This is a genomic window from Rugamonas fusca (genome assembly GCF_014042365.1).
Classification (GTDB): Bacteria; Pseudomonadota; Gammaproteobacteria; order Burkholderiales; family Burkholderiaceae_D; genus Rugamonas; species Rugamonas fusca.
The window spans coordinates 1-57671 of the sequence record NZ_JACEZS010000021.1; the positions used below are offsets into that span (position 1 = coordinate 1).

The 57671-nt window shown below is 63.3% G+C and carries 49 protein-coding genes and 2 pseudogenes (1 of these 51 running past the window's edge); 22 read left to right on the forward strand and 29 right to left on the reverse strand.

All coding sequences use genetic code 11. The features are described 5' to 3' along the window. Positions 1–263: 263 nt before the first annotated feature. The 6 genes from H3H36_RS20455 to H3H36_RS20480 form a co-directional block, all read right to left on the reverse strand. Entirely contained in the window at positions 264–1052 is a 789-nt protein-coding gene (locus H3H36_RS20455; protein ID WP_182219940.1) for a transporter substrate-binding domain-containing protein, read from the reverse strand. Positions 1053–1177: 125 nt separating this feature from the next. After that, positions 1178–3364: an ATP-binding protein gene (locus H3H36_RS20460; protein ID WP_182219941.1), complete on the reverse strand. Its 2187-nt coding sequence runs from the start codon at positions 3362–3364 to the stop codon at positions 1178–1180. Between the two features lie 3 nt (positions 3365–3367). After that, the gene (locus H3H36_RS20465; RefSeq protein WP_182219942.1) at positions 3368–4528 is read right to left on the reverse strand and encodes an HD domain-containing phosphohydrolase; all 1161 of its coding nucleotides are present in this window, start codon (positions 4526–4528) and stop codon (positions 3368–3370) included. Between the two features lie 17 nt (positions 4529–4545). Continuing rightward, complete coding sequence (locus H3H36_RS20470; RefSeq protein ID WP_182219943.1) at positions 4546–5589, reverse strand: porin; 1044 nt, start codon at positions 5587–5589, stop codon at positions 4546–4548. 28 nt (positions 5590–5617) lie between these two features. Beyond that, positions 5618–6112: a chemotaxis protein CheW gene (locus H3H36_RS20475; protein WP_182219944.1), complete on the reverse strand. Its 495-nt coding sequence runs from the start codon at positions 6110–6112 to the stop codon at positions 5618–5620. A 1-nt stretch (position 6113) separates the two neighbouring features. Further along, positions 6114–7934 carry a methyl-accepting chemotaxis protein gene (locus H3H36_RS20480; RefSeq protein WP_182219945.1) on the reverse strand — a complete coding sequence of 607 codons (1821 nt, stop codon included), beginning with the start codon at positions 7932–7934 and terminating at the stop codon, positions 6114–6116. Positions 7935–8137: 203 nt separating this feature from the next. On the opposite strand from H3H36_RS20480, the gene H3H36_RS20485 reads away from it, so the two are divergent. Beyond that, positions 8138–8515, forward strand: a complete 378-nt coding sequence (locus H3H36_RS20485) for an Hpt domain-containing protein (RefSeq protein WP_182219946.1) — start codon at positions 8138–8140, stop codon at positions 8513–8515. Next, the gene (locus H3H36_RS20490) at positions 8508–9116 is read left to right on the forward strand and encodes a response regulator (protein ID WP_182219947.1); all 609 of its coding nucleotides are present in this window, start codon (positions 8508–8510) and stop codon (positions 9114–9116) included. Before H3H36_RS20485 ends, H3H36_RS20490 begins: the two co-directional genes overlap by 8 nt. Positions 9117–9482: 366 nt before the next feature. Here H3H36_RS20490 and H3H36_RS20495 read toward each other — a convergent pair whose 3' ends face one another. The 8 genes and pseudogenes from H3H36_RS20495 to H3H36_RS20530 all read right to left on the reverse strand — a co-directional run bounded on the left by H3H36_RS20495 (position 9483) and on the right by H3H36_RS20530 (position 18088). Beyond that, positions 9483–10979 carry a DUF1254 domain-containing protein gene (locus H3H36_RS20495; protein WP_182219948.1) on the reverse strand — a complete coding sequence of 499 codons (1497 nt, stop codon included), beginning with the start codon at positions 10977–10979 and terminating at the stop codon, positions 9483–9485. Positions 10980–11182: 203 nt separating this feature from the next. After that, on the reverse strand, positions 11183–11353 hold the full coding sequence (locus tag H3H36_RS20500; RefSeq protein WP_182219949.1) for a hypothetical protein: 171 nt from the start codon (positions 11351–11353) through the stop codon (positions 11183–11185). Between the two features lie 187 nt (positions 11354–11540). Further along, positions 11541–11712: pseudogene (locus tag H3H36_RS20505) on the reverse strand (IS5/IS1182 family transposase); the annotation flags it as partial. Positions 11713–11860: 148 nt separating this feature from the next. After that, positions 11861–13099 carry a thiolase family protein gene (locus H3H36_RS20510; protein WP_182219950.1) on the reverse strand — a complete coding sequence of 413 codons (1239 nt, stop codon included), beginning with the start codon at positions 13097–13099 and terminating at the stop codon, positions 11861–11863. Positions 13100–13132: 33 nt separating this feature from the next. After that, positions 13133–13936, reverse strand: a complete 804-nt coding sequence (locus H3H36_RS20515) for an SDR family NAD(P)-dependent oxidoreductase (protein WP_182219951.1) — start codon at positions 13934–13936, stop codon at positions 13133–13135. Positions 13937–13997: 61 nt separating this feature from the next. Next, a complete protein-coding gene (locus H3H36_RS20520) occupies positions 13998–15587 on the reverse strand; it encodes an AMP-binding protein (RefSeq protein ID WP_182219952.1) in 1590 nt (529 codons plus the stop codon). A gap of 13 nt (positions 15588–15600) precedes the next feature. Further along, the gene (locus tag H3H36_RS20525; protein ID WP_182219953.1) at positions 15601–16734 is read right to left on the reverse strand and encodes a saccharopine dehydrogenase family protein; all 1134 of its coding nucleotides are present in this window, start codon (positions 16732–16734) and stop codon (positions 15601–15603) included. A 73-nt stretch (positions 16735–16807) separates the two neighbouring features. Next, positions 16808–18088 (reverse strand): acyl-CoA dehydrogenase family protein, encoded by a 1281-nt coding sequence (locus H3H36_RS20530; RefSeq protein ID WP_182219954.1) that lies wholly within the window; start codon positions 18086–18088, stop codon positions 16808–16810. A gap of 615 nt (positions 18089–18703) precedes the next feature. On the opposite strand from H3H36_RS20530, the gene H3H36_RS27370 reads away from it, so the two are divergent. Next, complete coding sequence (locus tag H3H36_RS27370; RefSeq protein ID WP_255461896.1) at positions 18704–19189, forward strand: helix-turn-helix domain-containing protein; 486 nt, start codon at positions 18704–18706, stop codon at positions 19187–19189. A gap of 247 nt (positions 19190–19436) precedes the next feature. Here H3H36_RS27370 and pdxR read toward each other — a convergent pair whose 3' ends face one another. Beyond that, on the reverse strand, positions 19437–20882 hold the full coding sequence (gene pdxR / locus H3H36_RS20540) for a MocR-like pyridoxine biosynthesis transcription factor PdxR (RefSeq protein WP_182219956.1): 1446 nt from the start codon (positions 20880–20882) through the stop codon (positions 19437–19439). Positions 20883–21017: 135 nt separating this feature from the next. On the opposite strand from pdxR, the gene H3H36_RS20545 reads away from it, so the two are divergent. Next, positions 21018–22049 carry a porin gene (locus tag H3H36_RS20545; RefSeq protein WP_182219957.1) on the forward strand — a complete coding sequence of 344 codons (1032 nt, stop codon included), beginning with the start codon at positions 21018–21020 and terminating at the stop codon, positions 22047–22049. Between the two features lie 32 nt (positions 22050–22081). Further along, positions 22082–22534, forward strand: a complete 453-nt coding sequence (locus H3H36_RS20550) for a cupin domain-containing protein (RefSeq protein ID WP_182219958.1) — start codon at positions 22082–22084, stop codon at positions 22532–22534. A gap of 163 nt (positions 22535–22697) precedes the next feature. Here H3H36_RS20550 and H3H36_RS20555 read toward each other — a convergent pair whose 3' ends face one another. Then, positions 22698–24011, reverse strand: a complete 1314-nt coding sequence (locus H3H36_RS20555) for an NHL repeat-containing protein (RefSeq protein ID WP_182219959.1) — start codon at positions 24009–24011, stop codon at positions 22698–22700. Between the two features lie 397 nt (positions 24012–24408). On the opposite strand from H3H36_RS20555, the gene H3H36_RS20560 reads away from it, so the two are divergent. From H3H36_RS20560 to H3H36_RS20575, 4 genes and pseudogenes are all read left to right on the forward strand, one after another. Then, entirely contained in the window at positions 24409–24936 is a 528-nt protein-coding gene (locus H3H36_RS20560; RefSeq protein ID WP_182219960.1) for a glycine zipper 2TM domain-containing protein, read from the forward strand. A 154-nt stretch (positions 24937–25090) separates the two neighbouring features. Continuing rightward, on the forward strand, positions 25091–25444 hold the full coding sequence (locus H3H36_RS27750) for a YXWGXW repeat-containing protein (RefSeq protein ID WP_375539612.1): 354 nt from the start codon (positions 25091–25093) through the stop codon (positions 25442–25444). Between the two features lie 71 nt (positions 25445–25515). Beyond that, positions 25516–25653, forward strand: a pseudogene (locus H3H36_RS20570) (IS5/IS1182 family transposase); the annotation flags it as partial. Between the two features lie 42 nt (positions 25654–25695). Then, entirely contained in the window at positions 25696–26082 is a 387-nt protein-coding gene (locus tag H3H36_RS20575; protein WP_182220018.1) for a DUF488 domain-containing protein, read from the forward strand. A 31-nt stretch (positions 26083–26113) separates the two neighbouring features. Here H3H36_RS20575 and H3H36_RS20580 read toward each other — a convergent pair whose 3' ends face one another. Genes H3H36_RS20580 through H3H36_RS20590 form a run of 3 tightly spaced genes read right to left on the reverse strand, consistent with a single transcriptional unit; the run spans position 26114 to position 28025 of the window. Further along, on the reverse strand, positions 26114–26734 hold the full coding sequence (locus H3H36_RS20580) for a uracil-DNA glycosylase family protein (protein ID WP_182219962.1): 621 nt from the start codon (positions 26732–26734) through the stop codon (positions 26114–26116). A 4-nt stretch (positions 26735–26738) separates the two neighbouring features. Then, complete coding sequence (locus tag H3H36_RS20585; RefSeq protein WP_182219963.1) at positions 26739–27365, reverse strand: FmdE family protein; 627 nt, start codon at positions 27363–27365, stop codon at positions 26739–26741. Between the two features lie 54 nt (positions 27366–27419). Next, positions 27420–28025, reverse strand: a complete 606-nt coding sequence (locus H3H36_RS20590) for a cupin domain-containing protein (RefSeq protein WP_182219964.1) — start codon at positions 28023–28025, stop codon at positions 27420–27422. Between the two features lie 65 nt (positions 28026–28090). On the opposite strand from H3H36_RS20590, the gene H3H36_RS20595 reads away from it, so the two are divergent. Next, positions 28091–30007: a propionate--CoA ligase gene (locus H3H36_RS20595; RefSeq protein ID WP_255461893.1), complete on the forward strand. Its 1917-nt coding sequence runs from the start codon at positions 28091–28093 to the stop codon at positions 30005–30007. Positions 30008–30044: 37 nt separating this feature from the next. On the opposite strand, the gene ftsZ is transcribed toward H3H36_RS20595, so the two are convergent. Beyond that, on the reverse strand, positions 30045–31139 hold the full coding sequence (ftsZ, locus tag H3H36_RS20600) for a cell division protein FtsZ (RefSeq protein ID WP_182219966.1): 1095 nt from the start codon (positions 31137–31139) through the stop codon (positions 30045–30047). A 262-nt stretch (positions 31140–31401) separates the two neighbouring features. After that, complete coding sequence (locus tag H3H36_RS20605; RefSeq protein WP_182219967.1) at positions 31402–32547, reverse strand: SLC13 family permease; 1146 nt, start codon at positions 32545–32547, stop codon at positions 31402–31404. 312 nt (positions 32548–32859) lie between these two features. Between H3H36_RS20605 and H3H36_RS20610 the strand changes: the two genes are divergently transcribed. The 4 genes from H3H36_RS20610 to lpdA are packed head-to-tail and all read left to right on the forward strand — an operon-like array spanning position 32860 to position 37854. Then, positions 32860–34092, forward strand: coding sequence for a 3-methyl-2-oxobutanoate dehydrogenase (2-methylpropanoyl-transferring) subunit alpha (locus tag H3H36_RS20610; protein ID WP_182219968.1), 1233 nt, complete (start codon positions 32860–32862; stop codon positions 34090–34092). A gap of 28 nt (positions 34093–34120) precedes the next feature. Continuing rightward, entirely contained in the window at positions 34121–35125 is a 1005-nt protein-coding gene (locus H3H36_RS20615) for an alpha-ketoacid dehydrogenase subunit beta (RefSeq protein ID WP_220459816.1), read from the forward strand. 2 nt (positions 35126–35127) lie between these two features. Beyond that, a complete protein-coding gene (locus H3H36_RS20620) occupies positions 35128–36453 on the forward strand; it encodes a dihydrolipoamide acetyltransferase family protein (protein WP_182219970.1) in 1326 nt (441 codons plus the stop codon). A gap of 3 nt (positions 36454–36456) precedes the next feature. Continuing rightward, positions 36457–37854 (forward strand): dihydrolipoyl dehydrogenase, encoded by a 1398-nt coding sequence (gene lpdA / locus H3H36_RS20625; protein WP_182219971.1) that lies wholly within the window; start codon positions 36457–36459, stop codon positions 37852–37854. A gap of 58 nt (positions 37855–37912) precedes the next feature. On the opposite strand, the gene H3H36_RS20630 is transcribed toward lpdA, so the two are convergent. The 4 genes from H3H36_RS20630 to H3H36_RS20645 all read right to left on the reverse strand — a co-directional run bounded on the left by H3H36_RS20630 (position 37913) and on the right by H3H36_RS20645 (position 41708). Beyond that, the gene (locus tag H3H36_RS20630; RefSeq protein ID WP_182219972.1) at positions 37913–38467 is read right to left on the reverse strand and encodes an HPF/RaiA family ribosome-associated protein; all 555 of its coding nucleotides are present in this window, start codon (positions 38465–38467) and stop codon (positions 37913–37915) included. An 11-nt stretch (positions 38468–38478) separates the two neighbouring features. Next, the gene (locus tag H3H36_RS20635) at positions 38479–39339 is read right to left on the reverse strand and encodes a hypothetical protein (protein ID WP_182219973.1); all 861 of its coding nucleotides are present in this window, start codon (positions 39337–39339) and stop codon (positions 38479–38481) included. A gap of 186 nt (positions 39340–39525) precedes the next feature. Beyond that, positions 39526–40659 (reverse strand): CapA family protein, encoded by a 1134-nt coding sequence (locus H3H36_RS20640; protein WP_182219974.1) that lies wholly within the window; start codon positions 40657–40659, stop codon positions 39526–39528. Positions 40660–40808: 149 nt separating this feature from the next. Continuing rightward, positions 40809–41708, reverse strand: a complete 900-nt coding sequence (locus H3H36_RS20645; protein WP_182219975.1) for an NmrA family NAD(P)-binding protein — start codon at positions 41706–41708, stop codon at positions 40809–40811. A 28-nt stretch (positions 41709–41736) separates the two neighbouring features. Here H3H36_RS20645 and H3H36_RS20650 point away from each other — a divergent pair, with 28 nt between their 5' ends. Next, complete coding sequence (locus tag H3H36_RS20650) at positions 41737–42708, forward strand: LysR family transcriptional regulator (protein WP_182219976.1); 972 nt, start codon at positions 41737–41739, stop codon at positions 42706–42708. Positions 42709–42764: 56 nt separating this feature from the next. Here the strand turns inward: H3H36_RS20650 and H3H36_RS20655 are convergent, their stop codons facing one another. Together H3H36_RS20655 and H3H36_RS20660 are read right to left on the reverse strand one after the other, a co-directional pair. After that, positions 42765–43127, reverse strand: a complete 363-nt coding sequence (locus tag H3H36_RS20655) for a cupin domain-containing protein (protein WP_182219977.1) — start codon at positions 43125–43127, stop codon at positions 42765–42767. 183 nt (positions 43128–43310) lie between these two features. After that, positions 43311–44054, reverse strand: a complete 744-nt coding sequence (locus H3H36_RS20660) for an SDR family oxidoreductase (protein ID WP_182219978.1) — start codon at positions 44052–44054, stop codon at positions 43311–43313. A 113-nt stretch (positions 44055–44167) separates the two neighbouring features. Between H3H36_RS20660 and H3H36_RS20665 the strand changes: the two genes are divergently transcribed. The 3 genes from H3H36_RS20665 (at position 44168) to H3H36_RS20675 (ending at position 48676) form a co-directional block, all read left to right on the forward strand. Beyond that, complete coding sequence (locus tag H3H36_RS20665; protein ID WP_182219979.1) at positions 44168–45097, forward strand: LysR family transcriptional regulator; 930 nt, start codon at positions 44168–44170, stop codon at positions 45095–45097. Between the two features lie 253 nt (positions 45098–45350). Then, on the forward strand, positions 45351–47942 hold the full coding sequence (gene acnB, locus H3H36_RS20670) for a bifunctional aconitate hydratase 2/2-methylisocitrate dehydratase (RefSeq protein WP_182219980.1): 2592 nt from the start codon (positions 45351–45353) through the stop codon (positions 47940–47942). Positions 47943–47998: 56 nt separating this feature from the next. Beyond that, on the forward strand, positions 47999–48676 hold the full coding sequence (locus tag H3H36_RS20675; RefSeq protein ID WP_182219981.1) for a PEP-CTERM sorting domain-containing protein: 678 nt from the start codon (positions 47999–48001) through the stop codon (positions 48674–48676). A gap of 81 nt (positions 48677–48757) precedes the next feature. Here the strand turns inward: H3H36_RS20675 and H3H36_RS20680 are convergent, their stop codons facing one another. Continuing rightward, entirely contained in the window at positions 48758–50287 is a 1530-nt protein-coding gene (locus tag H3H36_RS20680) for a methyl-accepting chemotaxis protein (RefSeq protein ID WP_182219982.1), read from the reverse strand. Positions 50288–50546: 259 nt separating this feature from the next. Between H3H36_RS20680 and H3H36_RS27580 the strand changes: the two genes are divergently transcribed. Beyond that, positions 50547–52166 carry a methyl-accepting chemotaxis protein gene (locus H3H36_RS27580; RefSeq protein ID WP_182219983.1) on the forward strand — a complete coding sequence of 540 codons (1620 nt, stop codon included), beginning with the start codon at positions 50547–50549 and terminating at the stop codon, positions 52164–52166. 11 nt (positions 52167–52177) lie between these two features. Here H3H36_RS27580 and H3H36_RS20690 read toward each other — a convergent pair whose 3' ends face one another. Further along, on the reverse strand, positions 52178–53113 hold the full coding sequence (locus H3H36_RS20690; RefSeq protein WP_182219984.1) for a LysR family transcriptional regulator: 936 nt from the start codon (positions 53111–53113) through the stop codon (positions 52178–52180). 164 nt (positions 53114–53277) lie between these two features. Between H3H36_RS20690 and H3H36_RS20695 the strand changes: the two genes are divergently transcribed. The 3 genes from H3H36_RS20695 to H3H36_RS20705 form a co-directional block, all read left to right on the forward strand. Continuing rightward, on the forward strand, positions 53278–54051 hold the full coding sequence (locus H3H36_RS20695) for a putative hydro-lyase (RefSeq protein ID WP_182219985.1): 774 nt from the start codon (positions 53278–53280) through the stop codon (positions 54049–54051). Between the two features lie 40 nt (positions 54052–54091). Beyond that, positions 54092–55366, forward strand: coding sequence for an MFS transporter (locus tag H3H36_RS20700; RefSeq protein ID WP_182219986.1), 1275 nt, complete (start codon positions 54092–54094; stop codon positions 55364–55366). 69 nt (positions 55367–55435) lie between these two features. Beyond that, a protein-coding gene (locus H3H36_RS20705) for a hydantoinase B/oxoprolinase family protein (RefSeq protein ID WP_182219987.1) crosses the window boundary here: on the forward strand, positions 55436–57671 show its 5' portion. Its footprint extends 1400 nt past the window's final position; only the first 2236 of its 3636 coding nucleotides appear in the window; its start codon is at positions 55436–55438; its stop codon lies off the right edge, out of view.

The window sequence follows — 57671 nt, forward strand, 5'->3', positions numbered from 1 at the left end:
CGTCGAAACCGAAGCGCAGTTGGCCTTCTTGCGATCGGCCGGTTGCGATGAAGCACAGGGGTACTTAATCAGCAAACCCATCCCCGCTTCGGCGTTCCAGGATTTGTTGGCGGATGCGCGGTCTTGGCAGGTCAGTGGCGATGGCCTGGCCGCGGCGTCGTGATGCTGTCGCTGCTGAGGTGCCGCTCGTTCGTAGGCCAATTGTTTGTCGTGGTGGCGTGTCGCGCACAGCAATGGCGTGAGCGACTGGGCTAGCCGCGTGGTTAGCGTTTGGACTTTTTCTTCAGGTCGTCGACCACGCTCCGGTATTTTTGTTTGTAGGCTTGGCTTTGAGCGATATGCCCAATAGCATCCCACAGGCGCTCCACCTGATCCGTATGAGCTTCGTAGAACCGTCGCGATATCCCAAAATAGTACAGTTCGTCGGTAAACGGCGTCGGTAGCATTTCGACCTTGTCGGCGTAAGGCAACTTGGCCAACAGCATGGCACAGGCAAGCTCCCAGCACAGCGCCGCATCGGCACGCTTCGCAAGCAGCTTGTCGAACACAGATTGCGGCGAGTGGCCGCTCATATCGACCGGCACCTGCAAAACAGCCAAGTGGTCGAGCAGCAGCGCTGCAGCGGCCGGCACCAGCACCGGCGTTTGCAGGCCACTGAAACGGCGCCCATTCCAATCAACTGAAGTGCCGACCCGCCGGAAAACAAAGACGCGCTCACGAACTACGGCCCGCGCCGGATCAGCGCCTTGGCCGCGCATTGGGTAGGCAAAAATCGCTGTCAGTAAGCGGGTATATGGCACAACGGGAAAGGCGTCGGCCAAGTCGTGATTGACCTCCTCCCGGCAACGAGCTGTGGGCGCAACCCTGAACTCGACCTCCATGCCGACTTCACGCGCAGCGTCGCGGATCAACTGATCAACTATGCCTTGCCCGTCCGACGTCATGATCGTCGGCAAGCGTATGCCTCCATCTGTGCAGATGCGCAAAGGCACCGCCGCATTCGATGACCATGTGGCGAAGAAGAGGATAACGGCAGCAAGTGAGCGACGCATGTTTTTATGATAGCTTAGCTGTCGGCTTCCGCGTACATCTTTCCTGCCAATCATGGCGTATAGGCTAGAAAACAATGCCAGAATTCTTGCGCGAGGCCGGGAAAACGGTGGTTAGCTGACTTGTGTTATAACTTTTTGGGCCACAGCTTACGCGCATGGGCAAAATCAAACTGTTCGACAGCGCCCCGCAAAGGTCCGTACGTCTCTCCCAAGCACTTGCGCAGCTGTGACTCGTTTTGAACAATCAGTTCGCGCACGCTGAATTCGTTACGGCTCAGTCCATTCGCAATCTTCAACAACAGCGCTTTCGCATCAACGCCACCGACCTGAACACTTTCCGTCATCTTGGGGTCATGCAAATCCGGCAACCTGGCCGGTGCCAGCGTCGGTATCGTTTCCGCTGCCATCGCTGACTTGACCGGCACCCTGACCAACGCCGTGAACCAAAAAATCGAACCGACGCCGGGCGTGCTGCTAACCCCGACCTTACCGCCCATTAGTTCAGCCAGCCCCTTGCAGATCGCCAGCCCGAGGCCACTGCCGCCATAGCGTCGCGTGGTTGCGCCTTCCGCCTGCACGAAGCTCTGGAACAGCTTACAGCATTGCTCGGAGGTCAGACCTATGCCACTATCATGCACCTCGACCCGAAGCATCAACATGCCGTCCGTCTGCGCCAAGCCCTCCACTTTGATCTCGACCTGGCCGGCATCCGTGAATTTGAGCGCGTTGTTGGTGTAGTTGATGAGAATTTGCGACAGCCGCGTCGGATCGCCGAGCAGGACGCGCGGCAAGCCCGGTGCTACCTGTAACAACAGGTCTATCGCCTTCGCTTCGGCCACCACCCGCAACATGGCACAGACATCTTCGCACAATCGCTCCAGGTCGAATTCAATTTCCTCGACCTGAATCTGGCCGGCTTCCAGCTTTGAAAAATCCAGTACCGCATTCAGCATTTCCAGCAAGTGCTTGCTAGCGATGTCGATTCGGCGCAGGTAATCAAGCTGGCGGGCATCCAGTCCAGTGTTGCCTAGCAAATGCAACATACCCAGGATGGCGCTCATGGGTGTACGGATTTCATGGCTCATATTGGCCAGGAAATTGGACTTCAACTGCATCACCTCATCAGCCATACGTCGCGCTTCAGCCATCCGTTCGTTAGCTAAACGTTCGGCACTGATATCGTCTACCACCCACACAGAGCCTTGGCTGATGTCATCGACGTCAAACATCTTGCCACTCAACCTGGCCCAGAACGGTTCGCCTGAGCGACGCACCATTTGCCGTTCATAGCGATCAATTCCGATACCACGCAGGGTAGTCAAGCTGCGCGCCTGGTCCGCTGGCGTCACCGGGTCCAAGAAAAGCTCCGAGGTGGGCATGCCGATCAAATGTTCGCGTGGGTAACCGAGCTTCTGCGCCAACAATTCATTGCAGTCAACGATGCGGTGCTCGCGTGTGAAGGCAATGCCGGAACTGGCTGCATTAAAAATAGCAAGCTGCTGACGGTGTGCTTGAGATAAGTCCTGGCGGTGCTGGTACATAGATTGAACCACCTGTGCATGTCGCTCCAACATGGCATTAAATTCACGCAATTCTTCCGCGGCGCTGGGGTCCTCGAAATGAATATCGGATTCACCATCACCGAGCCGCACCAACCGCGTGCCGATACGCGACAGTGGCATTATCACGCGTCGTGCGTAATAGCCTAGCAGCACCGCCAACACGGAGGCAACGTTGAGCAGGGTGATCACAACAGCAGCCAGACGTACATGTTGGGCGGCCTCGATCGCTTGTTGCGACTCGGCGGAGCGGCGCTGCGAAATCGTAATCATGGCCTCGGTGATCGGAGCCAGCACCGCGGCTTTCTTTTTCCAGTATTCGGCACCGTAGGCAAGTTCCAGCGCTTCATCGCGACGATGCTCAGCGGAAGCCTGGAAGATGCGTCGCTCGAGTTCCACCAGCTCGTCCGACGCACGCTTGGCGGCCATAATCAGCGTAGTTTCCCGCGCATTGTCATTTTGCAGCACCAGCTGACGGATGGCGTTCTCACGTTGCCTGACTTGGGTCAGCTCGATCTCGAATTCATCCCGATAGCGTTGTTCGCCCGTCGCGGCATAGGCACGCACGGCCGCCGTCAGCGTATCGCTGCCCTGACGAAACTGGATTGCCGACATGGTATCGTTCAACTGGTGTGACAGGCTTTCCTGGCAGCGTTCCATATATGCGGTTGACCACAGGAACATGCCCAAACTTAGCAAGGACATCAGGCTCAATAGCCCAGTCAACAGACGGCTGGCAGTCTGAATTTTCATCGTTCAGTCAGGATCGGCAAAGCGCAGCGCGACCGCCTCAAACTCCGGCAGACACGCCTGAAAGGCATCGACCACGGCTGGATCGAAATGGCTGCCACGGCCCGCCGCGATAATGGAGCAAGTCTCATTGAAGGAAAGCGCCGGCTTATAGACGCGCTTGCACATCAGGGCATCGAAGACGTCGGCCAGCGCCATCAGACGCGCCGAGACTGGAATTGCGTCGCCACGCAAGCCGGCCGGATAGCCGCTGCCATCCCATTTTTCATGATGGCACAGCGCGATTTCACAGCCCACTTGCAGGAAACCGCAGACTTCTTCCAACAGCGCGGCATCGAAATCCTGACTGGACTGACGTGTCTGGGCAATGGCACGATCCAACGCATCGGCACCGATGCGGGCATGCGATTTCATGCATTCAAATTCGTCCGCCGTCAGGCGGCCGGGCTTGCACAGGATGGCATCGGGAATGCCGACCTTGCCCACATCGTGCAGCGGGGCCGCTTTGACCACCTGCTCCAAGCGGCCATCGCGCAGGGCTGGCGCAAAGCGTTCGTGATCGCACAAGGCGGTGGCCAGCAATCGCACATAGGTCTGGGTCCGGACGATATGCTTGCCTGACTCCTGATCGCGGGCCTCCGCCAGGTAGGCCATCGCCTGCAGACTCAGGTCTTGCACCAGGGCGCTGTGCCGGGTACGCCGCTCGACTTCGGCCTGTAACCAGCGCCGGTCGGTGGCCAGGCGGTCGCGCGCTGCCTTCAGCTCCACGTGGGTGCGAACCCGGGCCAACACCACGGAAGGATTGAAAGGTTTGTTGACGTAATCGACCGCGCCCATGCTCAGGCCGCGCTCCTCGTCTTCGACGCGTCCCATGGCCGACACGAAAATCACCGGGATTTGACGGGTGGCCTCGTCGGCCTGCAAGCGTTGCAGGACCTGATAGCCGTCCAGGTCGGGCATCATCACATCGAGTAAGATCAGGGACGGCGCCGGTGTGATCAGGGCCGCTTGCAGTGCCTGCTCGCCGCAGTTGGCGACGCGGACGTGGAATTCGTCGCTAAGCAATTCGCCCAGTACCATCAGGTTTTCCGCAATGTCATCGACCACCAGTACGGTAGATCGCAGGGCGACTTCCGGAGCTGGCGAGAGAGCTTTTAGTTCTGACATTGCGGATCCCCCCTTGTTTAAAATGCGTGACGCACGATGAGCGCCAGGCCGGTCTGCGTCAGGTTGGCGGCTGGCGCGCCCTCCAGGACTTCCATCGCGCCGCCCCTGTTACTCAGGTGTGCCACGCTGGCCAGCAGATCGGTGCGACGCGACAGGCTGCGCGTCAATGTCAGGCGCAAGATTGTGCTGGACTGAACGTGCTGGCGATCGCGACGATACAGCACGTCCGCCGCCAGACGCAGCTGGGCTTGCAGCTCCTGGTCGATGCCAACCCCCCACACGCTGGCATGGAATGGCGCGCCGTTATTACCAGACAAATACTGGCCGTTGCCTTCCACCTTGCTGTCGGAGTAGCCTCCACGCAAGCGGGTGGCGCTGCCCAGGTGGAGATTGCCGCCCGCGGTCCACAAGATGTTGCTGCGACCTGAGCCGTTGCCGTCAGCCTCAGAATAAAAGGTGCCGGCGAGATAATAGCCCTCCTGCGCATAGTTGACACCGGCGTTAAATTCGCGCCCTGGCATGGCAGCCATCTTGCTTTCATCCAGACTATACATCATCCCTGCCTGCAGGCCGCCGCTACGCGGGGTAACGACCTTGACGCTGTTGTTGAACAGATCGCTTGTGGCGTCAAATCCGCTCAGGTGCAGCAAGGAACCGGCAGTCCAGCCCGGCTGAAAAATATTACCCGTCATCCAGTCGTCGCTTAGCACCCACTGGCGGCCAATCGTCACGGTACCGGCGCTGGTCTCCAAGCCAACGTAGGCATTGCGACCAAACAACACGCCGCCGTAGCGACCAGTTCCAGCGTCAAAACCAGTTTGTAAGTTGAAGAGGGCGGTCATGCCGCCACCCAAGTCTTCGCGGCCCCTGAAGCCCAACTGCGAAGGACTCAGGTAACCGTTCGACAGGCGTACACCGGAGCCGCTAGCGACGTTGAAATTGCTGATGCTAGTTAGGCCCGTGTCGATATTGCCATACATGGTGACAGCGCTCTGAGCAGAAGCCACGGCGCACAAGCTGCACAGGGTGGTGATGCCGGTAGTCCTTACAAAATGGTGCATAGTTCCTTCTTTATCGGGCAGCGAGCGATTAAGCGGCAAGCGCCGCCGCTTCGCCGCTGAACAGACCGTGCAACAGGGCGCCCACATCAAGTAAGGCCAGCAGACGTTCGCCCAGCGTGGCAATCGCAAGCGTGTAATCAGTGTCGATGGACTGGCCCATAGCCGGTGCGGGCTTGCACTCAGCCTGAATCACGCTGATCACATCTGACACGGCATCGACTACCATGCCGACCGCGCGGCCACCATGGTTAACAACCACTACGACGGTTAGCGCGTCATAAGTCGGTTCAGGCTGGCCGAACTTGATGCGCAGATCCACGATCGGCACGATCACCCCGCGCAGATTGGTTACGCCTTTGACGTGTTCGGGGGCATTAGCGATACGAGTGACGGCATCGTAGCCGCGCAACTCTTGTACCGACTGGATGTCGATGCCGTATTCTTCCTGACCGATCTTAAAGGCTAGAAATTCCAGTGGCTGCTCGCCGTCAAACGCAAGCGGGGTATGCGAAGCAGTCGTCATCTCAGAATTCCTCCCAATCGGTGGTAGCTTCTTTGATTGATGCCGGATTGGCCTTGGTTAGCGCGACGCGCTTTGTTGGGCGGGCCGTCAGGGGCAGCGGACGGACAGCAGGCGCGGTCGGCGCGCGCGCTGCGCTTGCCGTGCTGCGCGCGTCATCCCGCGCCGACAGTTTAAAGATCGAAACAGTGCGCACCAGGTCTGCCGCCTGGGTCTTCAGCCCGGTCGCTGCGGCGGCCATTTCCTCCACCAGCGCAGCATTTTGCTGGGTAGTGTGGTCCATTTCGGTCACGGCCTCGCCGACCTGGGTGACGCCCTGGTCCTGCTCTACGCTGGCGGAACTAATCTCACCCATGATGTCTGCCACTCGCTGAATCTCGGTGACGATCTTCTCCATGGTTGAACCGGCGTTATCGGCCAGAGTGCAGCCTTGCTCGACGCGTTCAACACTGTCGGCAATCAGGCGTTTGATTTCTTTAGCCGCTTCGGCGCTGCGACCGGCAAGGCTGCGTACCTCGGTTGCAACCACAGCAAAGCCACGCCCCTGTTCACCCGCGCGCGCTGCTTCAACAGCGGCATTCAGAGCCAAGATATTGGTCTGGAACGCAATGCCGTCAATCACACTGATGATGTCGGCAATCTTGGTGCTGGCATCGCTGATCTGCTTCATGGTATCGACCACCTGGCTGACCACTTCGCCGCCGCTGGTTGCAACGGCCGATGCGTTTTGCGCCAGTTGATTGGCTTGACGGGCGTTGTCGGCGTTCTGCTTGACGGTCGAACTCAGTTCCTCCATCGACGCCGCGGTCTGTTCCAGCGCGCTTGCCTGGGATTCGGTGCGGCCGCTTAAGTCCATATTTCCCTGGGCAATTTCGCTGGAGGCCGTTGCCACGTTTTCGGAACCAGTGCGCACCTCGGCCACCACCTTCACCAAGTTGTCCTGCATCGAATTGAGGGACGTCATTAACTGAGCCACCTCCGTTGGGCCAGTCGTGTCTATGCTGAGAGACAGGTCGCCCTGAGCCATGGCATCGGACAAGTTCACTGCACGACGAAGGGAAGCGGCGATCTGGCGGTACACGTAGGTCAGTACCACGGTCATGCTGACCAGCATCAGCACGGCCATTAAACCCAAACCGACGAACCATTTTTGTTTGATGGCTTCGGCGGCGGCAATATCGCCCTTGGTACGCGTATCGAGCATGGTCAGGAATTCGTCGACCGGCTTCATGATCTTGGCTTTATTGGCATGGTAGGTACGGTCGTGCATCATTTCGCGCGCCTTGGCCAAGTCCGGCTCGCCCTTCTTAGTGAAGCCGCCGTTCTCGTCGGCATACAGACCTTTGGCCAAGTTCATCGCGATGGTTTCTGTTTTGACCAAGTCGTTCGAATTTTGGCCCGCTTCCTTCAACTTGCCAAACTCTGCTTCTGTAAAGCCGGCACGTTTCATTAGTTCGTTCAGCGAAATGGCGGTGCCAGTGCCCTTTCCGGGGTCAATATCAGCCGCACGGAAGTCCCAGTAGATCTTTTCATACTCGTTTGGACGCGGCTTGCTGCCTTCGCGGATGGCGAGGATTTCCAGGTACTGCTGCTCCCATTTTGGCTCGCCACTGACCACATAGGTCCTGGCCAATCGGGTCAAGTCATCCGAGCTCTGGCGCATTTCGTCGGCCAGCAGGTAGGACGCGTAGCGCGATTCATTTGCCTTGGCGACTGCGTCCGACGCGTTACCCAGTTGTTGGATACCGAAGCCCAGTAAGGCGAGCAAGCTCACCATGACGACTATCGAGGCGACAAACATCCGCTTGATGCTGGCTGCTTTCATGTTGTTCTCCATGTTTGAGTGATTCTAGGCAGCAATTTATCATATGAATCAGTCAAAACAAACAAACCAAACATACAAATCACGAAAATCACACAAAAGAAACATTTTTACGAAAAACTTTCAAATCATATACAATGGGTACCGCAAGATTGCTTTATTTGCAGCGAAACCTGCATGGGAATTACATTTCTACTGGGTGCACTATGCCAACCTCACCTATATGCATCGACACAGGATTACGACGCTCCCTTGGTAAGCCCGAACTATATTTTCGGTTTTTGCGTATTTTTTTGGATGATCAAAAGGATGTTTGTCGCCAGATTACTGCGGCGCTCAACAACGACCTTCCAACAGCTATTGTCTTGGCGCATGGTTTGGTGTCACGGGCGGGGCTGGTTGGGGCGATTGCCTTGTCAGAGCTGGCCAGCACCCTTGAAGAGGCCTTACGCGATGCTGCTCTTGAGCGAGCCATGACACTGGCCCTGGCGTTAACAGAAGAACATGCGCGGGTGATTGATACCATCGGAGCGCATCTTGCGCAGCAAGCCATAACAAGCCGCCCGGGCGATTTATATGAATGACGCAACCGCATCACTAACTCCTGCCGAGCAGCCATCCTATTCGACCACCGAAGTAGCGCGACTTCTAGGCGTCTCTCAGCCGACAGTGCAACGCTGGGTAGATCAAGGCTTGTTAATGGCCTGGAAAACGCCGGGAGGCCACCGTCGTATTGATGCACAAAGTGCTCACGAGTTCCGGGCACAGCGCAACCAGGACAAGCCAGTCGCCCCGTCGACCAGTCCGCCGACTATATTATTGGTGGAGGACGACGCGATTGACCGCGAAGTAGCCAGCGCAGTGATCGCCGCTACCTGGCCTCATGCCCGGCTGTATCAGGCCGCCAATGGTATTGAAGCACTACTGATGATCGGTCAGTTCAAACCTGACATCGTACTGAGCGACATCGTCATGCCGCATATGAACGGCCTGGAAGTGCTGCGGCAGCTAAGCCAAATGGAGAACAGCAAGCCACGCCTGCTGGTCGCCATCACGTCGCTCAAGCCTGCACGGATCGCCGAGATGGGGGGCTTGCCGCCCAAGGTGTTATTGATCCCTAAGCCAATCGAGCCCGATATGGCACAGGTTGCGCTAGTTTCAGCATGGCAACAAATCGCATGGTAGGTGCGACGTCGATACTTACCATGGGTCAAGGCGCGTAAGCGAGCACGCTAGATTACAGTTTGCGGTGAAGCGGATTTTGCGGAAGTACCAATATCCGCCCGACCAATAGCACGATGCAATCCGGATTGTGTTGCAGCGAGCGGAAAGGCGAAACGCGGCGTGGGCGTAAGTGACTGTTCGATTGGGTATCTCTGAAATTCAGAGATACCCGCGCTCAGGCAAGTTGATTGTTCGTTTGCGCGCCGCCCCCCCGGTTCACTGCAGTTCTTACACGCTCCGCAGCATGGCCAGATGAGGTCTCCAACAGTGTTTCTCAGCCATGCACACCGATGATTTTTCTGACGCCTAAGATGATATGCGTCGATTTCAATCCATGCGCTCGAACTCGCCAGGGCGCCAGGTTTTGTCGAACCAGGGTTCCAGCGCGCCATACAGACGCAACAACACGCTCCAGCCCTTACCCGGAACGGTTTGCACCCAATTGCCATCGCGTCCTGCCGGCGCCTTCGGTCCGAAGTAGACGTCGATCGAACCATCGGTATTCATTTTCAGACCAGGGCTCTGGCTGCCAACTTGGGGATACTGCTGGTCGGTTTGCAGCATTGAACGCGTCTGAGTGTCGTAGGCGATCAGCGACCAGAAATCCTTCACAGGAATATTCGCCGGCAAATGCAGCTTGTAGGTATGACTGCCATCGAATCCACGACCTTTTGAATCGACAAACGCCGCCGCGTACTGAGATCCCTTGCCAATGACCTTCATTTCCATCGCTGGTGTGACGCCGGTCGCGTAGAAAAAGAATGAATAGTAAGAATCCAGTTCGCGCACGCCGTTGTTCTCGAACAGATAGCCGCCGAGGAAACCAGTGCGCCATGCACTGCCCGGGTAGAAATAAGCGTCAGGATTACGCTGCCGATAGGTCATCGCGCGCACAGTCGCATCGCCGATCTTCGCAGCGTCGGCGAGAATTTTTTTCATCCGCGCATCAGGTGCGAATGGCTTTCCCTTCACGATACCGATCGCTGCCAGATTACCCAATGTCACAGCATCGATCGCCGAGTTTGGCTCTTCCTGCAGGAACTGATGAATCATCGAAAAAACTTGCGTGTCGCCTGGCGCAATCGTGTTGAAGTATTTGCCCGAGACATGTTCGAAATGTAGCGCCGGCGGATTGCCCGCATCGGTCAGCGGATAAATGCGCATCGTTTTTTCAACCAGATCGATCCCCGGCTTGTAATCGCCGTTGACAGGGAATGTCCGAAACCCGCCCCACACTGTGTAGGTGCGCGAATGCAGCACATGGTAGCCCTCGGGAATCTCACCTTTCCAGTCCGGTGGCAACAGGAGATACTTGCCCCCCGCGCCCTTGTCAGCGCCGAGAATGCCGATATCGCCAACCCAGCGGAACCAGCTATCGTCGAACAAACCGAGCACCTTCGGCGGCACTTCGACCACCAACGGCCCATTCTTCGTACTCAGATGCATCCAGGTGTAAGTCGTGTTGGTATTGGCCGTCAGGAACAACGACTTCGAATCCATCCTGGCCTCGTGCATTACGGCAGTTCGATTGACCGCTCCAAACTGGTCTAGTCCCCGTACCATCGCCATCATCGATACTGCTGGCAGCGCGTCCAGATAAGCCTGCAGCGCACGTTGTGCATCAAGATTGTCGTAGACCTTGCGCGCAGTAGCGTCATCCGGGACGCCATCGTGAAAACTCAATGTACCCAGGCTCGTCGTCACTTTGTCCGGCGTCGCGATCCCTGGTGGCACGGGCGTTGTCATGCGATAGGGTTGCGGTTTTTGTTGTGCAAATGCAAATCCGGCTGCTAAAAGCAGTGAAATACTGAGAATACGCTTCATGACTTTGTCCCGTTTAATGTATCTGGAAGTAACTTTTGGCATAAATGCAATCAATTTCGCTGTGGAGAATTTGTTATTTCACGTCATATCTGGCGATCAGCCCGGGGCGCGTTACGGCCCCGTTCAGCTCGGTCGAGGTGTTCGCCATGCGTTGGCATGTTTGCTAGACGTTCGACCATCGACCGGAATCGAGCCCATGGCTTTCAGGCGCGCGAAGGCGCGGGCCCGGTAGGCATCCCAGCCGCTGTCGAACTTGCCCTTGGGTAATCGGTCAGCTTGGCGAATTCGCGGGCCGGAACGAGATGTTCGTTGTTTTTGCCCGTGGCGGCACCGGGCTTCAGCATGTGCTTGTCCTTCAGGTCTGGAACGGCCATGGATTCTCGAGTTGGATGGCTGCTACGCCGTTGGCGGCGCGAACGGTTGATGGGACGATTATGTGAGACAGCGCGCCAAAGAACTTGTGAGTTCCCGCCATCTTCATGCTGCTGAAAATGCATGGAGGAGGCAAGCTTCTGCGTCTGCAGCTTGGCAGATAAGCACAAATTTACGCCATACGAACGGAGGGCGGGCCAGCGCGGTCATGCGGTTGAGTACACCCACACGAATTGCTACCCCGGTCGCCTGCGCCCCGATCGCGCGCGGCCCGTTCCCGGCAGGTCAGCAGCTTCGGACGGTACATCAAGGTTTCGGCGAGCGCGCGGCGGTGTTCGCCGCTGGCCGCCTTCCGCTTGCGGTAGAGCACTGCATTCACACTGCAGGGGGCGCAAGTTCGAAACGTGCACTTCCCACCCAGAATTGCATAAAAAGGCTTGCGACAGATTGTCGCAAGCCTTTTGTTTTGCGCGCCGCTGGTCCATGGTGCATGGCCGTTGGCCGTGCGGCTACTTGCTCAGGATGTGGATGGCGACTGCCGCTTCCTCGATCCCTTGCAGACCGCCGCCGTTCTCCTGGATCGCGTGGCGCGCGCCATCGACCTGGCGTGCGCCCGCTTCGCCGCGAAGCTGGGTGACCAGTTCGTACAGCTGGCCGATGCCAGTGGCGCCCAGCGGGTGGCCCTTCGATTCCAGTCCGCCCGACGGATTGATGGGCAGGCGGCCGCCGACGGTAAAGTCGCCGCGCTCGGCGCAGATGCCGCCTTCGCCGGGCGGCGCCAGGCCCAGGTTCTCGGCCTGGATGATCTCGCCCATGGCGGAAGCATCGTGGACTTCGGCCACGTCCATGTCGGTCGGGCCGAGGCCGGCGCTCTCATACGCCTGCAGGGCCGCCAGGCGGCTCACGTGCAGATCCGGCCGGTCCAGGCCGCGCGTGCCGAAGCTGCGCATGACGCTGGCGGCGATCTTGATGCAGCGCCTGGGGTCGGCGCCGATGCGCTTGAGCCCAGCCTCGGTGCACAGGATGGCGGCGGCGGCGCCGTCCGACAGGGGGGCGCACATGGGCAACGTGATCGGATAGGTGATGGGCGGGGCCGCCAGCACTTCCTCGATGGTGAACGGCTTGCGGAACTGGGAGTAGGGGTTGTGCACCGAATGCTGGTGATTCTTCGCGCACACGGCGGCGATCTGGCGCTGGGTGGTGCCGTAGGTGGCCATGTGCCAGCGGCACATGGCGGCGTAGATGGACATGAACTTGCTGTACGGCTTGTCCGACTCCGAGCCCGGCGGCGGCGTGATGCCAGCGCCCATCGTCACCAGTGTCTGGTAGTTTTCCTCGGCGCGCGCGACGTCCCAGCCTGCCTCGAAGATGGAAAAGGCCTTGAGCTTGTCGGGGATGTTCATCTTTTCCGCCCCCAGCGCCAGCGCCACGTCGGTCGCGCCCGCGCGCAAGCCCTGCACGGCCAGGTGCACCGCCGTGCTGCCGGAGGCGCAGGCGTTTTCCACGTTGTAGATGGGGATGCTGTGGATGCCGATCTTGCTCAGCACCACTTGGCCCGGGATCGCGATCTGGCCCTGTAGCGGGCCGTTGGTCATGCCGGCGTAGTAGGCCGCGCCCAGCGCGCCGATGTCGCAGTTGGCGTCGCGCAGGGCGCCTCGCAACGCTTCGCCCGCCATGTCGTGCAGCGAATGGTCAGGGTGGCGTCCGAAGACGGTCATGGCGATGCCGGCGATGTAGATGTTGCTCATGTCTGGAGTCCTGGTTGGTGTTGGCCGGAGCACTCAGCCCGTGATCAGGCCGAACAGGCGTGGGTAGGCATTGGGCAGCAAGCGGGCCAGCCAGTACAGCGTGGTGGACAACTTGCCCGTCAGGATGCGGCGCTTGCCGCTGGCGATCCCTTTCAGGATGTCGGCCGCGCAGCGTTCGGGCGGCGTCACCAGCATCTTTGTGGCCAGCTGATCGAAGCGTCGCTCCTCGCTGCCGGCGGCGGCACAGCGCCGGCCTGCCTTGTCGATGTTGGTCTTGATGCCGCCTGGGTGGACGCAGACGGCGCGCACGCCGGTGCCGGCCAGTTCGCTCCACAGGCATTCCGTCAGTCCGCGCACGGCAAACTTGGAGATGTTGTAGGCGCTTTGCAGGGGAAAGCCCACCAGGCCGAACACGCTCGAGATGTTGACGATGCAGCCTTCACGCTGGGCCAGCATCATCGGCAGGAAGGCCTTGCTGCCGTAAATGACGCCCCACATGTTGATGTCCAGCTGCCACGCGATTTCGTCCGTGCTCAGATGGGCAAAGGTACCGACCATGGTGGCGCCAGCGTTGTTGATGACGTAGTGGGCCGTGCCGAAGTCGCGCTGGACCTCCAGCGCGTGCAGGAATACGGCGTCGCGGTTGGCGATGTCGAAGCTGTAGGCGCGCGCCTCGGTGCCGGCGGGCAGGGCCGCCATGGTCTCGGCCAGCGCGGTGGCGTTGATGTCCGACAGGGCCAGGCGCGCGCCGTGGCCGGCCAGTTGCAGCGCCAGCGCGCGGCCGATGCCGGAGCCGGCGCCGGTGACGACGGCCACTTTGTGGTTGAAGCAGTTCATGATTCCTCTATTCGGTCACACTTGGCGGTCCATGCCGCAAGGGTTGATGCGGTGGGGCGGCTTAAATCTTGCGATCCGTGCCGGCCCAGTACTGCTGGCGTAGTTCCTTCTTCAGCACCTTGCCGACGGGGCTGCGCGGCAGCGATGCCACGAAGTCGATCGTCTTGGGCGACTTGACGGAACCGAGCTTATGCTTGCACAGGGCGATCAGTTCCGCCGCGTCCACGTGCTGGCCCGCGTTCAGTTCCACCACCGCCTTGACGGCTTCGCCCCATTGCGAGTCGGGCACGCCGATGACGGCGCAGTCGCGCACGGCGGGATGGCTCCAGATCACCTGTTCGGCCTCGCTCGGGTAGACGTTGAAGCCGCCCGAGATGATCATGTCCTTCTTGCGGTCCGTGATGTGCAGATAGCCGTCCGCGTCGATGTGGCCGATGTCGCCCGTGTGCAGCCAGCCGTCGACGATGGTGGCGGCGGTCTGTTCGGGCGCCTGGTAGTAGCCCTTCATGAGCAGGTCGCCGCGCACGCAGATTTCGCCGGTGCGTCCCTGCGGCAGGATGGCGTTGGCCTCGTCCATGATCTCCACCGTGACCAGCGGGTTGGGCCGGCCCACCGATGACAGCCGTTCGTCGCCGGCCAGCTGGCCGTCGATGAAGTGCTCGTCCGGCGGCAGGTAGGCGATCGACGCCGGGCATTCCGTCTGGCCGTAGCCGCCCGTCAGGACGGGGCCGAACAGGGCAATTGCCTGGCGCAGTTTTTCCACCGACATGGGCGCGGCGCCGTACATCAGGTAGCGCAGCGAGGACAGGTCGTATTGCCGCACTTCGTCCGCGCGCTCCAGCAGGCGGTAGATGACCGTGGGCGGCAGGAACAGTTCGGTGACCCGGTGGCCGGCGATGGCCCGCAGCAGGTACGCAGGGTCAGGCGCGCCCAACACCACCACCGTGCCGCCGCGCGCCGTGCAGGGCAGGGACAGCAGGCCGGCCGTATGCGTCATCGGCGCGGCCGCCAGGTTGACGGGATGCTCGCCGCTGCCGTATGTGCAGGTCATCATGAAATGGGCGCAGAAGGTCTGGGTGCTGCGGTGGGTATTCATCACGCCCTTGGGCTTGCCGGTGGTGCCGCCGGTGGCCGACAGCATGATGACGTCGTCCGGATCGTAGTGCACGGCCGGACGCGTGTCGGGCTGGCCGGTGATCCAGTCGGCCAGCGACACGGCGCCCGGAACCTCGGTGGCAGCGGATGGCTGCGCGCCCGCAGCCGGGTCGATGCAGATCCAGTGCCGTACCTTGGGCAGGCGCGGTTGCAGCGCCGCCACCACCGGCGCGAACTGCGCCTGGAAGAACAGGATCTCGCAATCGAAGGCGTCGAGCAAGTACTGGTTCTCGTCGTCGGCGTTGCGCGCGCCGACGGGTATCCAGCACATGTTGGCGCGCCACAGGCCCAGCGTGCAGGCCCAGGCCGTGACGTCGTTGCCGGCCCAGACGGCGCCCTTGCTTTCCTTGGGCAGGCCGGTAGCCAGCAGCGCGTGGGCGATGCGGCACGACAGCGCGCCCACCTGGTCGAAGCTGTAACGCTGCTCGTCCTGGATATAGGCGGTGCCGGACGGGTTGATGCGCCAGCCGCGGTCGAAAAAGTCGATGATGGCCATGGTGACTCCGCGCTTACAGCTGTTGCACGGTGGCGCGCGCCAGGCCACGCTGCTCCAGGAAGCCGAGCAGGTAGCGGTGGCCGAACGCCTGGCAGGCCGAAGCGAAGCCGGTCCTGCTGCTGTCGCCATCGAGCAGCTTCATCACGGCGGCCGTCTGCAGCGCGCCGGTGGCGATGTAGGCCGTCACGCCATGCACAGTGGCGCGCACGGCCGCCAGCTGGCCTCGGCCGATGGCAAAATCGACGGTGCGGACCACGGTGGTGCGCTCGCGCGGCGGCATGGTGGGCGTGGTCGAATCGACGATGCCCTTGATCACGGCGTCCTGCTGCTCCTTCGGCAGATGGCGGTATTCGGTCTCCCATTTCTGGCCCAGGCTGTGCACCATGCGCATGACGTCGTTGTCGTAGAAGCCCACGGCCGAGGTGCAGCAGCGCACCCGCGCGTCGTTCTCGAAGAACACCGGCAGCGAGGTGCCGCCCCAGGGCAGCGAGAATACGGGCTGCATGAAGCTGGGATCGACCATGTCAAAGGACGCGTGCGGGGCGTGCGGCACCAGCTTCTTCTCCCACAGGTAGCACGCTTCCTGGCGGTACAGCTCGAAAATGGAAGCAGTCGAGCCCACGGTCACGCCAGCCGGGCCGCCGCGCGGACCACGGCACAGGGTGCCCGTTTCCAGTACGTCCACGCCCGGGGTTTCCAGCGCCAGCTGGGCCGCGATCTCGGCGAAGGTGTACATGTAGGCGATCGACGGCGCGACGAGCAGGCCGGCCTGGCGGAAACGCTCGCCGAACTGGTCGCGCACGGCGCGCACGTAACCCTGCTCGCCGGTGGTGTCGAGATGGTGGCAGCCGGCATTGAGCGCCGCTTCCACGCCGACCAGGCCGAAATTGGCGAACGGCCCGACCGTGTTGCATACCACCTTGGCGCCCCGGAATGCCTCTGTCAGGGCCGCGACGGTATGTTCCGACTCGATGATTTCATAGGTGGCCGATTCCAGCCGGACCACACGCTGGGCCATCATTTCGCGCACGCGCGCGGCGCTGCGGGCCACGGCGGTGAAGGGGATTTGCTGGTCGATCAGCCAGTCCATGATCAACATGCCGGTGTAGCCACTGGCGCCATAGACGACGACGGGATGCTTTGCCATTTTTTACTCCAATATTTTGTGTGGTGAGTGTGGTGGATCGGTTCGTGCGGCGGGCGTCCGGCCCGCCCGGCCCTTAGCCCTGGCCCCAGCCTTCGGCGTGGAGCTGCTGCGCCAGCAGGCCAAGGCGCATGGTGAGCACGTTGTTCTCGCCATCCTCGATCAGCGTGACGCGTGCATCGCGCAGCAGCTTTTCGATCGGATATTCGCGCGAGGTGGCGGCGCCGCCGAACAGCTGGAACGCTTCGTTGACCACCTGCCACGCTTCCTGGGTGACGGTGACCTTGGCCGAGGCCGTGGCGTAGGCGTGGCCCTGCGGCGTGAGGCGGGCATAGGCCAGCGAGCGGCGCGCCACGGCCCGGCACAGTTCCACCCGGCGCAGCATGTCGCCGATGCGGTGGCGGGTCAGCTGGTGGTTGATCAGCAGCTGGCCGCCCTGTTTGCGTTCGTGGCAGTACTGGAGCGCCAGTTCGAAGGCGGCACGGGCCACGCCGGTGAAGGTCTGGCTCATGTGGGTGCCGGCATAGGACCAGGCCGACGTGTGGTTGCCGTAATAGCTATCCTGGAGGGCGACGGCAAAGCGGCGCGGTATGCGCACGTTGTCGAAATAGATTTCGCCCTGCGGCAGCGAGCGCTGTCCGAGCTTGTCGAGCGGCTTGCCGCGCGAGACGCCGGGCAGGTCGAGCGGGATGATGGCGGCCAGGCCGTGGGGGCGGCCGTCGGCGTCGAAGAAACCGTCGCCATAGTCGGCGCCCAGGTAGCCCAGGGCCACCTGGGCCACCGCGCCATTGGACACCCAGGCCGAACACTGGCCATTGATGACGATTTCGTCCTTGCCCACGGTGGCCAGCATGTTGCCCTTGTTGCCCTGTGCGCCGGGCGTCCAGTCGCGCCGGATGTCGTACATGGTCACGTCGCTGCCCTTGTCGGGGTGGGTGATCATCCAACAGCCGATCTTGCCGGTGCACAGGTCCACCAGCTCCTGGTTGCCGACGGCCTTGGCCATTTCCAGGGGAAAGCTGGCGGCGGCCAGCGAGATGGCCAGGCCGGCGTCGCCCCAGCCCATCTCCTCGCCGATCAGCGATTCGACCCGCACCGCCATGTCCGGCGGCAGTTGCGCCAGCAGGCCAGGGTCGAGCCCCAGCCTGGCCGCTTCGGCAAACACGGTGTAGTAGGGCGAGCCGGGGGCGATCACCTGCTCGGGTGTCATCTTGTCCAGTTCCTGGCCGATCGGGCGCAGGACTTCCTTGGCAAAGCGGTGCACGCTGGCCTGGATGGCCAGTTCCTCCTCGCCCATGGGCGTTTCAAATCCCGTCAACGACACGGCGGGCAGCTTGAGTTCGGTGCTGAGTCTCATACACTTGTCTCCTGAAAAGGGTGGCTTGTTTTGGCTTGTTGTTGCTGACAAGTGTGGGCCTGAAAAAAGCTGGCGGCTTTCAACAAAGTTGCGTATCTTTGTCAAGAAAAGCTCATGGATAAATTTGAGGCGGGAGCGACGATGGAAGCGCCAGTCTGGCTGAGGATACGGAAGGAACTGGGGCACAGCCCCATCCTGGAAGGCGACATCGGGGGCGACACGCCGCTGCATGTGGAGCGTTTTCTGTATCAGGCGAACGAGCGTACGGTGGCCGCGCCCGGCAGCACCGTGCTGGTGGCGCAATTTGGCGGCGCCCGCGTGCGGGAGGGCGACGGTGCGGCGTGGCGCTCGGTCAGCCTGCCCAAGCAGTCGCTGCTGGTGGGCGCGGACACGGCCACCCACTGGCAATATGCGGGCACCATCGATTTTGCCGTGTTCTACTTTGTGGGCAGCGGTGCCGGGCTTCAGCAGAGCCTGGACTTGCTTGCCGCCTCGCATGGCGCGCCATTGCCGTTCAACGACCAGCTGGTCAGCGCGGCGGCGCTGCAACTGGTCAATGAGCTGCAAAAGGGGCCGCTGGCCGACCGGGGTTTCATGGAGCGCCTGGCGCCCATCATGCTGGAGCAAACGTTGCGGGCGCTGACGGCGCCCGGCATCAGCGGCATCAGCCCGCGCCACGTCCATTTCTTCAGGCTGCAGGCCGTGCTCAACCACATTCACGCGCATGTGGCCGAGGAATTGCCGACGCCCGCCCTGGCCCGCATCGCGGATGTGAGCCTGGCGCATTTCAAGCGCATTTTCGAGGATGCCATGGGCATGCCGCCGCACCGCTACATCATGCACATCCGGCTGGAGCTGGCCCGGCGGCTACTGACCGTGTCATCCATGCCGCTGGCGCGCATTGCGCAGGAGTGCGGCTTCAGCAGCCAGAGCCACCTGACGGCCAGTTTCCGGGCCGCCCATGCCGTCACGCCGGCCCGCTACCGGGTGGCTCTGGCGGCCGCCGGCTCAGCCCCGATCGTCGGGGCTGGCGCTGGTGAACCGTTCCGGGATTTTGAGAGGCCCCGTGGCGTGAGTCAGAGCGAAGTCGCTAACCCATAACTGGCTTGGCCGATAGGCCCGGAACTGGTGATTGACCCGGTCCAACGGGCACGGCGCAGCGGCGTCGCCTCGATGGCGGCCCATCGGGAGTGTTACGCGCCCTTGGCCGCCATGACCAAGCGGACGCAACGTTCAAATACTTCAGGGGAATACTTGGATTTCTTCATGGCCCGATTCGCTCAACGAATGGCGCCTTCCAGATTTGCGGAACGGTTCACTCTGCACAGGCAAGGCCAACGCAACGAGGCTATCCGAGGCACTTCGCCAAGCGCAGCGTGGCTTGATGGATCAGATGCGTGGGCATCAAGCCGAGCCCAAACACCAGCCCGTTCGGCGGCGAGGCAGCCAGCGCATACTGGCTGATCGGCTCGACCCGAATGCCCGCCTCGGCGGCCGCCGCGACCACTTGCGATGCATCGGCTCCACCGCGTAGTAGTGCGGCGATATGCAGCCCTCCTTCGGCCGGGATCACCGACAATGTACTTGGAAGATGGCGCTGCAAGGCCTGCGTCAACACCTGCTTGCGCTGGCTGTAGACCTGGCGCATTTTGCGGATGTGGCGCGCAAGGTCGCCATTGTCAATGAACGCGGCCAGGGTATCCTGCGCCGCAACCGCGCCGTGCCAGTCACTGCGCTGCTTCGCACCGACCAGGGCGGCACGAGCCCAAGCCGGCGCGATGACGTAGCCCAGCCGCAGGCCCGGAAACAGGCTCTTTGAGAACGTGCCGACATAAAACACCGAGTCGGCGCGGTCCAGGCTTTTCAGTGCATCGAGCGGCTGCGACGAATGACTGAATTCGCCATCGTAATCATCTTCGACGATCAGGCCGCCATGTTCGCGCGCGAACGCCAGCAGGGCCATGCGGCGGCGCAGCGACATGGCTTGCCCCATCGGAAACTGGTGGGACGGCGTCACGCAAATCAGCCGTGCGTCGGCCGGGATGCGATCCACTGCTATACCTTCCGCGTCGACCGGCACCGGCACCAGCACGGCGCCGGCGCTCTCCAGCGCCCAGCGCAACGGCGGATAGCCCGGATCCTCGATCGCTACCTTGGTCTGACCTGGCTCGATGAAGATGCGCGCCAGCAGGTCAAAAGCCTGCTGTGCGCCGGAGGTCACCAGCACGCCGTCGGCGTTGCAGGCCACGGCGCGGGCAAACGACACGTGCCTGGCGATGGCGGCCCGTAGCGCAGCCCGTCCTTCCGGCGCCGCGTATTCGGCCGGCGCGCGCTGCAACTGGCGTAACGCGCGGGCGTCCAGGCGTCGCCAGGTATCGAAAGGGAACTGGGTGGTATCGGGCAGACCCACCACAAAATCGTAGTCGAACTGCGTCGCCGGCGATGGTCGCAGTACGGTTGGTTCATTGCGCCAGCGTGGCTGCAGCAAGGGCGTCCGATCGATCGCCGCGTTCGCGGTGCGGGGTGGATCGGCCGGGTAGATGTCTGATACGTAAGTGCCGCCACCGGCCCGCGCCGCGACCAGTCCTTCACTGAGCAGCAAGTCATACACGGCCATGGCGCAGTTGCGCGAAACACCGCAATGCGCGGCCAGCGTGCGCGAGCCAGGCAATCGCAAACCGGCGGACAGCCGGCCATCGATGATGGCGGTGCGCATCTGCTGATGCATGGAGCGCAGGATTTGCCGGGAGCCAGGCTTCGGCAGGGTAAGGGTGATCGGAAGAACGGGCTCCATCGGGACCTGTGGTGGTTGAAATAGGCCGGCCAGGAGACGTCCTGACCGGCACCCTGAAGTTTGCCCGGACTGGCTCTGCTGGCCAATCCTCAGGCTTGCAATACTGTACACCTGTTCAATTTATTCACCAACACCATGCCGAAGTACCTGCACTGCCTCCCTGCCAGCGCCGCGCTGCTGCTGATGACGTCCCTACATTCCGCAGTCGCGGCCACGATGTACGGAACGGTGACGGCCGGGCTTTCCTATGTCGACCACATCGGCGCGAAGAATGGGAGCGTGGTACGGGCGTCGAACAGCGAATGGGGAACCAGCCTGATCGGCATCCAAATGGCCGAGGCTTTGACCAGCGACGTGCAACTACTGATACGGCTGGAAAGTGGCTTTAACACCGCCACCGGCACCGTCGGCAGCGATGGCATGCTGTTTAGCCGCTATTCCACGCTGGGCGTGGAAAGCAAAACCTGGGGCAGGCTGGAAGCCGGCCGCTCCATGGCCTACAGCAATGACGTCTGGTACATCGATCCGATGGGCCTGAACTGGTCCGGTTCCGCCACGCTAACCAAGGGGCACAGCTGGAACGCCTGGAGCCATACCGTCGGCTATCGCAGTCCCCAATCTGGCGGCATGGCCATCGGCTTGCAGTCCAGCGTGGGCGGGCGCGCTTGCCGCAGCACTGCCGCGGCGCTCAGCTTCCAGCGCGGAGGACTGGACGTGCGCGCGATATACGACGAAACGCGTGACAGCCAGGGACAACTGTCGGAATTGTTCGACGCCTCGCGTGAATGGATCGTCGGAGCCCGCTATGACCAAAGTGCCAATTCCTGGTTTGTCGCCTATAACATCGTGCGTGCACCCGATGCCTCCGCCAGCGGGGACACATCGATGCGGCATGTGTGGGCCGGCGTGAACCACAAGATCGGCAGCCGCGATCTGCTGCGCCTCGGTATTTACGGCGCACGATCCAACGTGACTGACTCACGCGCCCTGCTGGTGAGTGGTGGCTGGGAACATACCTTCGCGCCTGCGCTCACGCTGTGGGGCACGGCCGCTGTGGTGCGTAACAACCGGGAGGCCGCGTTCCCGGTGGCAGCCTACTGGCAAGACTTGCCGGCGCCTGGTGCGACACAACACACCGTCAATGGTGGTCTGATCTACACCTTTTGAAGTCCCATGACTCTTTTTTGAAAGACTTGAATATGAAAACTGAACAATGCGCGTCGCTGGGCCCCGAGTGGATCGTTGAAGGGGAGGGGAAGTGGTCGCGGCCGCTACAGTTTTTGCCGGGCGACACGGGCTGGGTGGAACTGATGCGCCTGGCGCCGGGCGTTAGATTGGGGCTGCATCGCCACACCGGCCATGTGCACGCCTTCAATCTCGAAGGATCTCGGCAACTGGGGACGGGGGAACAGCTCGGCCCGCACGCCTATGTGTACGAGCCCGAAGGGAATGTCGACTGGTGGCAAGCCACAGGCGACAAGCCGCTGGTTGTCTTTGTTGTGGTCACCGGCGCCGTGGAATACCTGGCACAGGATGGCACCGTGCTGCGCCGGATTACCGTGCGGGATCGGCGGGAGGATTATCTGCGCCACTGCGCTTCCCACGGCCTGCAGCCGGTTCTGTTGGGCCAGGATTCGTTCGCTCGGCAGTGACCGCGCCGATGGCCTTAAACGGCGGTACGGCTTCAGCTTGGGCATGTCTGCAGGCGATGTGCGCATCGGCCAACCTACGTCGCCGCGGACAAGGTGCGCGCCCCGGCGGGCTCGGTGCATGATCTCTGGCCGTCTCTGGCGGCCAGGAATCAAAGCGTCCCACTCAAAATGAAATCTTAAAGATCTGTGCACCCATGCCTCGGGTGGCGGCATAAAGATTTCCATCCTTGTCAGTGACCATCGATGCAATATGGTCGGTTGTATTTGAAAAGGGATAGGACGTCACAATTCCATTTCCGCTTATGCGATAGAGCTTTTGGAACCCAACCACATAGATATTGCCGAATCGATCTATCGCCATCGCACCACTATCGATCGATAATTTATTCGTGATGACGGAAATGGTTTCGTCAATCGCAATTTTTTGAATTAACCCAGCGGAATTTACAAATAAGTTGTCATTGCCGTCAATTGCGAGCCCGGAAATGATACTCTGAGCGGCTGATGAGCTCTTTCCAATGCCACTCAGGTTCCCGCTCGCGCCGTTTCCAGCAAATACGCTCCAGGTGCCACTTGAAGTGAACTTCACGATGCGATTGTTCGTCCCGTCAAGGAAGAACAAGTTGCCCTTGCTATCTGTAGCCAGATCTCCAAATCCTAGCGATGGATTGCTCGAAGACGTTTCCCAATTCATAAACAGATTCTGCTGAGTTCCGGCGGTCGTGAATTTGTAGATGGCCGTCCCCCATATAACTGGTGTGGATGAGGACATAGTTCCTCCCGAACCATAAATATTCCCAGCCGGGTCGATCGCAATGCCTTCCCAGTCGGCAGGTTGATAACCTGGTGCGATCGTCGTGACGACGCCAGCTTGAGTGACTTTTTTCAGTGAACCACGGTCTGAAATGATGATATTCCCGCTGGCGTCCACTACCATGTGCCCACCGCCCCACAAGATCGCGGAAGACCCTGTTCCATCGACAGGATTGCTATTTGTTGTAGCCGAGCCTGCGAGGACTGAGACCCTGAGTGGCGACGTTGAAACATTTTCGGTTGTTGACTGGCTTGTCGCAATGAAATTATTAGCTGGTCCCGTCGCACTAATAGGAACACTGACCACGGCACCAGCCTGGGTATTGACGGTATTGTTCGATCCGTTGATTGTAATTACGTTGCCGTTGGATGAGGAAACAGTAGTTCCTGCCGGTACCCACACGGCTGCGTTTGCTGGCATGGTAAACGTGGCGCCTGCCGCAAGAATCGTAGCGTTCGAACCTGGAGTGGTGGTGCCTGCGGAGTTCAAACCTATAGCACCTGAACCACCACCACAGGCCGTTGTCGAGATAACCAGGCACAGTGCCAGAAATGTGTGTAACGAAATCTGCATATCTCTTTCTATCTTTTTTAATGTTGCACTACAAGGTATGCCGGTAGTAATCTCGCCCCTGGAGACCGTGGCACCTTTGAGGATCACCATAATTCCTTGAAAAACATTATGGTGCTTAGACGCATATATTCTTCTTCCTGGTCTGCTCACAGAAGGTAAAAGACACATTCAGAGTCATCTGGAACATTGAAGCATCCTTGGTGATAATAACATTTTGCCAATATGTGAAAATGCTCGAATTGTCACATCTGCGCGGGACCAGTCCATTGCCGACAGTCGTCCGATATTTGTGCTGCGCCCGGATCTCGGCCCGTGATGATTCCTTCGCGCCTCTGTCTCCGCCAGCCCGCCGCGCGCGTCCTCGTCCCTACTCGCCTTGCTCGCGTTACATCTGCTTACCCGGGAAACGCCTTCCATACATCCTGTTCCCAGCCTTAGGCGTTATTGGCCTGACGGCGCAACGTCAGCGCCATACCGGAGAACGAAAATGGAAACCACCGCAACCTCGAATCGCATCCACCCGCTGATGGCAGCCGCCGCAGTTTCGGTGACTTTGGTCTGCCTGGTCGGTGCCGCCGCGATCGCGGGAGTCTTGCCGAACTCCCATGGTGCCGCCACCACTGCTCCTGCAGCGGAATGGGTGAACAGCGGCAGCGTGCCGATGGCACAGCCGCCAGTACAAGCGCCAGTCGAGCGAGAGCTGGTTCGACACAAAGCTGTCGTGCACCATGAATACCGACGCAATTCGGAAGCGGCCTATGGCGGCGAACACGCCCAGGTCTTTCAAACTGAACAGGCTTACGATAAGCGGCAAGCTCCCGCGTATCCACAGCCGGCTCCGGCCGCCCGAAACAGTCCGCTTGGCATCGGCATCGGTGCCCTGGTGGGCGGACTAGTGGGAAGTAATATTGGCGGTGGCAACGGCCGTACCCTGGCAGCTATCGCCGGTGCGGTGGGTGGTGGTTACCTGGGGAACGAAATCGCCAAACACAACCAGCCAGTTGGCCAACCATAAGAAGATGCCCGCCGGTGGATCCGACACTGAGGATCCCCTCATACACAGGCCCTGACAGCCGGCGGAAACGTTATGTTTCGGCGCTGGAAAAATGCTAGCCAACGTTTTCCCAAGATCACCAGAGACAAGGAAACAGGAAATGACCAAAAAGATAATGTGGGCGGCAGCCGTCGCAATTGCCTTGAGCGGTTGCACCACCGTCGTCAAGGAGCGAGTTGTCGTACACGATCACCCAGCGATTGTGCGCCAAGCGCCGGCCCCCATCCAGGAAGTGATTCCGCCACCGCCAGCATCTGGATATGCCTGGATACAGGGGCATTGGGCCTGGCGCGACCACGGATGGCAATGGCAACCAGGACACTGGTACCTGGGCGCCGCACGTCCGATGCCGGCGCTAATCGTTGAGCAAATTACCGTCGCACCTAGCCCCGCGCATTTTTGGATTCCTGGCCACTGGCGTTGGCGCCACAATGAATGGGAGTGGACACGCGGCCACTGGGAACGATAAGACAGCCGCGTCACGGACTGTCCGGACTGCTGTCCTTTTCGCTCTGCAAGGACGGAAATCCGGACAGCCAGCGACGCACGTCCACCGAAGCCTTGATGTACCATCTGAAGGTGCTGACTGGCCGGGAACTGGCCGCGCGCTCGATAGGGGCGCAGGCGACCGAGGTGGCAGTGCGTGTGGGTGTGCTCAACCGCATGACCGCACTGGCCTCAGGGACAGGGAGGGATACACGGACCGCGATGGAGCACGGCATGGCACATGCAAAGCGTAAGCCTTCGACTATCCTGATTAAGCGAGCGTACGACGACGCGAGCCCCGACGACGGCTACCGGGTGTTGGTCGATCGCGTCTGGCCCCGCGGGCGCAGCCGGGCAACGCTCGCATTGGCACAGTGGCTGCGCGACATTGCCCCGAGCGAAGCATTGCGCAAATGGTTCGGCCACGAGCCGCAGCGCTGGGAAGCCTTCCAGCGACGCTATCTGGCTGAATTGCAGACCGACGAACAATTGCTGCGCATGCGCAGCCTGCTGGCCGACGCCGCCGGTCAGCCGATCACGCTGGTGTATGGCGCGAAAGACCCGGAACACAATCAGGCAGTCGTGCTGCGCGAGGCCTTGTTGCGGCTGCTGGACGGTTGAGTCCATTTCCTTGCGCGAGACGGTAGGCGGATCACTTCGCAGTCAGCGACGCGACCCGTTCGCGCAACGTCGGCAACAGTTCGCTCTCGAACCAGGGGTGACGCTGGAACCAGGGTGTATTGCGTGGCGAGGGATGCGGCAATGGCAGATAGCGCGGGCCGAATGTGCGCCATGCCCGCACCGTCTCCGTCAATGACGACTTGCGGCGACTGCCCAGAAAGTGCCGTTGCGCATGCAGGCCGATCAGCAGGGTCAGTTCAATATTGGGTAGCGCCGCCAACAGCTGATCGAGCCACAGCGTCGCGCATTCGCGCCGCGGCGGCAGGTCGCCGCTGCTGCCCCGGCCCGGATAACAATATCCCATCGGGATGATGGCGATGGTCGACGCGTCATGAAAGGCGCTCGCATCCAGACCCAGCCATTGGCGCAGGCGCTCTCCACTTGGATCATCCCAGGGGACGCCCGAGGCATGCACGCGCGCGCCGGGCGCCTGTCCCACGATGAGGATGCGCGCCGATGCGCCGGCCTGCAACACGGGCCGGGGCCCGAGAGGAAGGTGGGCCTCGCAGGCGCGGCATTGACGGACCGCCGCCAACAGCGGGTCCAGCCCGGCGTACGCCGTTGTGGTTGACGGGCTGCGCGACCGGTTCATGGCGTCACTGCGCCGCCGGTGGCGCGACCGACGTGACGGTGAACAGGTCCGGGTCGTCCGCATGATCGATCAGGATGCGTTTGACACGGTCCTGCCACATGGTGGCGAAGGCGCGCTGGTCGTCTGGCGTGGCGAGCCCGTCGAGGATCTTTCTCAACAGGACACTCATGCCTGGGTCGGCCGCGACCCGGTGCATGTGCATGCTGAGCCGGACCGCCGCGCCGTTGTCGCCACGTTCGAATACGACCTCGCCATCATCGCCGCTGTCAAATTGCAGCAAATGCTGGCGCTGGAAATTGCCGCCTATGCCCTTGAAGCCGCCAATGCCTGCCGCACCCGTGATCAGGCCGACGACGCTAGCGATGACGCCGCTCACGCCTTCATCCTGCGCCGCCGCAAACCGCACGCGCAGCGCGCCCCGTTCCGGCGTGCCGTCGGGGTACAGTGCGCGCAAGGCACGCCACGTCATGAGGTAGGCGCCGGCGACCGTCGGGCACGAGTGCCCGGCCAGCCTGACGGCGTCGATATAGCGGTAGGTGATCATGCCATCGGTGCAAGCGCCGAGAAACTCGGCCAAGCCGTCATGCACGGTGATGGTGGGGGCCTGGTCGAAAAAATCAGGGAAGCGCATGCTATGTCTGCCTTTCTGGATGGGGCGGCGCGGGCCGCAAATGGAGAGTGGGCGCTACAACTGCCCACTCTCCGCGCCGTGCTTGACCCAAAACACGATGACTGATGTCTTGTCCGTGAATCGCTCCGCATGGTCGGCGCCAGCCGGGATCACGCACCATTCGCCGGGCCGCACCGGCCGCTCGGCGCCGTCCAGCGTCAGGTAGAGCGTGCCTTCGCTGACGGTCACGTAGTTGGTGGTCGCATGCGTGTGGAGCGGAGAATTGATGTGTTCTCGGGTGGCAATGGTGACGTCACAGTTTTCGTCGCTGATCTTGCCCAAACCAAGCAGGGCCTCGGGGATATGCGCCATGAGAAATTCTTTGCCAGTTGTGTGTGGAGGGGGGCATGCACTGCCGGATCGGTCATTGTAAGACAGGTCGATGGCGCCCGAAGCCTTGCCACTACTGGCCGCATGGCATCTTTGTTTCATCTTCGTTTCACTTTGTTCCGTGTCGGGCGGCTGCAGGTTGCATGGAACATGAAATGAAACAAAAGCAGGATAAAAAGATGTGCGGCTTGCAGGCTGCAAATGACGATGCTTCTTATCAATACTATATTCAAGTAATTGATTGGAAAGGCTTATGTTGAAAGCCTCCCGGTTTGCGATGTCCCGGCTCATCGTTTGGCACGGCAATTGCACCAGCGGCCATGACAGTTCGGTGCAGCGAGTTGAATGAAACGGCAATGAAAATACCTGGAGACGACATGACCTACGCAGACTTCTACCAAGAATCGATTGATGAACCGGCCAAGTTCTGGGGCCGGGAAGCCCACGCCATCGACTGGCAAACGCCCTACACACAGGTGCTCGACTACAGCAAGGCGCCGTTCGCGCGCTGGTTTGTCGACGGGCGTACCAATCTGTGCCACAACGCGGTCGACCGCTGGCTGGCAACGCAGGGCGAGCAACCGGCGCTGATCGCTATCTCGACCGAGACGCACCAGGAGAAGGTGTACAGCTTCAAGCAACTGCACGCGGAAGTATGCCGCATGGCGGCGATCCTGGTTGGACTGGGCGTGGGGCAGGGCGACCGCGTGCTGATCTACATGCCGATGATCGCCGAGGCGGCGTTCGCGATGCTGGCCTGCGCCCGCATTGGCGCGGTTCATTCGGTCGTGTTCGGCGGCTTCGCTTCCCACAGCCTGGCCACGCGGATCGATGACGCGCAGCCCAAACTGGTCATTTCCGCCGACGCCGGTTCGCGCGGCGGCAAGCCGGTGCCATACAAGCCCCTGCTCGACGCGGCCATCACGCAGGCTAGCTTCAAGCCGTCCAAGGTGCTGCTGGTCGACCGCGGCCTGGTGCCGATGACGCTGGTGCCGGAACGCGACGCGGACTACGCCAGCCTGCGCGACCAGTATCTCGACGCCGACGTGCCCGTCACCTGGCTCGAATCGAACCAGCCGTCCTACATCCTGTACACCTCCGGCACGACCGGCAAGCCGAAGGGGGTACAGCGCGATGTGGGCGGTTATGCGGTCGCCCTGGCCGCGTCGATGAAGCATATCTTCTGCGCCAAGCCGGGTGAAGCGTTCTTCTCGACCTCGGACATCGGCTGGGTGGTCGGGCATTCCTACATCGTGTACGGCCCCCTGATCGCGGGCATGGCCACCATCATGTACGAAGGTTTGCCGACGTCGCCCGACGGCGGCATCTGGTGGAGCATCGTCGAAAAATACCGCGTCACCCGCATGTTCTCGGCCCCCACGGCGGTGCGCGTACTGAAGAAGCAGCCTGCGGAATTGATGACGAAATACGATCTGTCCTCGCTCAAGGCCTTGTACCTGGCCGGCGAGCCGCTCGACGAGACCACGTCGAACTGGATCGCGACCGCACTCGGGGTGCCAGTGATCGACAACTACTGGCAGACCGAGACGGGCTGGCCTATCCTGTCCATCGCCAAGGGCATAGAAGACCAGCCGACCAAACTGGGCAGTCCCGGCCTGCCCGTGTTCGGCTACAAGGTCAAGGTCCAGAACGAGGCCACTGGCGAAGACTGCGGCGCCAACGAGAAAGGCGTGGTCGTCATCGAGGGGCCGTTGCCGCCGGGCTGCCTGCAGACCGTGTATGGCGACGACCAGCGCTTCCTGTCCACCTACTGGAACCGGATCAACGGCAAGCACGTCTACTCGACCTTTGACTGGGGCATTCGTGATGCGCAAGGCTACTACTTCATTCTCGGGCGTACCGATGACGTGATCAACGTCGCCGGCCACCGCCTGGGCACGCGCGAGATCGAAGAGAGCATTTCGTCCCACCCCAACGTGTCCGAGGTCGCGGTGGTCGGGGTTGAAAATCAGCTCAAGGGCCAGGTGGCGGTGGCTTTCGTGGTGCTCAAGCATCCCGACGCGGCCGCCGGCGCCGATGCCGGCGCGGCATTGGAAAAGGAAATCATGGGCGTGGTCGACCAGCAGCTTGGCGCCGTCGCCCGGCCGGCGCGCGTGGTGTTCATCCACGCCTTGCCCAAGACCCGCTCCGGCAAGCTGTTGCGCCGTTCGATACAGGCGGTGTGCGAAGGGCGTGACCCGGGCGACCTGACCACCATCGAAGATCCCAGCTCGCTGGCCCAGATCAAGACTGCATTGTCGGCTGCGAAATAGGTACCCAGGGGGAGGGCGGCGCCAGCCGGGCAATGGTCTAGGGGGCGGTCTGGCGCAGCACTGCCGGTGAAGGCGGCTCCCGCAGCACGGCGCCGCGAACCTGGTGCGGCGCGCCTGGCCCTGGATGCCCGCCCGGTGCCAGGCGCGACATCGACATTCGCCGGGGGCCGCCAGCCAGGTCGCCGGGCCGGCTCAAGCCGGTGGCGACCACGGTGACCCGCATGGCATCACCCAGCGCATCGTCGAAGACGGCGCCGAATTTGATCATGGCGTCGTCGCTGACCTGCGCGCAGATCACATTCATCACCTGCTTGGTTTCGCGCAGTTTCAGGGTCTCTTCGGATGCGGTGATGTTGACCAGCAGCCCGCGCGCGGCGTGCAGGTTGGAGCCATCGAGCAGCGGGCAGGAGATCGCCTCTTCGGCCGCCTTGATGGCACGGTCTTCCCCGGCGTGTTGGGCTGAACCCATCATCGCTATCCCGGACAGGCGCATGACCGTGCGGACGTCTTCGAAGTCGACGTTGATCATGCCCGGCACGGTGATGATTTCGGCGATACCGGCGACCGCCTTGCTCAACACATCGTCGGCGGCAGCGAAGGCCTGCCGTTGCGTGACATCGCCGCCCAACACTTCCTCGAGGCGGCCATTGAGCACGATGACGAGCGAGTCCACGCATTTCGCCAGCAAGGCGATACCTTCTTCGGCCACCCGCATGCGCCGCGGGCCTTCGAATTCGAAGGGCTTCGATACGACGCCAACGGTCAGGATGCCCATCTCGCGGGCCACTTCGGCGACCACGGGCGCGGCGCCGGTGCCGGTGCCGCCACCCATGCCGGCGGTGAGGAACAGCATGTGCGCGCCCTTGATCGCGTCGGCGATGGCGGTGCGTTCGCGCAGGGCCTTTTCGCGGCCGACGACCGGGTCGCTGCCGGCGCCCAGGCCGCCCTCGCCGAGCTGGATCCGCTTTTCGACGCGGGTATGCGATAGCGCCTGCGCGTCCGTATTGGCGCAGATGAATTCGAAGGTGGACAGGCCGGAGGCGGCCATGTGGTTGACAGCGTTGCCGCCGGCGCCACCAATGCCGATGACTTTGATGACGGTGGCCGCTTGGGTATTTTTCAGGTCTAGCAAAAGAGACTCCTTTTGATGGGATTGCGCCTGGCCAGCCGGGCCGTCCGGCGATGCGCCGGGTTGCCTCTACGCATACGCTAACGGCGCGCAACAGCAGGGGACGCGACGCTCCCCTGGCGCGCGCAAACAGTGCTGGCCAATGCCGAGTCCTCTAGCCTACTTGCTGAGGCGCGCACGATACAGGCTTAAATCGTTTCAATGAAAACCATTTGTAATACTGCGTGCAATTGCGGCGAAAGGTGGCGCTCGCCTCAGATGGCTGTCAGAGGGACGTAAGCAGCAACCAGCCGATCAGCGCCGATACCACCAGGAACGGGAAGGAGTAGAGGTGAAAGCGCAGCCACAAATGGCGCTCTGGCGTCATGCGCAGCGCGATGATGTTGGCCAGCGAGCCAATCGCGAGTCCGAACCCGCCCGCATTGACCCCGTAGGCGAGCACCTTGTAAGCGGTGGAGTATTGCACCAGCATGATAGTCGCCGGAACGTTGCTGATGACCTGGGAGCCAAGCAGGGCGGCCAGATACAGCTGCAGTTGCGTGAATTGGGGAATGCCTTCGACCCAGGCCTGAACGAACGCCAACCGGGAAAGCAGGTGGATGTCGACAAACATGAGGATGAAAACCAGGATCAGGCACCAGTCGACCTTTGCGACGATCTCCCGGCAGAACAGCAGGACCGCGACGCCCACGCCAACCAGTCCCCACCCAGGATGACCCAGTTCAACCGTGGCCAGGAACGCGGCATAGAGCAGCGCGCACGTCCTGAGCAGCGCCACGCTGTAGGACGTGGCGTCGTCCTTCAACTCGGTGTGGATGGCTTGTTTCGGGAAGCATAACCAGGTCGCCAGCAACAGGAGCGCGAAGATCGCCAGCGCGAGCGGCACCATTTGCCAGGTGAAGTCGGCGAAGGATAAATGCGAGCGTTGCCATAACAGGATGTTCTGCGGGTTGCCTATCGGGGTCAGTAATGAGCCGGCATTGACGGCCAATGCTTCAAAGATGACCAGCCGGCCTATCGGCAAGTTGCTGATGCCGGTCAGGCCGACGGTCAGCGGAACGACGATAAACAGCGCGATGTCGTTGGTGAGCACGGTGGACAAAACGGTCGACGCGGTGACCAGAAATAGCGCCAGCGCCCGTTCCTGCCGCAGCCGGTTGATGATGACCCGCCCCAGGTGTTCCAGGTAGCCGCTCGCCTCGATGCCCGTGGTCAGCAATAGCATCCCGGCCAGCGTCGCGATGGTGTGCCAGTCGATCCAGATGAGATATTCCTGGACTGGATGAGGCGACAGGAAGGACAGGGCGATGGCGACGATCAGCAGCAGGTGCATCAATCGGTCGCGAAGAAATGGTTTGCTGATCTGGCTGAGGAAAGACGGTGTGGTGACGGGTTTGGTCATCTCGGGCATGGGGAGTTTCTGGCGTGGACAAGGCGCGCTGTCGGCACGCACTTGATTCATGATAACAGACCGTGGTGAGGGGCCAGGCACTGGCGCGACTTTCGCGCTCCGCTTGCCATGACACATGTTTTTTTCCCTCGCGGCCCTTTTTGAGGACGGGAAAGCATGTTACTCTCCGCTTGCTTTCCAGAAAATATTTTCGTGCCCGCTGTGCCAGTCGCGCGGGCGATTCCACAATCCCGGCCGGCCGCCGCTACCCGCCTCAGGCCAGCCAGGATTGATCACCATAAGTGCGTCACCATCGCACATGAAGGAATGAGAATGAGCAAGGGCGAACCACTACGCCTGCACGTGCCCGAACCGACGGGACGTCCTGGCTGTAACACCGATTTTTCCTATCTGCGCCTGTCGCCAGCCGGTGCCGTGCGCCGGCCCGAGGTCGACGTCACCCCCATGGATACGCGTGATCTCGCGTACTCGCTGATCAGCGTGCTCGATGCCGAGGGCAACGCGGTCGGCCCCTGGGCGCCGCAGATCGACATTGAACTCGTGCGCAAGGGCATGCGCGCCATGATGAAGACCCGCATCTTCGACAGCCGCATGCTGATGGCGCAGCGCCAGAAAAAGATGTCGTTCTACATGCAGAGCCTGGGCGAGGAGGCCATCGGCACTGCGCAAGCGCTGGCGCTCAACGTGGACGACATGTGTTTTCCCACCTACCGCCAGCAAAGCATCCTGATCGTGCGCGACTATCCCATGGTCGACATGATCTGCCAGCTGATGTCGAACGAACGCGATCCGTTGAAGGGCCGGCAACTGCCCGTCATGTATTCGGTGAAGAAGGCTGGCTTCTTCTCCATCTCCGGCAACCTGGCCACCCAATACATCCAGGCCGTGGGCTGGGGCATGGCCTCGGCCATCAAGGGCGATACCAAGATCGCCTCGGCCTGGATCGGCGACGGCGCCACGGCCGAAGCGGACTTCGATACGGCCCTGACGTTCGCCCACGTGTACCGCGCGCCGGTGATCCTGAACGTGGTCAACAACCAGTGGGCCATCTCGACTTTCCAGGCCATCGCCGGCGGCGAGGACACCACCTTCGCCGCCCGTGGCGTGGGCTGCGGCATCGCCTCGCTGCGCGTCGATGGCAATGACTTCCTGGCCGTGTACGCGGCCTCGTGCTGGGCCGCCGAGCGGGCCCGCCGCAACCTCGGTCCCTGCCTGATCGAATGGGTCACCTACCGCGCCGGCCCGCATTCGACCTCGGACGATCCGTCGAAATACCGGCCCGCCGATGACTGGTCACATTTCCCGCTGGGCGACCCGATCGCGCGCCTGAAACAGTACCTGATCAAGGCTGGCGCCTGGTCGGAACAGGAGCACGAGGAAACGCAGAAGCGGCTGGAGGCCGAGGTATTGACCGCGCAGAAGGAGTCCGAACAGTACGGCACCATGGCCAGCGGCCACACTTTCAGCCCCGCCGAAATGTTCGATGGCATCTACAAGGAACTGCCTGAACATCTGCGCGTGCAACGTCAGCAACTGGGGATCTGAGATGGCGGAAAACACAGTAAAAACACCCATGACCATGATCCAGGCCCTGCGTTCGGCGATGGACGTGATGCTGGAGAAGGATGAACAAGTCGTGGTCTTCGGCCAGGACGTGGGCTACTTTGGCGGCGTGTTCCGCTGCACCGAAGGCCTGCAAAAGAAATACGGAACATCGCGCGTGTTCGATACGCCGATTTCCGAAGGCGGCATCGTCGGTGTGGCCATCGGCATGGGCGCGTATGGCCTGCGCCCGTGCATCGAGATCCAGTTCGCCGACTACATCTATCCGGCCTATGACCAGATCGTGTCCGAGGCGGCGCGGCTGCGCTTCCGTTCGGCGGGCGACTTCACCGCGCCCATCACGATCCGCACGCCATGCGGCGGCGGCATCTACGGCGGCCAGACCCACAGCCAGAGCCCGGAGGCCGTGTTTGCCCACGTCTGCGGCTTGCGCACGGTGATGCCGTCGAATCCCTACGACGCCAAGGGCTTGCTGATTTCCTCGATCGAGAATGACGATCCGGTGATCTTCCTGGAACCGAAGCGCCTGTACAACGGGCCGTTCGACGGCCACCACGACAAGCCGGTGGTGCCCTGGTCGCAGAATCCGCTGGGCGAAGTGCCCGAGGGTTATTACACCGTCCCGCTGGACAAGGCGGCCATTTTCCGGCCCGGCAAGCAGCTCACCGTGCTCGCCTACGGCACCATGGTGTGGGTGTCCGAGGCGGCTGCGCGCGAGACCGGCATCGACGCCGAGATCATCGACTTGCGCAGCCTGTGGCCATTGGACCTGGCGACCATCGTCGAGTCGGTCAAGAAAACGGGACGCTGCGTGGTGGTGCATGAGGCCACCCGCACCTGCGGCTTCGGCGCCGAACTGGTGTCGCTGGTGCAGGAGCATTGCTTCTACCATCTGGAAGCGCCGATCGAACGTGTGACGGGTTGGGATACGCCTTACCCGCACGCGCAGGAATGGGCGTATTTCCCTGGGCCGGCGCGGGTTGGCGCGGCGTTCAAACGTGCGGTGGAGGCATAAAGATGGGTATTCATGTCATCAAGATGCCGGACATCGGCGAGGGCATTGCGGAAGTTGAACTGGTCATGTGGCATGTCAAGGTGGGCGACGCCGTCACCGAGGACATGATCCTGGCCGACGTCATGACCGACAAGGCCACCATTGAAATTCCATCGCCGGTCCACGGCACCGTGGCCATGCTCGGCGGCGCGGCGGGGCAGGTGATGGCCGTGGGCGCGGACCTGATCCACATTGAAGTGGAGGGCGCCGGTAACCTGAAACCGCAATCGGGTGCGGCTGCTCCTGCGGCCCAGGTGGCGCCGGTTTCGGCACCGGCCCCGGTTCCTGCGCCGCAGCAGCAAGCTCCCGCCGTGGCGCCAGCTGCTGCCAAGCCTGCGGCGCTGCCTGCCGCCGGCGCGCCAGCCGCGCATGCGCATGCGTCCGCACCCGCGCGCGTCGCGCGCGCGGCGGGCGAACGTCCGCTGGCGTCGCCCGCCGTGCGCAAGCGCGCATGGGACATGGGCGTTGAACTGCAGTTCGTGCATGGCAGCGGCCCGGCCGGCCGTATTCTGGACACGGACCTGGACGCCTACGTCGCGCGCGGCACGCAGGGCGCGACCGCCACCGCGCCTGGCGGCTACCGCGAAATCCATACCGAGCAGACCATCCCGCTGATCGGCCTGCGCCGCAAGATCGCGCAGAAGATGCAGGAGGCCAAGCGCCGCATCCCGCACTTTTCGTACGTCGAGGAGATCGACGTCACGGAGCTGGAAAGCCTGCGGGTGCGCATGAACGAGCAGTGGGGCAAGGAGCGCGGCAAGCTGACCGTGCTGCCGCTGCTGGCGCGCGCGCTGGTGGTCGCGCTGCGCCAGTTCCCGCAGATGAACGCGCGCTTCGATGACGACGCCGGCTTCGTCACGCAATACGGCGCCGTCCATCTGGGCGTCGCTACCCAGACCGACAGCGGCCTGCTGGTGTCGGTGATGCGCCACGCCGAGGCACGCGACCTGTGGTCGTGCGCCGCCGAGATCGGGCGCCTGGCCGATGCCGCGCGCACGGGCAAGGCCACGCGCGAGGAATTGTCCGGGTCGACCATCACCATTACCAGCCTGGGCGCGCTGGGCGGCATCGTCACCACGCCGGTGATCAACCATCCTGAAGTGGCCATCATCGGCGTCAACAAGATCGCCGAGCGGCCCGTGGTGCGCAATGGTGGGCTGGTGATCCGCAAGATGATGAACCTGTCGTCCTCGTTCGACCATCGCGTGATCGACGGCATGCATGCGGCCCAGTTCGTGCAAGCTATCCGCGCCTTGCTGGAATGCCCAGCCATGCTCTTTGTGGAGTAATCGATGAACCAACATACCACTACGCTGCTGGTGATCGGCGGCGGTCCTGGCGGCTACATCGCAGCCATCCGCGCCGGCCAGCTGGGCATTCCCACTACCCTGGTCGAAGCCGCTGAACTGGGCGGCACCTGCCTTAACGTGGGCTGCATCCCCTCCAAGGCGCTGATCCATGCGGCCGAAGAATTCGACAAGGCCAGTCATTACGCCAGCGGCTCGGCGCTGGGCATTTCCGTGCAGGCGCCGCGCATCGACATTGGCCAGACCGTGCTGTGGAAGGACGGCATCGTCGGCCGCCTGACGGGCGGCGTGGCCGCGCTGCTGAAGAAAAGCGGCGTGCGCGTCGTCAAGGGCTGGGCCAATATTGTCGATGGCAAGACCGTCGAAGTGATCCGGGACGGCGAGAGCCCGCAGCGCATCGGCTGCGAGCACCTGTTGCTGGCCACCGGGTCACACGCCACCGAATTGCCCTTCATGCCGTTTGGCGGGATGGTGATCAGCGCGACGGAAGCGCTGTCGCCCAAGACCGTGCCGGGCAAGCTGGTGGTCGTGGGGGCAGGGTATATCGGCCTTGAACTGGGCATCGCCTATGCCAAGCTGGGGGCGCAGGTGGACGTGGTGGAGGCGCAAGAGCGCATCCTGCCCGCCTACGACGCGGAGTTGACACGCCCCGTGGCCCACGCGCTCAAGGGCCTGGGCGTGGAGACCCATCCAGGCTGCTCGGTGCTCGGGCTGGACCCGGAGGGCGCCGCGGTGCGGATACGGAACGCCGCCGGCGAGGAGTCGGCATTGGCGGCGGACCAGGTGCTGGTCGCCGTTGGCCGGCGCCCGAACACGCGCGGCTTCGGCCTGGAGAAGCTGCGCATCGACATGGATGGCCACTTCATCAAGGTCGATGACCAGTGCCGTACCTCGATGCGCGATGTGTGGGCCATCGGCGACGTGACCGGCGAACCGATGCTGGCGCACCGCGCCATGGCGCAAGGCGAGATGGTGGCCGAGATCATCAGCGGCAAGCGCCGCCATTTCACGCCGGCCGCCATCGCGGCGGTGTGCTTCACCGATCCCGAAGTGGTGGTGGTCGGCGCCACGCCCCAGCTGGCGCGGGCGCAGGGCGTCGCTTGCGTGGATGCCGTGTTCCCGTTCGCCGCCAACGGACGCGCCATGTCGCTCGAAGCCAAGGACGGCTTCGTGCGGGTGGTGGCGCGCAGCGACAATCACCTGATCGTTGGCTGGCAGGCGGTCGGCAAGGCAGTATCGGAGTTGTCCGCCGCGTTCGCCCAGTCGATCGAGATGGGGGCCACGCTTGAAGATGTGGCGGGCACCATCCATGCGCATCCTACCTTGGGCGAGGCGATCCAGGAGGCCGCGCTGCGCGCACTGGGGCACGCGCTGCATATTTGAGCCGGGGGCGGCCAACGGGCAATGGGTATGTGGCCTCGGGGTCGCCCACGCCGATCTTCTACGGCATGCCTGGCGGGTGATGTTTGCCGGCGGTGACTCGCTTGGCCTGCATCCCTTCGCCGGCCACTTGCTGCAGGAACTCGACTTCCGTCCCGATTTCCAGTTGGTCAAACTGGGGATAGGCCAGATTGTCGCGCTGGAAATACAGTTCCGTTCCGTCGGCTGTCTCGATGTAGCCGTGGCCATCCTCGAACAGTCTGGCGACACGGCCATGCACGGGCGTTTCGTGCAGCTTGACATTGCCCCGCTGTTCACGCACGAAGTCCTGCAGTTTGCGGGTCGCGGCGTCAAAGGCGTCGCGAACGACAACGTAGACATCTTCATGCCGGTGCACGCGGTTGATGACGATCTCGGTGCCCGACACCGTCAGGTCGATATGCACCTCATACATGCGGCCCTGTGTCTGGTGCTTGCCGGCGGTGCCGACGGTCACATCGCAGCGCATGACATGGTTGCAGAATTCGTCGAATTTTTCGGCGCGCTTGCGGATTTCCGCTTCGAGCGCATCGGAGTGGGGCATATCGACAAAGCGGATATGGAGTGGAATGATCATGATGCATCCTTTCATGGGGCGCGCAGCGCATAACGGTGCGCGCCGTGTGGCAATGACGAAATAGTTCGCGCGGCGTCGAGCATGACGCGCGCTGCGAATGCGGTGTGCTCGAACCGGGCCTCGACCAACAGGCTGGCATGTTTGCCCGAGGCCGCGGTGCTGCGCCGTTCAATTACCAGGCCCTGGCCTTCCTCGGCCTCGATGTCGGCCAGGTCTTCCACCTGGAACACCTGGGTGGCCTCGCCGGCAAACAAGGGATCGGCGCAGATGGCTGCCTGGACTGGTGCAAGATCGGCGCCCTGCTCAAGCGTGACGTAGACCAGGTGTTGCAGCGCCCCGCCGGCGCTGTGGAATTCGCCGGCCAGGGCCTCCTTTACGCCCCGTATGTGCGCCACGGCCGCACTGCGGTGCAGGCTCAGGCCAGGATGGCGATGCGACAGGTTGCGCCCGCGCGGGATCAGCATGTCGAAGGCGTGCGAAAACAAGGGCAGCACGCCGGGATCCCACCCGGCGCCGACCACCGCGGTGGTGCGGTGAGCCCTGGCAATGTCATCCAGTTCCCCGTAATGGGTGGCGAGTGCGTGGCCTTCGAGGCGGGCGCATTCGACTATCGGTATGCGGGCCTGCAGCAATTCCCGCGACACGCCCAATACATTGCCTGTCGGCACGCAAACAAGCGCGATATCGACGTAGGGCAGGTCGCTCACATGGTCTACCGCCGGAAACGGGGCCAGTTCTCCATACATGGGGCGCAGCGATACGGGCCGCCGCACGACACCGGCCAGCGTCATTTCGGGTTCGTCGATGAGCGCCCTGGCACAGGCCCTGCCCAGCCTGCCCAAACCGATCACCGCCACGTTCAGCTTACGCATTGCGCCAAATCGGATAAGGTTGTTGATTGCATTGGTGCGGGAAAGTGCGGACCCGCATTGTCGTTAAATCATCAATCGATCATCTTCATTATATGGCGCGCAACAATGGCTGCCGTGATCGAAATCATCTGCGCGTCACTTGCGCGGCCCGATCAGCCCCGTGCGGAGCAAGCGGGGGGCGTCGTGTCAGGTGCCCGCACCGCTGACTTCGAGCAGCAAGTCGTGCTGCCCCTGCCTGGCCACCTGGACGCCGAATGGCCGGCCTTCCCGGTTCAGCGTTTCCATCAGCCAGCGCACGCCGGGTTCCGGCGCGTAGTTCGCGCGAAAGTGCCGGGTTTGCGTGGCGCTCATTGCCAGGCGGGTCAGCCGGCCCTGGGCCAGGGTGGGAAAATACATCAGCGCCAGGTCGCCACGGCATTGTGCGTGGCCGCCTATCCCTTCGTAGTCGTTGAGGAAGTCGCCGCAACCGTACAGGATGGGCTTGCCCCGGTAGACTTCGATGCCTTTCACGTGGTGCGAAGAATGGCCGTGCACCACATCCACGGCGGCCGATTCGATCAGGCCATGGGCGAAGCTGCGCTGTTGCGCCGAGACGTCGAAGCCCCAATTGGCTCCCCAATGCAGCGATGCCACCACCAGGTCGCCAGCCCGTTTCACAGCGGCCACCTGGCGGGCGATGGTCTTGAGGCTGCGCGCCGTCAGGCCGGCAAGGAAATTGACGCCGGGCCGGGACGTCCCCGCACCCCATTCGGGCGGCACGCCGCTGTCCTCCGTGGCCCACGCAAACACCAGCACCCGGCCCTTGCCCGGCACAGCGAGCTGGGCCGGTGCCGCAGCGGCGGTGGCATCGCGCCCGGCGCCGGCAGTGGCGATGCCGGCGCGGTGCAGGCTCTCCAGCGTTTCCTTCAAGCCCTGATAACCCCAGTCCAACACGTGGTTGTTGGCCAGTACGCAGCAATCGATGCCGGCAGCGCTGATGCAGGGCAGGTTAGCGGGATGCATGCGGTAGTGGATACCTTTGCCGGGCCAGGCTTGCTCGCTGGCGGTGATCGCCGTCTCCAGATTGATGATGCGCACGTCCGGCGCCGCACGCCGCAAGGCGTCCAGCGCGTTGCCCCAGATGTACGGGAAGTCCACCGGCTGCGGGACCGAACCGCTGCTCTCGCGCGCCAGTTCAACATAGACGAGCGCCGAGCGTACGCAGGATTCGAACAGCTGCGGTTTGCCGGGGTGGGGAAGGATCTGGTCGATGCCGCGTCCGGTCATCACGTCACCGCACAGGAACAGGGTGATGCCGGGGGCATGCAAGTCTGTTTGCATGACAACGCTCCTTGATGGCGACGCCCGCGCCGGTAGTCAGTCAATGGCGGGACTGGTATCACCAACAGTACAGGCAACAGTGTATCCCTTCGCCCGGCCAACGGCGGCGCCGCCAGCGATTGGCGGCATGCCCGACGGTGTGCAGACCTTTATTGCCGACGCCGCACCAGTTCGGTGATGACCTGCTCGAGCGTCGTTGTACCAGCCCATGCGCGCGCGGCGGGATCGCTCCCGATGTCGATATGGGCGCCATTGAGGCCTCGGGTCATTTCGGCGAAACCAGCGAGGGCGGCCCTTGAGAACTGGGCATCGGCCAGCGCACTGGACCATGCCGATTCCGGCAGGACTGCCACGTCGACAGGCTTGTGTAGCGTGGCTGAAACCATGGCGGCGACATCAGCCGGGGCGTAGTCCTTGGGCCCGGCGAGCGTGACGATGCCGGTTGCGGTGCCGCTTTCCTGCAGCAAAGCGGCGGCGGCGCTGCCGACATCGGCAGTCGCCACCATCGGCAGGGCACGCCGGGGCGGCGCCAGGAACGTCGGCAGTACGCCGCTGCGCACGGCTTGTGCCACCATCGGCATCCAGTTCTCCATGAAATAGGCGGCGCGCAGGAAGGTGGTGGCAACACCGGCCGCGCCCAAACGTTGCTCGAACAGGCGGTTCATCCAGATCCAGCCCGTACCGCTCTCGCGGTCGGCGCCTACCGAGGACAGCGCGACCAGCCTGGGCACGTGCGCCGCCACCGCGGCGCGGGCCGTGGTATCGGCAATCAACTCTGCCAGCTCGAACAGGTCTTCACGGCCGTAGTGCTGCGGACAGACGACATAAGCGCCCTGGGCATGATCGAGCGCCCTGGTCATCGCGCCCAGGTCGGTCAGGTCGGCCACGGCGACCTCGGCGCCGCGTTCGGCCCAGAGCCGGCCCCTGGCCGGGTCGCGTACCACGACGCGCACCGGATGGCCGCAGCGCAACAGGGTATCGGCGGCGGCCGCGCCGGTACGGCCGGTCACGCCGAATACAACGTAAGGAAGGGGGGAGTAAGCAGTCATGAAAAATCTCCTGTTCAGATGAATCCGAATGGTGCATGATCGCTCGACTTACATAAATGGCATGAAAGTCATAATCAACATGCACCAAGTGGATTTGTCCGCAGTCGACCTTAATCTGTTGAAGCTGTTTGAAGCGCTGGTGCGCGAGCGCAGCGTCACCCAGGCGGGCCTGCGGCTGGGCTTGAGCCAGCCGGCCGCCAGCCGCGCGCTGGGGCGACTGCGCGCCATGCTCGGTGATCGCCTGATGGTGCGCGGCAAGCTTGGCCTGGAACTGACGCCGCGCGGTGAAGCGCTGGCAGGGCCGGTGACCAGGCTGCTCGATGATGCCCGCGGCATCGTCTCGCCTGCCGTGTTCGATCCCGCCTCCGCGGCGGGGCGCTTCACGATTGCCGCCCACGACCACCTGAGCCTGGTGGTGCTGGCTGGCCTGATCGCCCGCTTCGAACGCCATGCGCCTGCGCTCAGCCTCCATATCGCCCAACCTGTGGGAGACAACGTGCGGCTGATCGAACAGGGTGGGGCCGATCTGGCGCTGGGCATTTTCGATGCGCTGCCGGGCAGTTTCCATCGGCGCGGCCTGTACACCGACAATTTTGTGTGCGTGCTCAGGTCCGGTCACCCCGCCGTGGCGGATGGACTCAGCCTGGAGCGTTATGTGGCCTTGCGCCACGTCGCTGTGACCATCTCCGGCGTGGGCGCCAGTGCGGTCGACGTCGCGCTCTCGGCAGCGGGTCGCACTCGCCACGTGGCGCTGCGCGTACCCCACTTCCTTGCCGGTGCGATGCTGGTGGCCGACAGCGACATGGTGCTCACGCTGCCAGGCCGTCTGGCGCGCCTGCTGGCGCAACGGCTGCCGCTCGTGTGCATGGCGCTGCCGCTCCAGGTGGCTCCCTTGTCGCCGGCCATGATCTGGCACGCGCGTTGCCATGGCGATGCTGCCCATGCGTGGGTGCGGCAACAGCTTGCCGATGTGGTTGCCTCGTTCAATACGGCTGGCTAATGCCGGCTATGCCATCGCCTGCATCGCGCGCGATGGTGCCGCATGCCGGCTGGTCGTCAGTTGCGCCGTTCGACAATGACGTAGTGCTTCCTGATCGGCTCCACCACTTCGAATACTCCCTTGAAGCCGGCGGGGATCACCAGCGCGTCGCCGGGGCCGGCTTCGGCGGCGTGGCCTTGTTCATCGATGACGCGGCAGCGGCCTTCCAGCACGTAAAAGTATTCATCCTTGTCCTGGGCGAAGGCGATACGCCAGCTGCCTGGCTCGCACGCCCATACGCCGGCACTGACGTCGCCGCTGGCGCTGGTGAAGTGGTTCCAGGTGGTGCGCTGCGGCTTGCCGTGCAACCTGCGCTCTGCGCGTGGGTAGTCGTATTCGGGCGTGGGCGATTGCTGGCGGAATGCGGTGATGGCTGGCATGGTCGTGGATGACTGGTTGCTGGAGGCGCGATTATATGCCGCATCCCGCGTCAATCTGAACTGGCGGGCGCGGCATGCGCGCGGGCAGGGCGGCCGTGCGCCCCTCAGGCGAGCGCCGCCGCGCTCCCCGCCTGGCGGCGCCACGCCAGCCGCACCTGGCCGGGGCCGCCACGCCACTGGTCATCAGGCCGCAAAGCCGCCGTCGATGAGCAGGTCCGCGCCCGTGACGAAGCCCGCTTCCGGGCCGGCCAGGTAGGCCACCATGGCGGCCACTTCATCGGCGTGGCCATGACGGGGCAGCGCCATCAGGCCATGCAGCGCGGTGGCGAAATCCCCGTGGGCCGGATTCATGTCGGTGTCGACCGGGCCGGGCGCGACGTTGTTGATGGTGATATTGCGGCTGCCCAGGTCGCGTGCCAGGCCTTTCACCAGCCCGGTCAGCGCCGCCTTGCTCATGGCGTACACGGCGCCGCCGGCGAAGGGCATGCGCTGCGCGTTGGTGCTGCCGATGTTGATGATGCGGCCTCCTTCGCGCATGTGGGCGGCGGCCGCCTTGGCGGCGACGAACACGGAACGCACGTTGACGGCGACAGTCTGGTCGAAGTCCTCCAGCGCGTACTCGTGCAGCGGGCCCATACGCAGCACCCCGGCGCTGTTGACCAGGATGTCGAGCCGGCCAAAGCGCGCCGCCACGCTGTCGATGGCGCCGGTGAGCGCGGCGGCGTCCGCGGCGTCGGCGTGGATGGCCAGGGCCGTGCCGCCGGCCGCTTCGATGTCGGCCGCCAAAGCGTGGGCGGCGCTGGCCGAGGCCGCGTAGCCGATGGCCACTGTGGCCCCTGCGCGGGCCAGGCGGCGGGCCGTCGCCGCGCCGATGCCGCGCGAGCCGCCGTTGATGAAGGCAACTTTGCCGTTGAGATCGGAGTTCATGGTGGGTTTCCTTTCGAATCGGTGGATGGTGTCGCCAGTATGGTCTGGGCCGGCTTGTCACGGTAGACGGTAATTGGCAGCGACAGTTTCAACCGCTGGTATAAAATGACGCCATGTCCACCGAACTTGCCAGCCACCTCGATGCCTTTGTCACCTCCGCCGACGAGGGCAGTTTTTCCGCAGCCGCGCGTCGCCTGGGGCACACGCCGGCCGCCGCCAGCAAGAGCGTGGCGCAGCTGGAGAACCGGCTCGGCGTGCGCCTGTTCCAGCGCAGCACCCGCAGCCTGGCGTTGACCACGGACGGCGAACGGCTCTATGCGCAGGTGCGCCTGCCCTGGCGCGAGATCGGCGACGCCCTGACCGACTTGCATCAAGGGGCAGGCAAGCCGGCCGGCTCCCTGAAAGTGTCGCTGGCGCACACGGTGGGGCGCGATTATGTGCTGCCTTTGCTGGCCGGCTTCGCGGCCAGCTACCCCGATGTCGTGCTGGACTTGCGCTTCGATAACCGCCAGGTGGACCTGGTCGCGGAAGGCTTCGATGTCGCCATCGGCGGCGGCATCGAGCTGACCGAGGGCCTGGTCGCGCGCGAGTTGGCCCGCGTGCGCATCGTGCTGGCCGCTGCGCCCGGCTACCTGCGCGCCTACCCGGCGCCCGCCGATCCGGGCGGGCTGGCCAGGCATGGCGGCTTGCTGCGCCGCTCGCTGGCCACCGGGCGGGTGTTGCCCTGGACCTTGCGCAACCGCGCGGGCCAGGAAATGGTGGCCAGCGTGCGCCCCGTCGCCGTGCTCGATGATCCGGAAGCCATCGCGCGCGCGGCCGCCTGCGGCATGGGGATGGCGATGCTGCCCATGCCGCATGCGCTGCCCTTGCTCGACAGCGGCGCGCTGGTGCAGGTGCTGCCCGACTGGTACGCCGAGGCCAAGCCCTTGTCCATTTACTATTCCAGCCGCAAGCTGGTGCCGGCCAAGGTGCGCGTATTCGTTGACCACGTGCTGGCCCGGTTCCGCGCCAGCGGGCATCCGGCCCGGTTCAACCCGTCCTGAGCGGCCGCCCGGGACGGGCCCGGTTCGACAAGTCCGGGCGGACCGCCCGTGGCTGCCCGCCCGGCCGGCGCCGGGCCCGGGGGGAGGGCGGCAAGGTGCCCGTCCATGCGCCGCGGCACGGAATTGTGGCAAAAATATCGGCCCGTCTGCTGTTATATGTCTTATATAAGACTGGTTGAGGTACAATAGCGCGTAGTACCGGCGGTCGATGTTCCGCTTTTTCCGCAATCTATCCTGACTGAGAGATTTTTTCATGCTAGCTGCCTACCGCAACCAAGTCGCCGAGCGCGCATCCCTTGGCATCCCTCCGCTGCCGCTGACCGCGGCCCAGACCACGGACCTGGTCGAACTCCTGAAGAATCCGCCAGCAGGTGAGGAACAATTCCTGGTCGAGCTGATCACCAACCGCGTGCCGGCCGGCGTGGACGACGCCGCCAAGGTCAAGTGCGCCTTCCTGGCCGCCGTCGCCAAGGGCACGGAAAGCTCGCCGCTGGTGTCGCGCGAACTGGCGACCCGCCTGCTGGGCACGATGCTGGGCGGCTTCAACATCAAGCCCATGATCGACCTGCTGGACGACGCCGTGGTTGGCGCCATGGCCGCCGAAGGCCTGAAGAAGACCCTGCTGATGTTCGACTACTTCCACGATGTGAAAGAGCTGGCCGACAAGGGCAGCGCCCGCGCCAAGGAAGTGCTGCAATCGTGGGCCGATGCCGAGTGGTTCACCTCGCGTCCCGAAGTGCCGCAAAGCCTGACCCTGACCGTGTTCAAGGTCTCCGGCGAAACCAACACCGACGACCTGTCGCCGGCACCGGACGCCACCACCCGTCCCGACATCCCGCTGCACGCGCTGGCGATGCTGAAGAACCCACGTCCCGGCATCAATCCGGACGTGCCAGGCTCGGTCGGCCCGATCAAGCAGATCGAAGCGCTGAAAGCCAAGGGCAACCTGGTCGCCTACGTGGGCGACGTGGTGGGCACCGGCTCGTCGCGTAAATCGGCCACCAACTCGGTGCTGTGGTTCACGGGCGAAGACATTCCTTTCATCCCCAACAAGCGTTTCGGCGGCGTGTGCCTGGGCGCCAAGATCGCTCCGATCTTCTACAACACGATGGAAGATGCCGGCGCGCTGCCGATCGAGCTGGACGTGTCGCAAATGGAAATGGGCGACGTGGTCGAGCTGCGTCCATACGAAGGCAAGGCCCTGAAGAACGGCGCCGTGATCGCCGAGTTCAAGGTCAAGTCCGACGTGCTGTTCGACGAAGTGCGCGCCGGCGGCCGTATTCCGCTGATCATCGGCCGCGGCCTGACGGCCAAGGCGCGTGAAGCGCTGGGCCTGGCCCCATCGACCCTGTTCCGCCTGCCGCAGAACCCGGCCGATACCGGCCGTGGCTACTCGCTGGCCCAGAAGATGGTCGGCCGCGCTTGCGGCATGCCAGAAGGCCAGGGCATCCGTCCAGGCACTTACTGCGAACCGAAGATGACCACCGTGGGCTCGCAGGACACCACCGGCCCGATGACCCGCGACGAGCTGAAAGACCTGGCTTGCCTGGGCTTCTCGGCCGACATGGTGATGCAGTCGTTCTGCCACACGGCAGCCTATCCGAAGATCGTGGACGTCAAGACCCACCGCGAACTGCCAGCGTTCATCGAGAACCGTGGCGGCGTGGCCCTGCGTCCGGGCGACGGCGTGATCCACTCGTGGCTGAACCGCCTGCTGCTGCCTGACACCGTCGGCACCGGCGGCGACTCGCACACCCGTTTCCCGATCGGTATCTCGTTCCCGGCCGGCTCGGGCCTGGTGGCCTTCGCCGCCGCCACCGGCGTGATGCCGCTGGACATGCCGGAATCCGTGCTGGTGCGCTTCAAGGGCAAGATGCAGCCTGGCGTGACCCTGCGTGACCTGGTCAACGCGATTCCGCTGTACGCCATCCGCCAGGGTCTGCTGACCGTGGACAAGAAAGGCAAGAAGAACATCTTCTCCGGCCGCATCCTGGAAATCGAAGGCTTGCCAGACCTGAAAGTGGAACAGGCATTCGAGCTGTCGGACGCCTCGGCTGAGCGTTCGGCCGCCGGTTGCACCGTGCACCTGGACAAGGCACCGATCATCGAGTACATGAACTCGAACATCACGCTGATGAAATGGATGATCGCCACCGGCTACCAGGACAAGCGCACGCTGGAACGCCGCATCAAGGCCATGGAAGCCTGGCTGGCCAAGCCGGAACTGCTGTCGCCGGACGCGGACGCCGAATACGCTGCCGTGATCGAGATCGACCTGGCCGACATCCACGAGCCTATCGTTGCTTGCCCGAACGACCCGGATGACGTGAAGACCCTGTCGGAAGTCGCTGGCGCCAAGATCGACGACGTGTTCGTCGGTTCCTGCATGACCAACATCGGCCACTTCCGCGCCGCTTCGAAGGTCCTGGAAGGCAAGTCGGACATCCCGGTCCGCCTGTGGATCGCGCCACCGACCAAGATGGACGCGCAAGTGCTGACGGCCGAAGGCCACTACGGCACGCTGGGCCGCACCGGCGCCCGCATGGAAATGCCGGGCTGCTCGCTGTGCATGGGCAACCAGGCGCAGATCCGCAAGGGCGCCACCGTGATGTCGACCTCGACCCGTAACTTCCCGAACCGCCTGGGCCTGGACACCAATGTGTACCTGGGTTCGGCCGAACTGGCGGCCGTGTGCTCGGCGCTGGGCCGCATCCCGACCAAGGAAGAGTACATGTCGCAGATCGGCGTGCTCGACAAGAGCGCTGACCAGATCTACCGCTACATGAACTTCGACCAGATCGAAGAGTTCCGTTCGGTGGCCGACAAGGTGGAAGTCGGTGCCTGAGGCACGCTAACGCCAGCGTCGTAGGCTGAGCGGAACCCCGGCAAGTCGGCAACGACTTGCCGGGTTTTTTTTATTGCGCGATGGAGCGGCATCGCGATATCAATGGTAGGTGCTTGGTTGTTAAAATTATTATTTTATATAATAATTATGCTTTAATTTTTATTAAGGCTAATATGACTCTCCGCGCCATTGTCTGTGGGGCACTGTTTGGCATCGCCGGTGTGTGCTCCGCTGCCGACATGACCTATACGTACACGGGAAATTTTTTTGAGCATAACGACCTGACGGCCGAGCCGTCGCGCATGGTCGCGCATTTCGTGTTCGATTTTGATCACTCGCCGCAAGCAGCAGACAATATTTATGCGATCAAGCGTTGGGATGTCAGTGCGGCTGGATTGTCTTTTAATCAGGCGACGCCTAGTTTCCTGCCACAATTTAAATTCGCCTTCGACGGCAATATGAACATTGTGGAATGGTATATGTCGGAGGCGAACACGTCGGGCTGGAGCGCATTTAGCTCTGCGGCGGGGCGCTTTAGCAATGGATACCCGGCCGAAGATTTCGTCACGCCCTATGTGAACTGGGGGCAGTACGCCAGTGTCCAGGGTAAGCCCGGTGTGTGGACGGCATCGGCCGCGCCGGTCCCTGAGCCGGCCGCCTATCTGACGTTAATCGCCGGATTGGCTTGCTTGGCTGGCTTACGGCGCCGCTCCGGCAAGTCCCAGGCGACGTAAGGGCGTGCATCGCCGGGACCACAGTTATCGGATGGTCGCGCGACGTGAGGCGCCTTCCTTGTGCGCCTCGCCCGCGCGGCCTCAGCGGCGCAACGCCTCGTGCTCGAGCGCGAACATGAAGCCGCCCCAGTGGCGGCCGTTCACGTACACCGGCTTGGACACCAGGACAAAAATGTCGCCGATGTCGCGCATATAGGCCTGGAACTGGAACGGGCGCGTGTCGTTGGCAACCTTGGACAGCATCTCGTTGCCATTGTGGAAGCGCTTGTCGCGGCAGTGGGCCGTGTCGTGCGCCACGTCGCCGGTGGGGCGCTGGCAGTATTTGCTCACGTGGGTGGGCGGGTAGACGTCGCCCACCGTGCACATGACGGCCAGGTCGCAACCGGGCACGCTGGCCGCCCATGCGTCGAATAATGGCTGGAACAGTTTTTCGTAGGCGCCGTCGTAGCTGGTGTGGTATTGCTGCGGATTGGTGCCCGCGATCGGCTGAAAGCGGCGGTCGAACACGTCGTAGCCCTGGTCCACCAGTTGCTGCAGGCCCCGTTCGCATGCGCGATGGCATTGTTCCAGGCGGGCGATCAGGTGGTCGAACGCTTCTTCGCCCAGGGTGTGCTTGCCCAGTTCGCTCATGCCATCTTGCGCCGCCGCCGTCAGCTTGCGCGACATGGCCAGGCAGGTATCCATGGCGCCGGCCATTTCCTGCGACAGCTTGCGCATCTGGCCCACGTTCTCCGTGATGGTGTCGTTGTTGGTCGAGACAGTGTCCACGATACCGCGGATGGCGTCGATCTCGCGCGACACGCGCGCGCTGCTGCCGGCGAATTCATCGAGCTGGCGCGTGGTGCTGCCCATCACGCCGCAGGTCTGGCTGATGTTGTCCGTGATTGCGGCCGCCACGTCCGACGTGTGCTGTGAGTGCTGCTGGATGGCTTGCACCTGGCGCGTGACGGAGTCGGCCAGCGCGCGCGTTCGCGCCGCCAGCGTGCGCACCTCGGCCGCTACCACGGCGAAGCCGCGCCCCATCTCGCCGGCGCGGGCGGCCTCGATCGAGGCGTTGATCGAGAGCAGGTTGGTTTGTTGCGAAATGCCGGAGATCTGGTCCATCAGGCCCAGCGTGGAACTGGTGCCCTCGAGCAGCTTGCCTATGTTGGCATGAAAGGTCTGCATCACGTCGGCCGCTTCGCGCGCCTTGTCGTTGGCGGCAGCCACGTCGGCGCGGGTGGTGGCCATGCCGTTGGCCAGTTCGGTGGCATAGCCGGCGATATGGTTGATGCTCGACTGGACTTGCTGCACCTCGGCCGACGATTGCGCCGTCAGTGTGTAGATATGGCTGGTCAGGTCTTGCTGGCGCTGGGAGTGCTCGCTGGCGGACTTGATCTGCTTGCCGATATGGGCCGCTTCCACCGACATGCCAATGTTATGGCCGCGCACCAGGCGCATCACCGGTTGCAGCAGGCCGCCGCTGTGATCTTGTCCCAGCCGCAGCAAGGCGACCCCGGCCACCGCGTAGCCGAGCGCCCACCAGGGGGCTCCGGAAGTCGTGAGCAGGGCTGCGCCGCCCAGCACCAGTAAGCCTTGGGCCGCCATGGGTTTGATCGTGAATTTGTTCATGCTCGGTCGAAAGAGAGGATAGGGTGTTGACGAGAACGCAATATTAGCGCAACGCAAGCTTACCTGCATCTCGATAGTTCAGCCCGTCTACTGTTGTAATTGCGACTAAATATTGCCCCAGTGGCACATTTATCCGCTTGGCAACATCTATTTGTGAAAAGTATAATGCGGCCCGCCGCGAACATGTTGTCAGCCATGCGGCGCCTAACTGCGGAGCAAGCCACGGCTTGCTCTTTGTTTTTTCAGCCGGATCTAGACTATGAAATTTGATAACTTAAAGATAGGCCACCGCCTCGGCATCCTGGCCACGTTCCTGATCGCGGCCATGCTGGCCGTGGGCGCGGCCGGTTGGTGGACCTTCAGCGCCATGGGCGCGCGCGGCGCGCAGGAAGTGGAGCGCGAAGAACGGCTGGTGATGGCGGTGGACGCGGCGCGCGGCGCCCAGGTGGAATTCAAGAAGCAGGTCCAGGAGTGGAAGGACACGCTGCTGCGCGGCGGCGACCCGGCCGCGTTTGACAAGTACAGCAAGGCCTTCGCGCACCAGCACACGCTGACCCAGGCGCGCCTGGCGACGCTGAAGACGGAACTGGGCCTGCTGGGGCTGGAGGCGCAGCGCGCCGACCAGGCCATGCAAGCCCACCAGACCCTGTTTGGACTATACCAGCAGGCGCTCCAGCAATATGATGGCGCCCATCCCGACAGCGCCCACGCGGTCGATGGCCTGGTCAAGGGTATGGACCGTCCCGTCAACCAGCAGATCGATGACATTGTCGCTTATGTGCAGCAGCAGGCGCACGGTTCGATGGCGGCCGCGCGCGCCGAGTTTGCGGCGCGCGGCGTGGCCGGCAGCCGGGAGTTGCTGGCCATGGTGGTCCTGGTCATCGTGGTCGGCACGGCCATGACGGCGTGGCTGGTGCGCGGCATCGTGCTGCCGCTGCAGCGCGCCATCGGCGTGGCCGAGACCGTGGCCAACGGTGACCTGACCAGCCAGATCGCGGCCGCCGGCGCCGACGAATCGGCCCAGCTGATGCAGGCGTTGGGTACCATGAACGGCAGCCTGGCGCGCGTGGTGGCGCAAGTGCGGGCCGGCAGCATCGGCATCGAGCTGGCGGCCGGCGAGATCGCCCAGGGCAATATGGACCTGTCGGCGCGCACCGAGTCGCAGGCCAGCGCCTTGCAGCAGACGGCCGCTTCGATGGTGCAGTTGACGGGCACCGTGCGCCAGACGGCCGACCATGCGCAGCGTGCCAACCAGCTGGCGCTGGCCGCCTCCGACGTGGCCGCGCGCGGCGGCGAGGCCGTGGCCCAGGTGGTGACGACCATGAACGCCATCGACCAGGCCGCGCGCGGCATCGCCGAGATTACCAGCGTGATCGACGGCATCGCCTTCCAGACCAACATCCTGGCATTGAACGCGGCCGTGGAGGCGGCGCGCGCGGGCGAGACGGGACGCGGCTTCGCCGTGGTGGCGACGGAAGTACGCAATCTGGCACAGCGTTCTGCGGCGGCGGCCCATGAGATCAAGGACTTGATCGACAATTCGGTGCGCCAGGTGCGCGCCGGCAGCGAGCTGGCCGACCACGCGGGCGCCACCATGCGCGATCTGGTGCACAGCATCGGCCAGGTGACGGACATCATGGCCGAGATCAGCGCGGCCAGCCGCGAACAGTCGCAGGGGCTGGAGCAGGTGAGCCGCGCCATGGTGGAGATGGACGGCGTGACCCAGCAGAACGCGGCATTGGTGGAGCAGGCCGCCGCTGCCGCCGGCGCCATGCGCGACCAGGCTGGCCAGCTGACGGCCGCCGTCACCCAGTTCAAGCTGGGCGCGAACCACGCTGGCAACGCCGCCAACGCTGGCGTGCGCCGCATCGCGGCCTGAGCGCTTCCGCTTCAGCCCAGCGATTTAATATAGCGGCCGTCCTCCTGCGCGCAATAGCTGGCGCAGGCCAGGCGGGCCGCGTTGGCCGCCGCATGCACCACCATCTCCGCGTTGGTGTGCAGGCACATGGAGACGATGATGGACGGCGGCTCCGGCTGCACCGGCAGCTGCACGAACTCGCCGCTCTCCAGGTAGCTGCTGACGAACAGGCTGGGAATGGCGGCCACCCCATAGCCATCCTTGACCAGCTGGACGATGGCGGCCACCGACGGCGAGCAGGTGATGCGCGTCTGCTCGAGCGGAATGGCGGCCAGGTTGGCCATCTTGCTGACGATTTCCTCCAGCGCCCGCTGCGGCGCCGTGCCCCGTCCAAAGGTGAGGATGGGCAGTGCCAGCAGGCGCTGATGCAGCCCTTCCTTGCGGCCATCGACCAGTCCCTTGCGGGCGATCCAGTGCACCGGGTAGGCGGCCAGCGCCTCGGACACGATGTCGCTGCTGTCCACCCCCTCGACCTGCACCACCAGATCCAGCTCGCGGGCCCGCAGGCGCCGTTCCAGCACGTTGCTGATGTCGACCGCCAGGTCGATTTCCAGTTCCGGATAGTTGGCGTTCATCTCCCGGATGTATTGCGCCAGCCAGCTGTGCACCACCGATTCGATCACCCCCAGCCTTAGCCGGCCGCGGATGGCGCTGTCCTTGCGGGCCGCCGCTTGCAGGCGGCGGGTGGCGTCCACCACGGCCTTGGCATGGCTCAGCAGGTATTCGGCTTGCGCCGTGAGGCGGAACTCGCTGGCCTCGCGGTCCACCAGTTCCGTCTGCAATTCCTCCTCCAGCGCCTTGATGCGCAGCGAAATGGCGGCCGGCGTGGCATGCAGCGCGCGCGCCGTGGCGCGAAAGCTGCGCAACTGGGCGAGCGTGACGAAGGTTTCGAGGAAGCGTGTGTTCATGGCCGGCGGGGGAGGGTTGGAGCAAGAATACCTTAACCATAGTCCCGCGCATAGCGTTCAACGGTAAGAAAAACTATACAACAACAGCAAAAATTACTAGATAGCTCGCTGCACGCTTGAAGATTATTCTTACATCAATCCCCACACCAGCAGCGAGATTGAACATGACCCCACTCGAATTCCGACACGCGGTACGCAACGGCCAGTTCCGCCTTCCCACGGCGGGCCAGTGCGGCGCCTACGCCCAGGCCAACCTGGTGATCCTGCCGCAGGCCCACGCCGACGCGTTCCTGCTGTTCTGCCAGCGTAATCCCAAGGCTTGCCCGTTGCTGGCCGTGGGCGAGCCTGGCCAGTGGAACGTGGCCGCGCTGGGCGCGGACATGGATCTGCGCGCCGACGTCCCCGGCTACAACATCTACCGCGACGGCCAGCTCGCCTCCCAGCCGCACGCGCTGCATGACGTATGGCGCGACGACCTGGTGGCCTTCGCCATCGGCTGCTCGTTCTCGTTCGAGCAGATGCTGATGGATGCCGGCATTGCGCTGCGCCATGTGGAGCAGCGCAGGAACGTGGCCATGTACCGCACCCATATCGATAATCAGAAGGCCGGCCCGTTCGGCGGCAAGCTGGTGGTGTCGATGCGGCCGATGAAGGCGCGCGACGCGATCCGCGCGATCCAGATCACCAGCCGCTATCCCGCCATCCACGGCGCCCCGGTGCACCTGGGCGACCCGGCCCTGATCGGCATCGCCGACATCGCCCAACCTGATTACGGCGACGCGGTGGCCATCGCCGCCGACGAGCTGCCCGTGTTCTGGGCCTGTGGCGTCACGCCGCAGGAAGCCATACGCGAAGCGCGACTGCCGCTCGTGATCACTCACCAGCCGGGCTACATGCTGGTGACGGACATTCCCAACGCCAGCCTGGCCGCGTTCTGAATTCATACCTTAGCACTGATAACAACGACGGAGACAAAGCATGAACACCAGAGTCATACCCAGCATCGAGCAGGAAGGTTACTTCGCGTGGTTCCACGCCCTGACCGGCAAGGAGCGCCGCACCTTCTGGAGCTGCAAGGTCGGCTACGCGCTCGACGCGATGGATACCCAATTTCTCAGCTTCGTGATTCCCACACTGATCACCAGCTGGGGCCTGTCCAAGGGCGACGCCGGCCTGATCGGCACCGTCACCTTGCTCACCTCGGCCATGGGCGGCTGGCTGGCCGGCATCCTGTCGGACCGCATCGGCCGCGTCAAGACGCTGCAACTGACCATCCTGTGGTTCGCCTTCTTCACCGTGCTGTGCGGCCTGGCGCAGAACTTCAACCAGCTGCTGCTGGCGCGCGGCCTGATGGGCTTTGGCATGGGCGGCGAATGGACGGCCGGCGCCATCCTGATCGGTGAGGTGATCCGCGCCAAGGACCGGGGCAAGGCCGTCGGCATGGTGCAGGCCGGGTGGGCCATCGGCTGGGGCGTGTCGGCGCTGCTGTACGCGCTCATGTTCTCGCTGCTGCCGCCGGAATGGGCGTGGCGTTCGCTGTTCCTGCTGGGGATCTTGCCGGCCATGTTCGTGATCTTCATCCGCCGCTTCGTCGATGAGCCGGAACTGTTCGTGGCCCAGCAAAAGCAGCAGGAACGCGGCGCGCAGCGCGCCTCGTTCGCCGAGATCTTTTCGCCGAAGATGCTGACCATAACGCTGCGCGCCGTGCTGCTGACCACCGGCGCCCAGGGCGGCTACTACGCCATCACCACCTGGCTGCCCACCTTCCTGAAAACGGAGCGCCACCTGACCGTGCTGGGCACGGGCGGCTACCTGGCGATGGTGATCGTCGGCTCCTACGTGGGCTACATCGTGAGCGCCTTCCTCACCGACCTGCTGGGCCGCAAGAAGAACTTCATCCTGTTCGCACTGGGCTCGCTGTGCATCGCTTTCGCCTACACCCGCTTGCCCGTCACCGACAGCGTGATGCTGTTCCTGGGCTTCCCGCTGGGCTTCTTCGTGTCCGGCGTGTTCAGCGGCATGGGCGCCTTCCTCACCGAATTGTTCCCGACCCGCGTGCGCGGTTCGGGGCAGGGCTTCAGCTACAACATGGGCCGCGCCGTGGGCTCGCTGTTCCCGCTGATGATAGGCCTGACCAGCCACACCATGGCCTTGGGTGAAGCGATCGGCCTGTTCGCCGGCGCCGCCTACGGTGTGATGATCCTGGCCGCATTGACCCTGCCCGAGACGGCCGGCAAGAAGCTGGAAGCTTGAGTCATCAAGTATCGACAGTCGCAACTGAATCAACAGAACCAACAGAACCAACTGAAGCGAGACACCATCATGAAAAACGACATCCCCACCCACCAACTGCGCTGGCAATTCTGGGTTGACCGTGGCGGCACCTTCACCGACATCGTGGCGCGCCGGCCGGACGGCAAGCTGGTCACGCACAAGCTGCTGTCCGAATACCCGGAGCGTTACGACGACGCCGTCACCCAGGGCATGCGCGAGATGCTGGGCCTGAAGACGGGCGAGCCGTTGCCGGTGGAGCAGATCGAAGTGATCAAGATGGGCACCACGGTCGCCACCAACGCGCTGCTGGAACGGAAAGGCGCGCGCACGGCGCTGGCCATCACCCGTGGCTTCGCCGACCAGCTGCGCATCGGCTACCAGGACCGGCCAGACATCTTCGCCATGCGCATCGAGCTGCCCGACCTGATCTACGAGGAAGTGATCGAAGTCGATGAGCGCATCGGCGCACATGGCGCCGTGCTGGAGGCGCCGGACGAGGCAGTGCTGCGCGGGCAGTTCGCCGCCCTGCGCGCCAAGGGCATAGCCGCCATCGCCATCGTGCTGATGCACGCCTATCGCTATCCGCAGCACGAGCAGCGCCTGCGGGCGCTGGCCGAGGAGGCGGGCTTCAGCCAGATCTCCGTCAGCCACCAGGTCAGCCCGCTGATGAAGATCGTGGGCCGGGGCGACACGACGGTGGTCGATGCCTACCTGTCGCCGGTGCTGCGCGACTACGTGGCACGGGTGTCGGCCGACACGGGCGCCGTGCGCCTGATGTTCATGCAATCGAACGGCGGCCTGACGGACGCCAGCCGCTTCCAGGGCAAGGACGCCATCCTGTCCGGCCCGGCCGGCGGCATCGTGGGCGCCGTGAAAAGCTGCGAGGCGATCGGCCTGAAACAGGTGATCGGCTTCGACATGGGCGGCACTTCGACTGACGTGGCCCACTACGACGGCGCCTACGAGCGCGTGTTCGAGACGGTGGTGGCCGGCGTGCGGGTGCGCGCACCGATGATGCACATTCATACGGTGGCGGCGGGCGGCGGCTCCATCTGCAGTTTCGAGCACGGCCGCTTCAAGGTGGGGCCGGAATCGGCCGGCGCCAATCCGGGGCCGGCCAGCTACCGCAAGGGCGGCCCGCTGACGATCACCGACTGCAACGTGATGCTGGGCCGTATCCAGCCCGAGCACTTCCCGCACGTGTTCGGCCCCAACGGCGACCTGCCGCTGGACCGCGACGAAGTGGTGCGCCGCTTCACCGCGCTGGCCGCGCAGATCGAACGCGAGACGGGCACCAGCCTGTCGCCGTCGGCCGTGGCCGATGGCTTCCTGGCCGTGGCCGTCGATAACATGGCGCAGGCCATCAAGTCGATCTCCGTCGAGCGTGGCTACGACGTGAGCCGCTACGCCATGTGCTGCTTCGGCGGCGCCGGTGGCCAGCATGCCTGCCGCGTGGCCGACGTGCTGGGCATGACGCAGATCGTGATCCACCCGTTCGCCGGCGTGCTGTCGGCCTTCGGCATGGGCCTGGCCGACATCCGCGCCATGCGCGAAGCGGCCGTGGAGCAGGTGCTGTCCGAGGCCACGCTGGCCGCGCTGCAGCCGCGCCTGGGCGCGCTGGCCCGCGAGGCCGGCGCCGAACTGCTGGCGCAGCAGGTGGCGCCGGCCGATATCAAGGTGGAGCTGTGCGCCCGCGTCAAATACCAGGATAGCGATTCGGCCTTCGTGGTCCCAATCGGCGGCCTGGTGGAGATGGCCGAGGCGTTCGCGATCCAGTACCGTGGCCGCTTCGGCTTCGTGATGGAAGGCCAGCCGCTGGTGATCGAATCCGTGTCGGCCGAAGCCATCGGCGAAGGCAAGGGCGCCGACTTCGTGATCGAAGTGCCGGCCGGTGAACAGCCCGAAGCGCCGGGCGAGGTGTTGAGCTACGTCGATGGCCAGACCGTGCCGATCGCGCTGCACGTGCGCGCCGCGCTGCCGGTGGGCAGCCGCATCGCCGGCCCGGCCATCATCCGCGAGGAGATCGCCACCACCGTGGTCGATGCCGGCTGGAGCGCCAAGGTGCTGCCGGACCACACGCTGCTGCTGGAACGCACCGTGGCCGCCGGCAGCATGCACAAGATGACGACGGCCGTGCATCCGATCCACCTCGAAATCTTCAACAACCTGTTCATGGCCATCGCCAAACAGATGGGCACCACGCTGGAGAACACCGCCTATTCCGTGAACATGAAGGAGCGGCTGGACTTCTCGTGCGCCATCTTCGACCGCCACGGCAACCTGA

Excerpts from the sequence above, each read along its gene's own strand:
- H3H36_RS20455 (WP_182219940.1), bottom strand. The coding sequence starts at position 1,052 with ATGCGTCGCTCACTTGCTGCCGTTATCCTCTTCTTCGCCACATGGTCA.
- H3H36_RS20460 (WP_182219941.1), bottom strand. The coding sequence starts at position 3,364 with ATGAAAATTCAGACTGCCAGCCGTCTGTTGACTGGGCTATTGAGCCTG.
- H3H36_RS20465 (WP_182219942.1), bottom strand. The coding sequence starts at position 4,528 with ATGTCAGAACTAAAAGCTCTCTCGCCAGCTCCGGAAGTCGCCCTGCGA.
- H3H36_RS20470 (WP_182219943.1), bottom strand. The coding sequence starts at position 5,589 with ATGCACCATTTTGTAAGGACTACCGGCATCACCACCCTGTGCAGCTTG.
- H3H36_RS20475 (WP_182219944.1), bottom strand. The coding sequence starts at position 6,112 with ATGACGACTGCTTCGCATACCCCGCTTGCGTTTGACGGCGAGCAGCCA.
- H3H36_RS20480 (WP_182219945.1), bottom strand. The coding sequence starts at position 7,934 with ATGAAAGCAGCCAGCATCAAGCGGATGTTTGTCGCCTCGATAGTCGTC.
- H3H36_RS20485 (WP_182219946.1), top strand. The coding sequence starts at position 8,138 with ATGCCAACCTCACCTATATGCATCGACACAGGATTACGACGCTCCCTT.
- H3H36_RS20490 (WP_182219947.1), top strand. The coding sequence starts at position 8,508 with ATGAATGACGCAACCGCATCACTAACTCCTGCCGAGCAGCCATCCTAT.
- H3H36_RS20495 (WP_182219948.1), bottom strand. The coding sequence starts at position 10,979 with ATGAAGCGTATTCTCAGTATTTCACTGCTTTTAGCAGCCGGATTTGCA.
- H3H36_RS20500 (WP_182219949.1), bottom strand. The coding sequence starts at position 11,353 with ATGGCCGTTCCAGACCTGAAGGACAAGCACATGCTGAAGCCCGGTGCC.
- H3H36_RS20510 (WP_182219950.1), bottom strand. The coding sequence starts at position 13,099 with ATGAGCAACATCTACATCGCCGGCATCGCCATGACCGTCTTCGGACGC.
- H3H36_RS20515 (WP_182219951.1), bottom strand. The coding sequence starts at position 13,936 with ATGAACTGCTTCAACCACAAAGTGGCCGTCGTCACCGGCGCCGGCTCC.
- H3H36_RS20520 (WP_182219952.1), bottom strand. The coding sequence starts at position 15,587 with ATGGCCATCATCGACTTTTTCGACCGCGGCTGGCGCATCAACCCGTCC.
- H3H36_RS20525 (WP_182219953.1), bottom strand. The coding sequence starts at position 16,734 with ATGGCAAAGCATCCCGTCGTCGTCTATGGCGCCAGTGGCTACACCGGC.
- H3H36_RS20530 (WP_182219954.1), bottom strand. The coding sequence starts at position 18,088 with ATGAGACTCAGCACCGAACTCAAGCTGCCCGCCGTGTCGTTGACGGGA.
- H3H36_RS27370 (WP_255461896.1), top strand. The coding sequence starts at position 18,704 with ATGCTGGAGCAAACGTTGCGGGCGCTGACGGCGCCCGGCATCAGCGGC.
- pdxR (WP_182219956.1), bottom strand. The coding sequence starts at position 20,882 with ATGGAGCCCGTTCTTCCGATCACCCTTACCCTGCCGAAGCCTGGCTCC.
- H3H36_RS20545 (WP_182219957.1), top strand. The coding sequence starts at position 21,018 with ATGCCGAAGTACCTGCACTGCCTCCCTGCCAGCGCCGCGCTGCTGCTG.
- H3H36_RS20550 (WP_182219958.1), top strand. The coding sequence starts at position 22,082 with ATGAAAACTGAACAATGCGCGTCGCTGGGCCCCGAGTGGATCGTTGAA.
- H3H36_RS20555 (WP_182219959.1), bottom strand. The coding sequence starts at position 24,011 with ATGGTGATCCTCAAAGGTGCCACGGTCTCCAGGGGCGAGATTACTACC.
- H3H36_RS20560 (WP_182219960.1), top strand. The coding sequence starts at position 24,409 with ATGGAAACCACCGCAACCTCGAATCGCATCCACCCGCTGATGGCAGCC.
- H3H36_RS27750 (WP_375539612.1), top strand. The coding sequence starts at position 25,091 with ATGTGGGCGGCAGCCGTCGCAATTGCCTTGAGCGGTTGCACCACCGTC.
- H3H36_RS20575 (WP_182220018.1), top strand. The coding sequence starts at position 25,696 with ATGGCACATGCAAAGCGTAAGCCTTCGACTATCCTGATTAAGCGAGCG.
- H3H36_RS20580 (WP_182219962.1), bottom strand. The coding sequence starts at position 26,734 with ATGAACCGGTCGCGCAGCCCGTCAACCACAACGGCGTACGCCGGGCTG.
- H3H36_RS20585 (WP_182219963.1), bottom strand. The coding sequence starts at position 27,365 with ATGCGCTTCCCTGATTTTTTCGACCAGGCCCCCACCATCACCGTGCAT.
- H3H36_RS20590 (WP_182219964.1), bottom strand. The coding sequence starts at position 28,025 with ATGAGCCGGGACATCGCAAACCGGGAGGCTTTCAACATAAGCCTTTCC.
- H3H36_RS20595 (WP_255461893.1), top strand. The coding sequence starts at position 28,091 with ATGAAAATACCTGGAGACGACATGACCTACGCAGACTTCTACCAAGAA.
- H3H36_RS20605 (WP_182219967.1), bottom strand. The coding sequence starts at position 32,547 with ATGCCCGAGATGACCAAACCCGTCACCACACCGTCTTTCCTCAGCCAG.
- H3H36_RS20610 (WP_182219968.1), top strand. The coding sequence starts at position 32,860 with ATGAGCAAGGGCGAACCACTACGCCTGCACGTGCCCGAACCGACGGGA.
- H3H36_RS20615 (WP_220459816.1), top strand. The coding sequence starts at position 34,121 with ATGACCATGATCCAGGCCCTGCGTTCGGCGATGGACGTGATGCTGGAG.
- H3H36_RS20620 (WP_182219970.1), top strand. The coding sequence starts at position 35,128 with ATGGGTATTCATGTCATCAAGATGCCGGACATCGGCGAGGGCATTGCG.
- lpdA (WP_182219971.1), top strand. The coding sequence starts at position 36,457 with ATGAACCAACATACCACTACGCTGCTGGTGATCGGCGGCGGTCCTGGC.
- H3H36_RS20630 (WP_182219972.1), bottom strand. The coding sequence starts at position 38,467 with ATGATCATTCCACTCCATATCCGCTTTGTCGATATGCCCCACTCCGAT.
- H3H36_RS20635 (WP_182219973.1), bottom strand. The coding sequence starts at position 39,339 with ATGCGTAAGCTGAACGTGGCGGTGATCGGTTTGGGCAGGCTGGGCAGG.
- H3H36_RS20640 (WP_182219974.1), bottom strand. The coding sequence starts at position 40,659 with ATGCAAACAGACTTGCATGCCCCCGGCATCACCCTGTTCCTGTGCGGT.
- H3H36_RS20645 (WP_182219975.1), bottom strand. The coding sequence starts at position 41,708 with ATGACTGCTTACTCCCCCCTTCCTTACGTTGTATTCGGCGTGACCGGC.
- H3H36_RS20650 (WP_182219976.1), top strand. The coding sequence starts at position 41,737 with ATGGTGCATGATCGCTCGACTTACATAAATGGCATGAAAGTCATAATC.
- H3H36_RS20655 (WP_182219977.1), bottom strand. The coding sequence starts at position 43,127 with ATGCCAGCCATCACCGCATTCCGCCAGCAATCGCCCACGCCCGAATAC.
- H3H36_RS20660 (WP_182219978.1), bottom strand. The coding sequence starts at position 44,054 with ATGAACTCCGATCTCAACGGCAAAGTTGCCTTCATCAACGGCGGCTCG.
- H3H36_RS20665 (WP_182219979.1), top strand. The coding sequence starts at position 44,168 with ATGTCCACCGAACTTGCCAGCCACCTCGATGCCTTTGTCACCTCCGCC.
- acnB (WP_182219980.1), top strand. The coding sequence starts at position 45,351 with ATGCTAGCTGCCTACCGCAACCAAGTCGCCGAGCGCGCATCCCTTGGC.
- H3H36_RS20680 (WP_182219982.1), bottom strand. The coding sequence starts at position 50,287 with ATGAACAAATTCACGATCAAACCCATGGCGGCCCAAGGCTTACTGGTG.
- H3H36_RS27580 (WP_182219983.1), top strand. The coding sequence starts at position 50,547 with ATGAAATTTGATAACTTAAAGATAGGCCACCGCCTCGGCATCCTGGCC.
- H3H36_RS20690 (WP_182219984.1), bottom strand. The coding sequence starts at position 53,113 with ATGAACACACGCTTCCTCGAAACCTTCGTCACGCTCGCCCAGTTGCGC.
- H3H36_RS20695 (WP_182219985.1), top strand. The coding sequence starts at position 53,278 with ATGACCCCACTCGAATTCCGACACGCGGTACGCAACGGCCAGTTCCGC.
- H3H36_RS20700 (WP_182219986.1), top strand. The coding sequence starts at position 54,092 with ATGAACACCAGAGTCATACCCAGCATCGAGCAGGAAGGTTACTTCGCG.